This window comes from Prosthecomicrobium sp. N25 (assembly GCF_037203705.1).
GTDB lineage: Bacteria > Pseudomonadota > Alphaproteobacteria > Rhizobiales > Ancalomicrobiaceae > Prosthecodimorpha.
On the sequence record NZ_JBBCAT010000001.1, the window covers coordinates 2,710,291 to 2,766,438 of the forward strand.

Annotated in this window: 49 protein-coding genes and 1 tRNA gene (2 of these 50 cut by a window edge); 17 read left to right on the plus strand and 33 right to left on the minus strand. The window is 70.6% G+C overall.

The annotated features are described in order from the left end of the window. The 4 genes from WBG79_RS12370 to mdoH all read right to left on the minus strand — a co-directional run. Positions 1–509, minus strand: the 5' portion of a protein-coding gene (locus tag WBG79_RS12370; protein ID WP_337357406.1) for a DMT family transporter. Its footprint begins 466 nt before the window's first position; only the first 509 of its 975 coding nucleotides appear in the window; the start codon lies at positions 507–509; the stop codon falls past the left edge of the window. 90 nt (positions 510–599) lie between these two features. Beyond that, positions 600–1,565, minus strand: a complete 966-nt coding sequence (locus WBG79_RS12375; RefSeq protein ID WP_337357407.1) for a hypothetical protein — start codon at positions 1,563–1,565, stop codon at positions 600–602. Positions 1,566–1,586: 21 nt separating this feature from the next. Then, complete coding sequence (locus tag WBG79_RS12380) at positions 1,587–2,342, minus strand: FkbM family methyltransferase (RefSeq protein WP_337357408.1); 756 nt, start codon at positions 2,340–2,342, stop codon at positions 1,587–1,589. Positions 2,343–2,350: 8 nt separating this feature from the next. Then, positions 2,351–4,135: a glucans biosynthesis glucosyltransferase MdoH gene (gene mdoH, locus WBG79_RS12385; RefSeq protein ID WP_337357409.1), complete on the minus strand. Its 1,785-nt coding sequence runs from the start codon at positions 4,133–4,135 to the stop codon at positions 2,351–2,353. A gap of 119 nt (positions 4,136–4,254) precedes the next feature. Between mdoH and WBG79_RS12390 the strand changes: the two genes are divergently transcribed. From WBG79_RS12390 to WBG79_RS12410, 5 genes are all read left to right on the plus strand, one after another. After that, a complete protein-coding gene (locus tag WBG79_RS12390; protein ID WP_337357410.1) occupies positions 4,255–5,250 on the plus strand; it encodes a zinc-dependent alcohol dehydrogenase in 996 nt (331 codons plus the stop codon). Between the two features lie 42 nt (positions 5,251–5,292). Continuing rightward, entirely contained in the window at positions 5,293–5,694 is a 402-nt protein-coding gene (locus tag WBG79_RS12395; RefSeq protein WP_337357411.1) for a 6-pyruvoyl trahydropterin synthase family protein, read from the plus strand. After that, on the plus strand, positions 5,687–6,739 hold the full coding sequence (locus WBG79_RS12400) for a glycosyltransferase family 4 protein (RefSeq protein WP_337357412.1): 1,053 nt from the start codon (positions 5,687–5,689) through the stop codon (positions 6,737–6,739). Before WBG79_RS12395 ends, WBG79_RS12400 begins: the two co-directional genes overlap by 8 nt. Further along, positions 6,736–7,554, plus strand: coding sequence for a class I SAM-dependent methyltransferase (locus WBG79_RS12405; RefSeq protein ID WP_337357413.1), 819 nt, complete (start codon positions 6,736–6,738; stop codon positions 7,552–7,554). The genes WBG79_RS12400 and WBG79_RS12405 overlap by 4 nt, the downstream gene beginning before the upstream one ends. Before the next feature lie 65 nt (positions 7,555–7,619). Continuing rightward, on the plus strand, positions 7,620–8,243 hold the full coding sequence (locus tag WBG79_RS12410; RefSeq protein ID WP_337357414.1) for a MarC family protein: 624 nt from the start codon (positions 7,620–7,622) through the stop codon (positions 8,241–8,243). Positions 8,244–8,462: 219 nt separating this feature from the next. Here WBG79_RS12410 and WBG79_RS12415 read toward each other — a convergent pair whose 3' ends face one another. From WBG79_RS12415 to WBG79_RS12430, 4 genes are read right to left on the minus strand one after another with little or no spacing between them, the layout of a single operon-like run. Further along, on the minus strand, positions 8,463–9,866 hold the full coding sequence (locus WBG79_RS12415; protein ID WP_337357415.1) for an amidase: 1,404 nt from the start codon (positions 9,864–9,866) through the stop codon (positions 8,463–8,465). A gap of 1 nt (position 9,867) precedes the next feature. Further along, positions 9,868–10,056 (minus strand): hypothetical protein, encoded by a 189-nt coding sequence (locus WBG79_RS12420; protein WP_337357416.1) that lies wholly within the window; start codon positions 10,054–10,056, stop codon positions 9,868–9,870. A 47-nt stretch (positions 10,057–10,103) separates the two neighbouring features. After that, positions 10,104–11,522, minus strand: coding sequence for an amidase (locus WBG79_RS12425; RefSeq protein WP_337357417.1), 1,419 nt, complete (start codon positions 11,520–11,522; stop codon positions 10,104–10,106). Positions 11,523–11,533: 11 nt separating this feature from the next. Continuing rightward, on the minus strand, positions 11,534–11,725 hold the full coding sequence (locus WBG79_RS12430; protein WP_337357418.1) for a hypothetical protein: 192 nt from the start codon (positions 11,723–11,725) through the stop codon (positions 11,534–11,536). Positions 11,726–11,893: 168 nt separating this feature from the next. Here WBG79_RS12430 and WBG79_RS12435 point away from each other — a divergent pair, with 168 nt between their 5' ends. The 5 genes from WBG79_RS12435 (at position 11,894) to WBG79_RS12455 (ending at position 17,892) form a co-directional block, all read left to right on the plus strand. Then, positions 11,894–12,772 (plus strand): DMT family transporter, encoded by an 879-nt coding sequence (locus WBG79_RS12435; protein WP_337357419.1) that lies wholly within the window; start codon positions 11,894–11,896, stop codon positions 12,770–12,772. Between the two features lie 100 nt (positions 12,773–12,872). Continuing rightward, positions 12,873–14,474: an ABC transporter substrate-binding protein gene (locus WBG79_RS12440; protein ID WP_337357420.1), complete on the plus strand. Its 1,602-nt coding sequence runs from the start codon at positions 12,873–12,875 to the stop codon at positions 14,472–14,474. A 180-nt stretch (positions 14,475–14,654) separates the two neighbouring features. Further along, positions 14,655–14,852, plus strand: coding sequence for a hypothetical protein (locus WBG79_RS12445; RefSeq protein ID WP_337357421.1), 198 nt, complete (start codon positions 14,655–14,657; stop codon positions 14,850–14,852). Continuing rightward, positions 14,852–16,267 carry an amidase gene (locus WBG79_RS12450; protein WP_337357422.1) on the plus strand — a complete coding sequence of 472 codons (1,416 nt, stop codon included), beginning with the start codon at positions 14,852–14,854 and terminating at the stop codon, positions 16,265–16,267. Before WBG79_RS12445 ends, WBG79_RS12450 begins: the two co-directional genes overlap by 1 nt. 14 nt (positions 16,268–16,281) lie before the next feature. Next, complete coding sequence (locus WBG79_RS12455) at positions 16,282–17,892, plus strand: ABC transporter substrate-binding protein (RefSeq protein ID WP_337357423.1); 1,611 nt, start codon at positions 16,282–16,284, stop codon at positions 17,890–17,892. Here WBG79_RS12455 and WBG79_RS12460 read toward each other — a convergent pair. Both WBG79_RS12460 and uvrA read right to left on the minus strand, forming a co-directional pair. Beyond that, positions 17,885–18,451, minus strand: coding sequence for a GNAT family N-acetyltransferase (locus WBG79_RS12460; RefSeq protein ID WP_337357424.1), 567 nt, complete (start codon positions 18,449–18,451; stop codon positions 17,885–17,887). The genes WBG79_RS12455 and WBG79_RS12460 overlap by 8 nt on opposite strands. Before the next feature lie 650 nt (positions 18,452–19,101). After that, a complete protein-coding gene (uvrA, locus tag WBG79_RS12465; protein ID WP_443147428.1) occupies positions 19,102–22,014 on the minus strand; it encodes an excinuclease ABC subunit UvrA in 2,913 nt (970 codons plus the stop codon). A gap of 459 nt (positions 22,015–22,473) precedes the next feature. Between uvrA and ssb the strand changes: the two genes are divergently transcribed. Further along, a complete protein-coding gene (gene ssb, locus WBG79_RS12470; RefSeq protein WP_337357426.1) occupies positions 22,474–23,040 on the plus strand; it encodes a single-stranded DNA-binding protein in 567 nt (188 codons plus the stop codon). A 272-nt stretch (positions 23,041–23,312) separates the two neighbouring features. Here the strand turns inward: ssb and WBG79_RS12475 are convergent, their stop codons facing one another. From WBG79_RS12475 to WBG79_RS12495, 5 genes are all read right to left on the minus strand, one after another. Next, the gene (locus WBG79_RS12475; RefSeq protein ID WP_337357937.1) at positions 23,313–24,275 is read right to left on the minus strand and encodes an ABC transporter substrate-binding protein; all 963 of its coding nucleotides are present in this window, start codon (positions 24,273–24,275) and stop codon (positions 23,313–23,315) included. A 143-nt stretch (positions 24,276–24,418) separates the two neighbouring features. Then, complete coding sequence (locus tag WBG79_RS12480; protein ID WP_337357427.1) at positions 24,419–25,048, minus strand: HD domain-containing protein; 630 nt, start codon at positions 25,046–25,048, stop codon at positions 24,419–24,421. Positions 25,049–25,165: 117 nt separating this feature from the next. After that, complete coding sequence (locus tag WBG79_RS12485; RefSeq protein WP_337357428.1) at positions 25,166–25,561, minus strand: hypothetical protein; 396 nt, start codon at positions 25,559–25,561, stop codon at positions 25,166–25,168. A gap of 340 nt (positions 25,562–25,901) precedes the next feature. Next, positions 25,902–28,259 carry a xanthine dehydrogenase family protein molybdopterin-binding subunit gene (locus WBG79_RS12490; RefSeq protein WP_337357429.1) on the minus strand — a complete coding sequence of 786 codons (2,358 nt, stop codon included), beginning with the start codon at positions 28,257–28,259 and terminating at the stop codon, positions 25,902–25,904. Between the two features lie 178 nt (positions 28,260–28,437). After that, a complete protein-coding gene (locus WBG79_RS12495; protein ID WP_337357430.1) occupies positions 28,438–28,893 on the minus strand; it encodes a hypothetical protein in 456 nt (151 codons plus the stop codon). Between the two features lie 221 nt (positions 28,894–29,114). On the opposite strand from WBG79_RS12495, the gene WBG79_RS12500 reads away from it, so the two are divergent. Next, positions 29,115–29,909, plus strand: coding sequence for a GNAT family N-acetyltransferase (locus WBG79_RS12500; RefSeq protein ID WP_337357431.1), 795 nt, complete (start codon positions 29,115–29,117; stop codon positions 29,907–29,909). 113 nt (positions 29,910–30,022) lie between these two features. Here the strand turns inward: WBG79_RS12500 and WBG79_RS12505 are convergent, their stop codons facing one another. The 3 genes from WBG79_RS12505 to WBG79_RS12515 all read right to left on the minus strand — a co-directional run bounded on the left by WBG79_RS12505 (position 30,023) and on the right by WBG79_RS12515 (position 32,056). Then, on the minus strand, positions 30,023–30,988 hold the full coding sequence (locus WBG79_RS12505; RefSeq protein ID WP_337357432.1) for a phosphotriesterase family protein: 966 nt from the start codon (positions 30,986–30,988) through the stop codon (positions 30,023–30,025). Then, positions 30,985–31,896: an SDR family NAD(P)-dependent oxidoreductase gene (locus tag WBG79_RS12510; RefSeq protein ID WP_337357433.1), complete on the minus strand. Its 912-nt coding sequence runs from the start codon at positions 31,894–31,896 to the stop codon at positions 30,985–30,987. Before WBG79_RS12510 ends, WBG79_RS12505 begins: the two co-directional genes overlap by 4 nt. A gap of 85 nt (positions 31,897–31,981) precedes the next feature. Next, positions 31,982–32,056, minus strand: a tRNA-Glu gene (locus tag WBG79_RS12515). Positions 32,057–32,921: 865 nt separating this feature from the next. On the opposite strand from WBG79_RS12515, the gene dnaE reads away from it, so the two are divergent. Continuing rightward, entirely contained in the window at positions 32,922–36,377 is a 3,456-nt protein-coding gene (gene dnaE, locus WBG79_RS12520) for a DNA polymerase III subunit alpha (protein WP_337357434.1), read from the plus strand. Positions 36,378–36,766: 389 nt separating this feature from the next. Here the strand turns inward: dnaE and iolE are convergent, their stop codons facing one another. From iolE to WBG79_RS12540, 4 genes are all read right to left on the minus strand, one after another. Then, on the minus strand, positions 36,767–37,651 hold the full coding sequence (iolE, locus tag WBG79_RS12525; protein ID WP_337357435.1) for a myo-inosose-2 dehydratase: 885 nt from the start codon (positions 37,649–37,651) through the stop codon (positions 36,767–36,769). 62 nt (positions 37,652–37,713) lie between these two features. After that, positions 37,714–39,561 carry a 3D-(3,5/4)-trihydroxycyclohexane-1,2-dione acylhydrolase (decyclizing) gene (iolD, locus tag WBG79_RS12530; RefSeq protein ID WP_337357436.1) on the minus strand — a complete coding sequence of 616 codons (1,848 nt, stop codon included), beginning with the start codon at positions 39,559–39,561 and terminating at the stop codon, positions 37,714–37,716. 26 nt (positions 39,562–39,587) lie between these two features. Continuing rightward, complete coding sequence (locus tag WBG79_RS12535; protein ID WP_443147429.1) at positions 39,588–41,555, minus strand: bifunctional 5-dehydro-2-deoxygluconokinase/5-dehydro-2-deoxyphosphogluconate aldolase; 1,968 nt, start codon at positions 41,553–41,555, stop codon at positions 39,588–39,590. Positions 41,556–41,615: 60 nt separating this feature from the next. Next, complete coding sequence (locus WBG79_RS12540) at positions 41,616–42,443, minus strand: MurR/RpiR family transcriptional regulator (RefSeq protein WP_337357438.1); 828 nt, start codon at positions 42,441–42,443, stop codon at positions 41,616–41,618. Positions 42,444–42,697: 254 nt separating this feature from the next. On the opposite strand from WBG79_RS12540, the gene WBG79_RS12545 reads away from it, so the two are divergent. Both WBG79_RS12545 and iolG read left to right on the plus strand, forming a co-directional pair. Then, a complete protein-coding gene (locus tag WBG79_RS12545) occupies positions 42,698–43,828 on the plus strand; it encodes a Gfo/Idh/MocA family protein (RefSeq protein WP_337357439.1) in 1,131 nt (376 codons plus the stop codon). 42 nt (positions 43,829–43,870) lie between these two features. After that, positions 43,871–44,869, plus strand: coding sequence for an inositol 2-dehydrogenase (gene iolG, locus WBG79_RS12550; protein ID WP_337357440.1), 999 nt, complete (start codon positions 43,871–43,873; stop codon positions 44,867–44,869). Positions 44,870–45,279: 410 nt separating this feature from the next. On the opposite strand, the gene bchJ is transcribed toward iolG, so the two are convergent. Both bchJ and bchE read right to left on the minus strand, forming a co-directional pair. Then, the gene (bchJ, locus tag WBG79_RS12555) at positions 45,280–45,972 is read right to left on the minus strand and encodes a bacteriochlorophyll 4-vinyl reductase (RefSeq protein ID WP_337357441.1); all 693 of its coding nucleotides are present in this window, start codon (positions 45,970–45,972) and stop codon (positions 45,280–45,282) included. Beyond that, the gene (gene bchE / locus WBG79_RS12560; RefSeq protein WP_337357442.1) at positions 45,956–47,623 is read right to left on the minus strand and encodes a magnesium-protoporphyrin IX monomethyl ester anaerobic oxidative cyclase; all 1,668 of its coding nucleotides are present in this window, start codon (positions 47,621–47,623) and stop codon (positions 45,956–45,958) included. Before bchE ends, bchJ begins: the two co-directional genes overlap by 17 nt. 103 nt (positions 47,624–47,726) lie before the next feature. On the opposite strand from bchE, the gene WBG79_RS12565 reads away from it, so the two are divergent. Next, entirely contained in the window at positions 47,727–48,212 is a 486-nt protein-coding gene (locus WBG79_RS12565; protein ID WP_337357443.1) for a TspO/MBR family protein, read from the plus strand. Between the two features lie 165 nt (positions 48,213–48,377). Next, a complete protein-coding gene (locus tag WBG79_RS12570) occupies positions 48,378–48,641 on the plus strand; it encodes a hypothetical protein (protein WP_337357444.1) in 264 nt (87 codons plus the stop codon). Positions 48,642–48,909: 268 nt separating this feature from the next. Here WBG79_RS12570 and pufC read toward each other — a convergent pair whose 3' ends face one another. The 9 genes from pufC to WBG79_RS12615 form a co-directional block, all read right to left on the minus strand. Next, the gene (pufC, locus tag WBG79_RS12575; protein ID WP_337357445.1) at positions 48,910–49,938 is read right to left on the minus strand and encodes a photosynthetic reaction center cytochrome PufC; all 1,029 of its coding nucleotides are present in this window, start codon (positions 49,936–49,938) and stop codon (positions 48,910–48,912) included. After that, positions 49,935–50,918 (minus strand): photosynthetic reaction center subunit M, encoded by a 984-nt coding sequence (gene pufM / locus WBG79_RS12580; RefSeq protein WP_337357446.1) that lies wholly within the window; start codon positions 50,916–50,918, stop codon positions 49,935–49,937. Before pufM ends, pufC begins: the two co-directional genes overlap by 4 nt. Before the next feature lie 16 nt (positions 50,919–50,934). Beyond that, on the minus strand, positions 50,935–51,759 hold the full coding sequence (gene pufL / locus WBG79_RS12585) for a photosynthetic reaction center subunit L (RefSeq protein WP_337357447.1): 825 nt from the start codon (positions 51,757–51,759) through the stop codon (positions 50,935–50,937). Positions 51,760–51,892: 133 nt separating this feature from the next. Beyond that, complete coding sequence (gene pufA / locus WBG79_RS12590) at positions 51,893–52,105, minus strand: light-harvesting antenna LH1, alpha subunit (protein WP_337357448.1); 213 nt, start codon at positions 52,103–52,105, stop codon at positions 51,893–51,895. 13 nt (positions 52,106–52,118) lie between these two features. After that, a complete protein-coding gene (gene pufB / locus WBG79_RS12595) occupies positions 52,119–52,328 on the minus strand; it encodes a light-harvesting antenna LH1, beta subunit (protein WP_337357449.1) in 210 nt (69 codons plus the stop codon). Positions 52,329–52,457: 129 nt separating this feature from the next. Then, positions 52,458–52,667, minus strand: coding sequence for a hypothetical protein (locus WBG79_RS12600; RefSeq protein ID WP_337357450.1), 210 nt, complete (start codon positions 52,665–52,667; stop codon positions 52,458–52,460). Between the two features lie 69 nt (positions 52,668–52,736). Next, complete coding sequence (bchZ, locus tag WBG79_RS12605; RefSeq protein WP_337357451.1) at positions 52,737–54,179, minus strand: chlorophyllide a reductase subunit Z; 1,443 nt, start codon at positions 54,177–54,179, stop codon at positions 52,737–52,739. After that, positions 54,179–55,738, minus strand: coding sequence for a chlorophyllide a reductase subunit Y (gene bchY / locus WBG79_RS12610; RefSeq protein ID WP_337357452.1), 1,560 nt, complete (start codon positions 55,736–55,738; stop codon positions 54,179–54,181). The genes bchZ and bchY overlap by 1 nt, the downstream gene beginning before the upstream one ends. A gap of 10 nt (positions 55,739–55,748) precedes the next feature. Beyond that, positions 55,749–56,148: the 3' end of a chlorophyllide a reductase iron protein subunit X gene (locus tag WBG79_RS12615; RefSeq protein WP_443147430.1), read on the minus strand. The gene runs 620 nt beyond the window's last position; 400 of the gene's 1,020 nt are visible here — the last part of the coding sequence; its start codon lies beyond the right edge, outside the window; the stop codon is at positions 55,749–55,751.

The following is a 56,148-nucleotide window of genomic DNA, read 5'->3' on the forward strand; positions in this document are numbered from 1 at the left end:
CAGCCTGCCGTCGCCGCCGCCACGATCAGGTCGCCGGTGTTGAGCGACAGCGAGAAGAACCGTTCCAGCCGCCCCTCGAAGACGATGACGGCCACCCCCGAGAGCCCCAGCACGATGCCGGCGACCGCGTTCCGCCCGATCCGGCGCCCGAGGAAGAGCCAGTCCAGCAGCAGCATCATCACCGAGGCGGTCGAGTAGATGAGCGACCCGTTCGTCGCCGTCGTGTGCTTCAGCGCGTAATACACGGCGCCGCCGCTGAGCCACATGCCGAAGAAGCCGAGGAGCAGGAGCATCCGCCACTCCCGCTTCAAGGCCTCCGCGTGCTGCCGGAGCCCCGGGGCGGCGACCGCGAACAGGATCGCGGTCGCGATCGCCCAGCGCAGGAAGGCGAGCGTGAAGGGCTCCACCTGTCCGACGGCCCAGCGGCCGAGCACGAGGTTCCCGGAGAAGAACAGGGGTGTCAGCCACAGGACCAGGAAGGCCCGTCGGCGCTCGGCGGCGGTCGGCATCCGACAGACCTAGCGGCCGGCGCGCCGCCGCTCAATCCGGGCGCCGCGCAGGCCCCGTCCGCGCCGCGCGCATGCGGGTGGCGCGAAGGCTCACTTCGCGGTCCGGAAGTCGGTGAAGCCGACGTCCGGCGAGGAGGTGTTGTGCCGCGACGGCACCGAACGCGAGAAGAAGATCTCGGCCGCCTTGCCGGACTTGAAGTCTATGACCGACTGCATCTGGGCCGGCCCGCCCGGCGTCGCGCGCCACACAGCCTCGGCGGTATCGGCGTTGTCGGGGCGCACGTACATCGAGCGGATCGCCGTGAAGGGCAGGGCGCCGTCCGAGGCCGGGGCGTAGCCGACCTCGACCGACGAGTAACCCACGTCGACCTGAGTGATGCGCACCGTGCCCTTGCCGCCCTTGGCGAACTCGAGCGTGAAGGTCAGCGTCTTCGGATCGAACTCGACGGACTTGTAGGCGACGAAGGGCCGGGTCGACTCCTCCACCGGCCCGACAAGGAAGGACGAGCCGAACGCCACCTCGTGCATGCGGAAGGGCGGCAGCGGGCGCAGGCGCCAGTAGCCGTCCTGCGGGTACATGACGATGAACTCGATCGGCCCGCCCGCCGTCTTGCGCCAGACCTGGACCAGGTGGAGGAAGTTCTGGGTCAGCTTGCCGACCTTCACGGGAACCACGGTCGGACGCCAGAAGTCCGGGTAGACCACCCCCTTGACGATGTACTGGTCGTCCTCGTGCAGGATCGCGGTCGGCGGCACGTAGGGCTTCACGGGCGGGGCGTCCGGCGCCGGGCCGAAGCCGCAGTCGGTGAAGTCCGGCGCGGTGGAATCGCGCACCACCTTGTCGAGATAGGCGGGCGAGCGCGCGACGACCGTGAAGCGCTCGATGTCGGCCCCCGAAAGCGTGTAGTAGATGTTGTCCTCCTCCGCGCATTTCGTCGCGTAGGAGCGGTTCGCCACGTCGACGGCGACTGGCTCGGCCACGGCCGGGCCGGAGAGGGCGAGGAGCAGGGCGGCCGCGGCGGCCGCGCGGGCCGGGGCGGGGATCGGCAGGGTCATCCGGTCGTCTCCGTTCGAGCGTCAGGCCGCGGGACCGGCCAGCGCATAGACGTCGCCGGAATTGGCCTCCGGCGGCAGTCCGTCAAGCCAGCCCCCGATGGCGTCCCGGCTCACCCACGCCCCGTGGACGAGGCTCTGGGTCTCGCCGAGCGCGGCGTCGAAGCGGGCATAGCCGAGCGCGGCCAGCCGGTCGAGGGCACGGTGCGCCACGTCGCGCTGGATCGTTGTGAACTCGAAGGAGAGCGCCGGCACCGGCGACGAGAGGCCGGCGAGCACTTCGGCCTCGAAGCCCTCCACGTCGATCTTGACGAAGGCGGGCCGCCCGTGCCGGCCGATCAGCGCGTCGAGCGTCGTGACAGGCACCGCGATCGTCTCGGACCAGACCTGTCCCTCCCAGCCCGGTGCCCCGTCGGCAGCGGCGATGAAGGCCGGCGAGGCGGTCGTCACGGTGGGGTTGTCGGCGTTGACGAAGAGGTCGAGCGTCCCCTCCTCCGGGCCGACCGCGGTCGCCTCCAGGGCGACGGCCGGATCAGCGCCGTAGAGCGCGCCGAGGGCCGCGACGAGCGCCGGCTGGGGCTCCACCGCCACCACCCGGCAGCCCAGCCGCCGGAACGAGGCCACCCGGTCCCCCACATGCGCCCCGACGTCGAAGGCGAGGTCTCCCGGGCGCAGGAAGCGGGCATGCAGCGCATCCATCAGCCGGTCGCGCGCCGGATCGCCGTAATAGATGGCGAGCGAGCGCCGGACGGCCGGGTCGGACGAGGGCGGAACCGCCATGGCGACGCTCACGCGTGCCCCGCGAGGGCCGGCAGCCCGAGCGGCTTCAGCTCCTCCGGAACCACCACCTCCTCGGGGATCCGGCACCAGCCGAGCCGGGTCATCAGACGGCCGAAGGCGGGGGATGAGGTCAGCACCGTGAAGGGCACGGCGAGGAGGAGACCGAGGAACAGCGGCGTCGACCACAGGAACGCCTCCCAGGACAGCGCCAGGAGCCCGGCCGATGCGACGGCGCCGACGAGCGTGTGCGGCCACAACCGGGCAAAGGCCTCGCCCCACGGCACCGCATGCGCGTCCCGCACCTGGCCGGTCCAGCCCACCGTCCGCCCGAACAGGAGCGCCCCCATCATCAGTGTGTGGCTGAGCATCGAGATCGGGGTGAGCAGGAGCGCGAAGATCGTCTCGGTGACGAAGCCGACGGCGAAGCGGAGCCCACCGCCGAAGCTCGCCCGCGCAGCCGGGCGGAAGAGGACGTCGATGCCGGTCATGATCTTCGGCGCGAACATCATCACGCCCATCAGCGCCACGAGCCCGAGCGCCGGCCCGGCCGCAAGCCAGTCGGTCCCGCGCTTCGCCAGCGCCTGCCCGAGCGTCAGCCCCCACATGCCCAGATAGGCCGGCGAGGCGACGAACATGGCCACGGCGAGGACCAGCTGGAACCGGCTCGCCGGCAGGATCCCGGGCAGGCCGAGCAGCTTCCAGTACTGCGTGTTGCCCATGCACCAGCGCATGTCGCGGCGGATGAATTCGATCAGGGTCGGCGGGTTCTCCTCATAGGAGCCGCCCTCGGCGGGGATCACCCGGACCTCGTAGCCGCCCTTGCGCATCAGGACCGCCTCGACCTGGTCGTGGCTCATGATGTCGCCGGAGAGCGGGCCCGTCCCGGCGAGACGCGGCAGGTGGCAATGCTCCGCGAAGGCGGCGGTGCGGATCAGCGCGTTGTGGCCCCAGTAGGGGCCGCAGTCCGCGTGCCACCAGGCCGAGCCGAGCGTGTAGGAGCGCATGCCGAGCCGCATGCCGAACTGGAACAGGCGGGCCAGCGGGCTCGTGGAGGGCAGGCCGACCGTCAGGCTCTGCAGGATGCCGAGCCGGGGCGAGGCCTGCATGATCCTGACCATCGCGAGGATCTGCGGCGCCGCCATGTAGCTGTCCGCGTCGAGCACCAGCGCGAAGTCGTTGTCGCCGCCCCAGCGCTCGAGGAAGTCCTTGATGTTGCCGGCCTTGAAGCCCGGGTTCGTCGTCCGCCGGCGGTAGTGCACCTCAGGGCTGTCGCCGAGGCGGCTCCTGAGCGCGGCGACGGCGGCCTCCTCGGCCGCGGCGATCTCGGGACGGTTGGTGTCGGAGAGGACGTAGAGCCGGAACCGGTCGGCCGTGCCCGTCCGCTTCAGGTCGTCGGCGAGGAGGCCGAGGTTGCGGAAGACGCGATCCGTGTCCTCGTTGCGCACGCACATGGCGAGCGCCGTGGTGGCGGTGATCGGCTCGTCGCCCCGGACGGCGGCGGCCGGCGGGCAGGTGAGGGCGAGCGGATCGCGCGCGAAGCGCATGATCAGGAACCCGATCAGCGCGTTCCAGAAGCAGAAGACCGACCAGGGCAGGTAGGCGGCCAGCAGGACCAGGGTCACGACGTCCGCCGCGTCGTATCCGCCCGGCGCCAGCGCCGCCGCGGCGAGCGCCATGACGGCGGCCCAGGTCAGCCCCGCCAGGCCCGCGAAAGCGATCCGGCGGCGGGTCGCGGGATTGCCGCGGGTGCGGCCCTCGGCGGCAAGCGGGCCGGCGTCGGTGGTCAAGGTCATGGGGGGTCCGGTCGGCGGGGTGGACGGGAGGCGGGCAGGCCGGCTAGGCATAGCCCAGGCGGCGGTATTACGCGAGTGGATGGCGGTCGGATGCGGCTTTCTTGGGCAGGAGACGACCGATGACGAAAAGTTCAGGCCCGGCGGCGCGGGCCTTCTGGACGATCGGGGCCGGACGCGGCGAGATCCGGGACGTCGACCTGCCGGCGCCCGGGCCGGACGAGGTCCTCGTCCGCACGCTCTGGAGCGGGGTCAGCCGGGGCACCGAGGCGCTCGTCTTCGCCGGCCGCGTGCCCGAGGGCGAGCGGACGCGCATGCGGGCGCCGTTCCAAGAGGGCGACTTCCCGTTCCCGGTGAAGTACGGCTACGCCGCCGTGGGCGTGGTGGAGGCCGGGCCGGGCGATCTCGCCGGCCGCTCCATCTTCTGCCTGCATCCCCACCAGACCCGCTTCGTCGTGCCCGCCGCGGCCGTGCGCCCGCTCCCCGAGGGCCTGCCGCCCGCCCGCGCCGTCCTCGCCGCAAATGCCGAGACGGCCCTCAACGCCCTTTGGGACGGCGGCGCCGGCCCGGGCGACCGCATCGCGGTCGTCGGCGGCGGCGCGGTCGGGGCCCTGGTCGGGGCGTTCGCCGGCGCCATCCCGGGCACGGAGGTCACCCTCGTCGACGTCGACCCCGCCAAGGCCGGCCTCGCCGACCGACTCGGCATCGGCTTCGCCGCGCCCGGATCGGCGGCATGCGGCGCCGACCTGGTCTTCCACGCGAGCGCGACGGCCGCGGGCCTGGAGACCGCGCTCCGCCTCGCCGGCGACGAGGCGACGGTGGTCGAGCTCAGCTGGTACGGCGACCGGCCGGTGACGGTCGGGCTCGGCGGCCATTTCCACGCCGGCCGGCTCAGGATCGTCTCCAGCCAGGTCGGCCGCGTCGCGCCCGATCGCCGTCCGCGATGGGACTACGCCCGCCGTCTCGGCAAGGCCCTGGAGCTCCTCCGCGACGACCGCCTGGACGCGCTTCTCTCCGAGGCGATCGACTTCGACACTCTGCCGGATCGCATGTCCGGACTGCTCTCGGGGCCCGGCGGCGCCTGCTGCCCATTGATCCGCTACCCCTCGGAGCCGTAGAAGGCCGGCATGCCGGGGCGTCCCCGGCCGGAGGAGCCGCCGATGTTCGCCGTCGAAGTCCGCGACCACATCATGATCGCCCATTCGTTCCGGGGCGCCGTCTTCGGCCCCGCCCAGGCGCTGCACGGCGCGACCTTCGTGGTCGACCTGGCCTTCTACCGCAAGAGCCTCGACCAGAACGGGATCGTGGTGGACATCGGCCTCGCCCACGAGGCCCTGAAGGCGATCCTGACCCCGCTCAACTACCGCAACCTGGACGAGGTGCAGGAGTTCAAGGGCGTCAACACGACGACCGAGTTCCTCGCCTACCACATCTTCAGCCGCATGGCGGACGCCATCCGTCGCGGCGATCTGGGCGAGGACGCGCGCGCCGTCACCCGCCTCCGCGTCATGCTGCACGAAAGCCACGTCGCCCGCGCCTGGTACGAGGGCGATCTTGGCTGACCGGACGCTCGTCTTCGCGATTCCGGGCGATCTGGCGACGCCGACCGGCGGCTATGCGTATGACCGGCGGCTCATCGCCGAGCTGAGCGGCCTGGGCTGGCGCGTCGACCACCTCGCGCTGCCGGCCGGCTTCCCCGATCCGGACGCCGCCGCCTTGGCGCAGACGGCCGCTCTGATGCGCGCCCTGGCGCCCGGGACGACCGTGATGGTCGACGGCCTCGCCCTGGGCGTCCTCCCGGACCTCGCCGCCGAGGTCGCCCGCCGGGGCCGCCTCGTCGCGCTGGTGCACCACCCCCTCGCCCTGGAGACCGGCGTGCCGCACCGGCGGGCGTCCGCGCTGGCGGACCTGGAGCGGCGCGCGCTCGCCTCCGCCGCCGCCATCCTCGTGACGAGCCCGGCGACCGGGCGCACCCTGGTCGAGAGCTTCGAGGTGCCGCTGAGCCGGCTGACCGTCGCGGTCCCGGGCACCGACCCCGCGCCACACGCCCGGGGCTCGGGCGGGCCGGGCACGCGAATCCTGACGGTCGGCACGCTCGTGCCCCGCAAGGGCCATCTCGACCTCGTCGCCGCGCTCGCCCGCCTCGCCGAGCTCGACTGGAGCCTCGACCTCGTCGGCAGCGCCGACCTGGAGCCGGCCCATGCCGCTGCGGTCCGCGCTGCCGTTGAGGCCCACGGGCTCGCCGGGCGGATCCGGCTCGTCGGCGCGATCCCCCGCGACGCGCTTGAAGCCTACTACGACGGCGCCGACCTCTTCGTGCTCGCCTCTCACTACGAGGGCTACGGCATGGCCTACGCGGAGGCGGTCGCGCACGGCCTTCCGGTGGTCGGGACCACGGGCGGGGCCATTCCCGACACGCTCGGCCGGGCCGCCGTGCTGGTCCCTCCGGGCGATCCGGAGCGGCTCGCGCTTGCGCTCCGCCCGCTTCTGTCGGACGGTGACGCCCGCGCGGACCTCGCCGCCCGCGCGCGGGACGCCGCCGCCGCCCTGCCGACCTGGGGCGCGACGGCCCGGACCGTCGCGGCCGCCATCGAGAGCCTCGCATGAACCACTTCGAGACCGACTGGCTGAGCCTGCGCGAACCGGCGGACCACCGGGCGCGCAACCGCATCCTCACCGGCCGGCTTTCGAGCCGCTTCCAGGACCGGCCGGGCATCCGGGTGGTCGACCTCGGCTGTGGCACGGGCTCGACCGTGCGGGCGCTCTCCGGTCTCCTGCCGGGGCCGCAATCCTGGCGGCTGGTCGATCACGACGAGGCGCACCTCGCCCGCGCCGCCGCCATGCTGGCCGACACCCGCGACCGGGACGGCCGTTCCGTGGCGGTCGAGACCGTACGCGCCGACCTCTCGTCCGGCGTCGACCCGACGCTCCTCGACGGCGTCGATCTCGTCACGCTCTCCGCCTTCTTCGACCTGGTGTCGCGCGGGTTCCTGGAGCGATTCGCCGCCGCGGCCGCGGAGCGCGGCACCACGGTCTATGCCGCCCTCACCGTCGACGGCCGTCTCCAGTGCGAGCCCGCCGATCCGCTCGACACCGCCGTCTTCGACGCCTTCAACACCCACATGACCCGCGACAAGGGCTTCGGGCCGGCCCTCGGCCCCAAGGCCCCCGAGACGGCCATCCACGTGTTCCGCAATCGCGGTTTCCGCGTCGAGGCCGGGCGGTCGGATTGGGAGATCGGCCCGGACGAGCCGGCCCTCGCCGCGCGCCTGCTCGACGGCTGGGCGACGGCGGCCGGCGAGACCGGCCTCGTGCCCGCGGCCGATCTCGCCCGCTGGACGCGCCGACGCCAGGGGGAGATCGCCGCCGGTGCGGCACGCCTGACGGTCGGCCACGTCGACGTCCTCGCCATGCCGGCGTGACATCGGCACCGCTTCCGCTTGCACGCCGGCCGCCCTATGGTCGGGGAACCGCAACGGGGGGGACGATGGGCGACTACATCCTGAACGCCTTCGTGACGCTCTTCGTCACCGTCGACCCGCCGGGCCTCGCCCCGATCTTCGTCGCCGTGACGGCCCGCATGACGTCGGATGACCGGCGCCATGTGGCGTGGCGGGCGACCGTCATCGCCGGCCTCGTCCTGCTCGCCTTCGCGCTTTTCGGGGCGAGCGTCCTCGGCGCGCTCGGCATCTCGATCCCGGCCTTCCGGATCGCCGGCGGGCTCCTGCTGTTCTACATCGCCTTCGAGATGGTCTTCGCCCGGCGCAGCGAGCGCAAGTCCGAGACGGCCGGCCGGACCCTGTCGGCCGAGGAGGCCCGCCACCTCGCCGTCTTCCCCGTCGCGATCCCGCTGATCGCCGGCCCGGGCGCCATCTCGGCCACCATCCTGGCGGCCTCGCAGGCACCGACGACCGCGGCTCTCGTCGTCTTCCTCGTCATCATCGTGGCCGTGACCGCGTCCTGCCTTGCCGTCTTCCTGCTCGCCGATCCGCTCAATCGCGCGCTCGGCGAGACCGGCCGCGTGGTCGTCGAACGCCTCCTCGGCCTGATCCTCGCGGCGCTGGCCGTGCAGTTCGTCGCTGACGGCATCAAGGCCATCGCGATCATGTGAAACCGGCCCAGGAAGTCTCAAGCCCTTGCTCGACTTTCATTTTCTGTCATGCCCGGGCTTGTTCCGGGCATCCACGGCAGACATTTCGTCTTCGTGGCGTGGATTGCCGGGACAAGCCCGGCATGGCCAGACCGATAAGTCGAACCTTCGTGAGACCGGCACCACGTGGCACCGCCGGCGCGAGGCACCCCGCGCCGGCGGCGATCGATGGCCGTCGGCTCACGCCGCGAGCGTCAGCTCCGGCCGGCGGCTCCGCCAGGGCGTCGCCTTCTCGTAGGCGTCGCCGAGGCCGAACAGCGTCGGCTCCGCGAAGGCCCGGCCGACGAGCTGCATGGAGAGCGGCAGCCCGGCCGCCGAGTAGCCGCAGCAGACCGCCAGCGCCGGCAGCCCCGTCACGTTGAACGGCATGGTGATGCTGGGCTTCTGGAACAGGAACCACTTCGGCACCTGCTCGATCCGCGGCGCCGGGAAGCAGGACGCCGCCGTCAGGAGCACGTCCACCTCGCCCATGACCTTGGCGACCGCAGCGCAGAGCTCGCGCCGCCGGTAGCTCGCCGCCACGTAGTCCGCCCCGGTGAAGAAGGCGCCGAGCGTGATGCGGTCGCGCGCGTATTCGCCGTAGAGCTCCGGGCTCTCCTTCAGGCTCTTCTCGTGGATCGCGTAGGCCTCCGACCCCATGATGGTCAGCCCGACCGCCGCGAAGTCGGCGAGCGGCGGCAGCGTAACGTCGACCACCTCGCAGCCGAGCGACCGGAACACCGCCGCCGAAGCCTCGATCGCCGCCTTGACCTCGTCGGTCGCCGGATGGTCCGTCTCGTAGAAATGGCGGACTAGGCCGATCTTCAGCCCCTTCACCGGCTTGCCGATCGCGCCCGAGAAGTCGGGCAGCGGCACCTTGGCCGAGGCCGGATCGCCCGGATCGTGGGAGGCGAGCGCCTGCATCATCAGCGCGCAGTCCTCCGAGGTCCAGCACATCGGGCCGGCATGGTCGAGCGACTGCGAGAGCGGCAGGATGCCCTTGCGCGACAGGATGCCGTAGGTCGGCTTGATGCCGGAGAGGCCGCAGAGCGCCGAGGGGCTGCGGATCGACCCGCCCGTGTCGGTGCCCATCGCCCCGAGCACCAGCCCGGCCGCCACCGCGGCGCCCGACCCCGACGAGGAGCCGCCCGTCGTGTGGTCCGGGTTCCACGGATTGCGCGCCGGCGGCGTCAGGATGTCGAAGGACGGCCCGCCGATGGCGAATTCGAAGGTCCCGAGCTTGCCGGTCAGCACCGCGCCGGCGGCCTTGAGGTTCGCGACCGTGGTGGCGTCCTCCTTGGGCACGCGGTCCTTGAGGAGCTTGGAATGCCCGGTCGTCTTCACGCCGGCCGTGTCGTAGATGTCCTTGAGGCCGATCGGGATGCCGTGCAGGGGCGACTTCAGCGTCCCCTTGGCGGCCGCCGCCTCCGCGTCGCGCGCGGCGGCGAGGGCGCTTTCCTCCGTGACCTCGACATAGGCCGAGAGCACGTTGTCGAGCCGCCGGGTCTTGGCGAGGCAGGCCTCGGTGAGTTCCACGGGCGAGAGCTTGCGGGCGGCGATGAGCTTCGCGGCCTCCGCGATGGTCAGGAGCGTCGGGTCGGTCATCTCAGAACTCCTTGGCGCGGAAGACGCTGGCCGGCTCGGCGTCGTAGCCGCGCGGCGTGCGGATGCGCTCGCGCACCGCGAGCACATACTGGTAGGCGGTGCGGAACTCCTCGAAACGCTCGCCGGAGAGCGCGAGCCCCCGGTCGGCGACGATGGCCGCGAAGGCTTCCTGGGATACGGGTTCGGACATGGGATCTCCTCGAAGGGTGGAGAGGGCGGGAAGGCGAGGGGAGCGGATCACTCCGCGGCGAGCGCCGGTGCGGCCTCCAGCGCGGGACGGGTCGCGCGCCACGCGGTGGCGGTCTCGTAGGCGTGGCCGACGCGCAGCACGAGGTCGTCCTGGAACGGGCGGCCGACGATCTGCATCGACAGCGGCAGCCCGTCCTTGGAGAAGCCGGACGGGGTCGACAGGGCGGGCGAGCCGGTCAGGTTGAAGACGCGGGTGAAGAGCGAGCGGCTGCGGCTCATCACGTTGCCGATCTCCCCGAGCAGGGGCGCCGGCCCGGGGGTGGTCGGCGTGACGAGGACGTCGACGGTCTTCATCACCTCGGCGAGCTGCCGGATCAGCACGCCCCGTTGCCGCAGGGCATTGACGTAGTCGGCGGCGCGCACGAAGGACCCGAGCATGATCCGCTGGCGCGCGATCTCGCCGTAGAGCTCCGGCGTCCGCGTCAGGTACTGCTCGTGGATCGCGTAGGCCTCCGACCGGGAGATCAGGGCGGCCGCGTCGTTGTAGTCGGTGAAGGGCGCGAGGGTCACGTCGACCACCTCCGCGCCGAGGCCGCGCATCACGTCGAGGGCCGCCTCTAGGGCCGCCTTGGTGTCCTCGTCGGCCTGCGAGTCCGTTTCCCAGAAGTGCCGCGGCACGCCGACGCGCAAGCCCTTCAGGCTCGGCGACAGCGCCGCGGCGAAATCCGGGACCGGCACGTCGGCGCTGCCGGGGTCCTCCGGGTCGAAGCCGGACAGCACCTGCATCATCAGCGCGCAGTCCTCGGAGGTCCAGCACATCGGGCCGCCGTGGTCGAGGCTGAAGGAGAGCGGCAGGATCCCGCGCCGGCTGACCCGCCCGTAGGTCGGCTTCAGCCCGGCGATGCCGCACCACGCGGCCGGGAACCGGATCGACCCGCCCGTGTCGGTGCCCATGCCGCCCATCGCGAGGCCGGCCGCGACCGCCGCGCCCGTGCCCGACGAGGAGCCGCCCGGGTCGTGCTTGGGGTTCCAGGGGTTGCGGGCCGGCGGCCAGGGCAGGTCCATCGAGGTGCCGCCGATGGCGAACTCCCAGGTCGACAGCTTGCCGAGCAGGACCGTGCCGGCTTCGGCGAGGAGCCGCGTGGTCACCGCGTCCTCGACCGGCACGTGGTGGCGGAACAGCGCCGAGTGCCCGGTCGTGGCGATCCCGGCCGTGTTGTAGATGTCCTTGAGGCCGATCGGGATGCCGTGCAGCGGCCCCTTCCAGCCGCCGGCCATGATCTCGCCCTCCGCCTTGCGGGCGTCCGCCATCGCCTTGTCGGCGGTGACCAGGATGAAGGCGTTGAGCACGGGATCGAGCGCCTCGATCCGCTCAAGGAAGGCGCGGGTCAGCTCGACGGGCGAGAGCTTGCGCGCGGCGATCAGCCGGGACGCCTCGGCGATGGTGAGGAAGCAGAATTCGGTCATGGCGCCCTCCCTCACTTGGCCCAGAGCCGGAGGGCGTGAACCGGCTCCTCAAGGTAGGAGCGGTCGCGGCGGATCGCCTGGGCGGACAGCTCCAGCTCGGCGACCGCCGAGGCGAGCTTGCTGATCTCGGGCTCGGACAGGCGCAGGCCGGCGGCGGCCAGGCGGGTCTCGATGGGAATGGCGACGGCGGGGGCGGCGGGCATGGTGCGGCTCCTCGGGCAGGGCGGAACGGGGATTGGATGCAATCCGGGCCCGGCTCTTGCAAGGGGTGCGCCATGTCGCCGGCGCGCGACCGCGCCTCACGGTCCGTCAGCTTCGGATCGCCCCGGAGGCGCGGCGCGGGTCGCCGGGCGAGAGGAGACGAGCCCCTCATGGCCACTGCGCGGGACGACGTCCGAGCCGGGATTTGCTGGATGATCTTCAGTACGGCGTGCCTGGCGACGGGCAATTCCATCGTCCGCAAGATCGCGGTCGACCTGCATCCGTTCCAGATCGGGTTCCTGACGAACCTGATCGTCCTGGCCGTCGTCTGGCCCGCGCTGCTGAGGCGACCGGACCCGGCCCATCGCACAGAGAGGCGGCGATTGTACACTTTTACGGCAATCGTCGGCGGCATCTCGAACCTCAGCTGGTTCTACGCCCTCGCCAACGTGCCCCTCGCGGAAGCGACAGCCATCACATTCGCGGCTCCCATCATCGTTACCGCGCTGGCCGGCGTCGTCTTCGGCGAGATCGTCACGGGCGCGCGCTGGGCGGCCATCCTCGCGGGCTTTTCGGGCGTGATGCTCATTGTCCGGCCGGGATTCGCCGCACTCGACGCCGGGATGGTGTCGGTGCTCGTCTCCACGCTTTGCATGTCGGCCATGTACATGCTGTCGAAGCAGCTGACCCGGGTCGACAGCATGGCGCGCACGGCGGCCATGATGACCGCGATCCCCGTGGTGGTCGGCCTGGTACCCGCCCTGCTGGTCTGGCGGATGCCCAACTGGAATACAATCGCCTGGCTTCTGACCATGGCGACCGCCATGTACTGCGGCCGGCTGACCATGCTGATCGCCTTCCGCAAGGCGCCGGCCTCGACCGTGATGCCCTTCGATTTCGCCCGGCTTCCCTTCATCGCCGCCATAGCCTACGCGGCCTTCGGCGAGGTGCCGGACACCTTCGCTCTGCTCGGCTCAGCGATGATCGTCACCGCCTCCGCCTTCATCGCCGGGGAGGAGCGGCGGCGCAGTGGACAATCGCTGGCATGACGCTTGCTTTGGATACAAGACCCGTCGCGACTCGCAAGGATCAGGTCGGCCGCGCGCGACGGGCGGGGCGCGGCACGCCACCAACGAGGGACGATCGAGCATGAGACCCGTGATCCGGTTCGCTGCTTCTCTCGCCGCCGCGATGCTCGCCTCCGCGGGCGCCGCCGAGGCTCAGAAGTCGCACCTGCGCATCGCCATGACGGCCGCCGACGTGCCCACCACCACGGGCATGCCCAACAACGGCGCGGAGGGCATGCGCTTCGCGGGCTATCCCGTCTTCGAACCCCTCGTCGACTGGGACCTCTTCAACGCCGTCGACAAGCGGGCCGGCTTCCGGCCGGCGCTCGCCACCCAATGGGCGGTCGAGCCCGAGAACCCCACGCGCTGGGTGTTCAAGCTCCGGGAGGGGGTCAAGTTCCACGACGGCACGGACTTCAACGCCGACGTCGTGCTGTGGAATCTCTCGCGGCTCTACGACGACAAGTCGCCCCAGTTCGAGGCGGCCGCCTCCGGCATCGCCCGTTCGCGCGCCCCCCAGCTCGTGAAGTGGGAAAAGACGGACGACTTCACGGTCGTCCTGACCACCACCCGCCCGCTCAGCTTCTTCCCCATGCTGATGGCCTGGATCCCCTTCGTCAGCCCGACCGCCTGGGAGAAGGCGGGGCGGAACTGGAACGAGTTCGCCAAGGCGCCCGTCGGCACCGGCCCGTTCCGGATCACCAAGGTGAACCCGCGCGTCTCCATCGAGATGGAGAAGTTCCCCGGCCACTGGAACCCGCAGCGGATCGCCAAGTCCGACAAGGTGACCCTGTTCCCGATGCCCGAGGCGAACACCCGCCTCGCCGCGCTCCGCTCCGGCCAGGTCGACTGGATCGAGGTGCCCCCGCCGGACGCCATCCCGAGCCTGAAGCAGGCCGGCTACAAGGTCACCACCAAGATCTACCCGCACATCTGGCCCTGGGTCTTCTCCTTCCAGGACGACAGCCCCTTCAAGGACAAGCGCGTCCGCTACGCCGCCAACTACGCGGTCGACCGCGAGGGCCTCGTCAAGCTTCTCAACGGCACCGCGTTGCCGGCGACGGGCTTCGTCACCGACACCGACGCCCAGTACGGCAAGCCCAAGGTGAAGTTCGGCTACGACCCGGAGAAGGCGAAGGCCCTCCTCAAGGAAGCCGGCTACGACGAGAAGAATCCGGCGAAGATCAAGGTCATGATCTCCACCTCCGGATCCGGGCAGATGATGCCCATTCCCATGAACGAGCTGATCCAGCAGAACCTGGAGGCTGTCGGCTTCAAGGTCGAATACGACGTCGTCGAGTGGGGCACCATGCTGCTCGGCTTTCGCCAGCCCCCGGACAGCGCCATCAACAAGGGCCGGCACGCGATGAACATTTCGCTGAGCTGGACCGACCCGTCCGTCTGGTTCCGCTTCTTCCACTCGGAGGCGGCCACCCCGACCTCGTCGAACTGGGCCCATTGGAAGAACGCCGAGTTCGACGCGATCCTCGACAAGGTGGCGACTACCTACGACCCGGTCGAGCAGGAGATGCTTCTCGCCAAGGCCCACGAGATCCTGGTCGAGGAGAGCCCCTGGCTCTGGATCGTGCACGACCTCAACCCGCGCGCCTTCTCGGCGAAGGTGCAGGGCTACGTTCCCCAGCAGAGCTGGATGCAGGACTTCACGCAGGTGGTCGTGAAGTAGCCGCCCGCTGCCCGAGATGGCGGCGGTCGCCCGCGGCCGCCCCGCCCGAAGCCCGTCCATCCCGTCCGCCGGCCCCCCGGCCGGGCGCAGGGCGGAGTCTTGCCCGGGCTCTCCCGATCCGGCGGAGCCCCAATTCCTTGACCCCCGGACCCTGGTCCTGAACCCCGAAGGAGCGCGCCCATGGCACCCGCCCCCGCATCCCCCGAGGAACTCGCCGTCTACATCGAACGGGCCGGCTTCAAGCTGACCCCCGCCGAGATCGCCGACTACGTCGCCGCCTACGGCCACGTGCGCGCCATGGCGGAGCGGATCCGCACGCCGATGAGCTACATGGTCGAGCCCGCCCATACCTACGGATTCGCCGGGGAGGGCCGGTGATGAGCGCCGAATTCCCGACCATCGCCGAGGCCGCCGCCCTCATCGCCGCCAGGAAGATGTCGCCGGTCGAGCTGACCGAGCTCTGCCTCGCCCGCGTCGACGCCCACGAGGCCACCGTCCACGCCTTCGTCACCGTGACGGCCGAGCGCGCCCGCGCCGAGGCCAAGGCGGCCGAGGCCGAGATCATGACCTCCGGTCCGAAGGGCCCGCTGCACGGCATCCCGATCGGCCTCAAGGACATCATCGACACGGCCGGCCTGCTGACCACTTGCCAGTCCGCCCACAACGCGGACAACATTCCGGAGGCCGACGCGACCTGCGCGGCCAACCTGGCGGCAGCCGGCACGGTGCTGGTCGGCAAGCTGACCACCCACGAATTCGCCGACGGCGGCCCGTCCTTCGACCTGCCCTGGCCGCCCTCGCGCAACCCCTGGAACCCGGCCCACTTCACGGCCGGCTCGTCGAGCGGCACGGGCGCGGCGGTCGCGGCCGGCATGGTGCTGGGCGGCCTCGGCACCGATACGGGCGGCTCGATCCGCGGGCCCGCGGCGCTCTGCGGCATCGTCGGCATCAAGCCCACCTACGGGCTCGTCAGCCGCGCCGGCGTGGCCCCGGCCGCCTGGTCGCTCGACCACATCGGCCCCATGTGCTGGACCGTCGAGGACTGCGCCATCATGCTGCAGGCGCTGGCCGGCCACGACCCGAAGGACCCGGCGAGCGCGAAGCGCCCCGTTCCCGACTACCGCGCCGAGATCCCGAAGGGCGGCAAGGGCCTGAAGATCGGCCTCCTGCGCCGCTGGCACGAGGACGACAACAAGGTCGCCCCCGCCGTGCAGGCGGGCATCGACAAGGCCGTGAAGGCCTACGAGGCGATAGGCGCCGAGGTGGTCGAGATCAAGCTCTCCGCCCTCCAGGACTACGCCGCCGCCGGCTTCTTCATCTCCACCGTGGAGCGGGCCGCGGCCTACGAGACGATGATGATCGACGCGCCGGAGAAGTTCGGCGCCCGCTATCGCGACCGCCTGATCCTCGGCTCCTTCGTGACCGGCATGGACTACGTCCAGGCGGTGCGCCGCCGCGGCGAGCTCTACGCGGAACTCACCGCCGCGATGGCCGGCGTCGACGTGGTGCTGACGGCCGGCAATCCCAACGAGGCCGCCGAGATCGACAAGGTGCCGCGCTGGGACAACCTGGAGAAGCCCAACTTCACCATGCCGTTCAACCTGACCGGCCTGCCGGCGATCTGCGTGCCCTCCGGCTTCGGCCCGAAGGGCCTGCCGGTCTCCATCCAGCTCGCCGCGCGGCCCTTCCAGGAGGCCGTCCTTTTCCGCGCCGCCCACGCCTTCGAGCAGGCGACCGGATGGGGCGCCGTGCGCCCGGCCATGGTGGCCCCGACCGCCGCCGCCGCCCAGTGACCGAGGAGACGACCATGACCCCGCACAAGACCTTCAAGGCCGCGCTCGGCGGCGCCGCGCTCCTCGCCGGCGCCCTCCTGGCGCTCGCGCTTCCCGCCGCCGCCCAGACGCTCCGCGTCGCCATGACGGCCTCCGACCTGCCCACCACAGGCGGCATCCCGGACCAGGGCGGCGAGGGCCTGCGCTTCGCTGGCTTCCCCGTTTACGACGGGCTGATCAACTGGGACTTCTCCAAGCCCGACCGCATCGCCGGCCTGACGCCCGGCCTCGCCACGAGCTGGGCGATCGACCCGGAGAACCCCAAGCGCTGGTACTTCAAGCTGCGCAAGGGGGTGAAATTCCACGATGGCACCGACTTCAACGCCGACGCGGTGATCTTCAACTTCCAGCGCATCTTCGACGACAAGGCCCCGCACTACGACGGCGCCCAGGCCGCCATCGTGCGCGTCAGCATGCCCATGCTGGAGAGCTTCGAGAAGGTCGACGAGGACACGATCGCCCTCAACACCAAGTTCCCGATCAGCCTCTTCCCCTATCTCGTCACGCGCGTGCTGATGGTGAGCCCGACCGCCTACGCCAAGATCGGCAACTGGCAGAAGTTCATGCTGACCCCGGCCGGCACGGGGCCTTTCCGGATCACCAAGGTGACGTCCCGCGTCTCCATCGAGATGGTCCGCAACACGGACTATTGGGACAAGACCCGGGTGCCGAAGCTCGAGAAGATGGTGCTCTTCCCGATGCCGGAGGCCAACACCCGGCTCGCCGCCCTGCGCTCCGGCCAGGTCGACTGGATCGAGGTGCCGCCGCCGGACTCCATCCCCTCCCTGAAGGGCGCCGGCTTCCAGATCAGCCTCTGGCCCTATCCGCACATCTGGCCCTGGTTCCTGAGCCAGGCGGACGGCTCGCCCTTCAAGGACAAGCGGGTCCGCTACGCGATCAACTACGCGGTCGACCGCGACGGCCTGATCAAGCTCCTGAACGGCACCGCCAAGCCGGCCTCGGGCTTCTATGATCCGGAGAACGTGCTCTACGGCAAGCCGGAGGTTAAGTTCACCTACGACCCCGCCAAGGCCAAGGCCCTGCTCAAGGAGGCCGGCTACGGTCCCGACAAGCCGGTCAAGGCCAAGATCATGATCTCCACCTCCGGCTCCGGCCAGATGATGCCGATCCCGATGAACGAGCTCGTCCAGCAGAACCTGAAGGACGTCGGCATCGAGGTCGAGTTCGAGACGGTGGACTGGGGCACCATGCTGGTCGCCGCCCGCAACCCGCCGACCGCCGCCATGTCGAAGGGCACCGTGGGGATGAACTTCTCCTCGGGCTTCTCCGACCCGGTGACCCTGTTCCGCTTCTTCCACACGGCGTCCTTCCCGCCGGGCGGCAACAACTGGGCCCAGTTCGCTGCGCCCGCGGTCGACGAGGGACTGAACAAGGCCTATGCCACCTTCGACGAGACCGAGCGCAATGCCATCCTGGCGAAGGTCCACGAGACTGTCGTGAACGATGCCGCGTGGCTCTTCATCGTCCACGACCTGAACCCGCGCGCGATGAGCCCGAAGGTGAAGGGCTTTCAGCCGGCGCAGAGCTGGTTCCAGGACTTCACCCAGGTGACCGTCGTCAAGTGACGGACCGCCCGGTACCGCCGGGCGCTCCTTCGACGCAGGATCCCGTCGCCCGGCACGGCCAGGCGGCGGGATCGGCCATCATGGCCGTCGCGAAGGGGAGGAACCCCTCGCGCTCGTAGAAGCGCCGGGCTCCCGGGTTGTCCGTGGAGACGGACAGGACCAGCGCGGCGAGACCCCGCTCGCGCGCGAAGCGCCGCGCCTCGTCGAGAAGCCGGCGACCGAGCCCGCGCCCCCGATAGGCCGGCTCCACCATCAGTCCCGCCACGTAGCCGATCGGTCCCGTACCGCCGCGGGGCGACAGCCCCGCCTCGACGGAGAGTGCCAAATAGCCCACCGGACGCTCCGCACAGGCGACGAGGACCAGTCCTCTGTGCTGGCGAGCGGCCGCGAAGACCTGCAGGACGGGCGATGCCGCGCCCGCCCGGTCACGCGCGAAGCCCTCCGCGAAGGGATGACCGGCCTGGCGATGGGCGGCGACCTCCTCGCGGTTCAAGGCCGCCGCAAGGTCCGCCACCGCTTCGCGGTCCTCGTCCCGCATCGGCCTGATCTCGATGTCCATCGCTGGGCGTCCCCCGGGGTCGACCGATGATGCCTGATGGGCCGGCGAATCGAAACGCCCGCCGGAGGGAGGAGCCGGCGGGCGTTCGATGGTCCGATCGGGGCTGGGAGGAACCCCCGTCGGCTGTGGCCGGCCGGGGGGAGGACCCGGTGCGGCCGAGGTCGTCGACGTCCTGACGCGGTGCCCGGGCGGTGCCTGTCTGGGAGGAACAACGGCACGGGACCGGGATCCAAGACCGCGGGGACAGCCTCGCTCTGGGTCCGGATCCGCTGTCGGGGGCGGTCCGGGAGGGGCGTCGTCGCCTTTGGCGTCGATCGATGACTGCAAGATAGTGCAGAATGGCTGACATATTGAAGGGGGGCGCCCGCATGTCCGTCATGCGCGTTGTGCAATGCACAATGAAGATCGAGCCATGATCCAGCCTCATCGCTCGCGGGTCGGCGAAATCCCTGGGGTAGGTTCAATCGATCCAGTCGTCGGCCCGGGAGGCCGCGACCCCCGGGATCCTATTCATTGTGCGACGCAGCAGAACGGGACCGCCGGGGGCCGGACGGACGGCATCGGCTTGCCGAGGCATCGCCGGCCGGCTCCGATTCCCGGTGCCGTCCGTGGTCGAATCCCCGAAGAGGTCGGCGGCGTTCCGCGCCCGTCTACTCCGCCGCCGAGGCGGTGCGGCGGGGCGGTCGGCGGTCGAGGAGTTCGGCGAGGAAACGGCCCGTATGGCTGCGCTCCGCCTTGATGACGTCCTCCGGCCGGCCGATGGCGACGATCTCGCCCCCGCCGTCGCCGCCTTCGGGGCCGAGGTCCAGGATCCAGTCCGCGGTCTTGATGACCTCGAGGTTGTGCTCGATGACCACGACCGTGTTGCCCTGGTCGACCAGCTCGTGCAGCACCTCCAGCAGCTTGGCGACATCGTGGAAGTGCAGCCCGGTGGTGGGTTCGTCGAGGATGTAGAGCGTGCGCCCCGTCGAGCGCCGCGACAGCTCCTTGGAGAGCTTCACGCGCTGCGCCTCGCCGCCCGACAGCGTGGTCGCCTGCTGCCCGACGTGGATGTAGCCGAGACCGACGCGCGACAGCGTCTCGAGCTTCTCCCGGATCGCCGGCACCGCCTGGAAGAAGGCGACGCCCTCGTCGACGGTCATGTCGAGCACGTCGGCGATCGACTTGCCCTTGAACTGCACCTCGAGCGTCTCGCGGTTGTAGCGCTTGCCCTTGCAGACGTCGCAGGTCACGTAGACGTCCGGCAGGAAGTGCATCTCGATCTTGATGACGCCGTCGCCCTGGCAGGCCTCGCAGCGGCCGCCCTTGACGTTGAACGAGAAACGCCCCGGCCCGTAGCCGCGCGCCTTCGCCTCCGGCAGCCCGGCGAACCATTCGCGGATGGGTGTGAAGGCCCCGGTGTAGGTCGCCGGGTTGGAGCGCGGCGTGCGCCCGATCGGCGACTGGTCGATGTCGATCACCTTGTCGAGGAACTCCAGGCCGTCGACATGGTCGTGCGGCGCCGGGTTCTCCTTGGCGTTGTTGAGCTTGCGCGCCGCGGAGCGGAACAGCGTGTCGATGACGAGCGTCGACTTGCCGCCCCCCGATACGCCGGTGACGCAGGTGAAGGTGCCGAGCGGGATGTCGGCCGTGACCGACTTGAGATTGTTGCCGCGCGCGCCGACGATGCGGAGCTGCTTGCCCTTGGTGAGCTTGCGGCGGCGCTCGGGCACCTCGATGCCGAGATCCCCGGAGAGGTAGCGGCCCGTCAGCGAGTTGGGGTCGGCCATGATCTCGGCCGGCGTCCCCTGCGAGACGATCCGCCCGCCGTGGATGCCCGCCCCGGGGCCGACGTCGACCACGTAGTCCGCGGTCAGGATGGCGTCCTCGTCATGCTCGACCACGATGACCGTGTTGCCGATGTCGCGCAGGTGCTTCAGCGTCTCGAGCAGCCGCGCGTTGTCGCGCTGGTGGAGCCCGATGGAGGGCTCGTCCAGCACGTAGAGAACGCCCGTCAGGCCCGAGCCAATCTGGGAGGCGAGCCGGATCCGCTGGCTCTCGCCGCCCGACAGCGTCCCGGAGTTGCGCGACAGCGTGAGGTATTCCAGGCCCACGTCGTTCAGGAACTTCAGGCGCTCCCGGATCTCCTTCAGGATCCGCACCGCGATCTCGTTCTGCTTCGGCGTGAGCTCCGCCGGCAGGCATTCGAACCACTGGCCCGCCTTGCGGATCGACAGTTCCGACACTTCGCCGATGTGTCGCCCGGCGATCTTGACCGCCAGCGCCTCCGGCTTCAGCCGGGTGCCGCCGCAGGCCCGGCACGGCGTCGTGGCGAAGTAGCGCTCGATCTCCTCGCGCGACCAGTCGGACTCCGTCTCGCGCCAGCGCCGCTCCAGGTTGGGGATGACGCCCTCGAAGGTCTTCCGGGTCTGGTAGCTGCGCAGCCCGTCGTCATAGGCGAACAGCACCTCCTCGCTTCCCGTCCCGTAGAGGATCGCGGACCGCCCCCGTTCCGGCAGGTCGCGCCAGGGAACGGTGAGCGGGAAGCCGAAATGCTTGCCGAGCGCCTCCAGGGTCTGGGTGGTGAAGGGCGAAGTCGACCGCGCCCAGGGCGCGACCGCGCCCTTGCGGAGCGTCAGGCTCTCGTCCGGCACCACGAGGGCGGGGTCGATCTTCTGCTCGGTGCCCAGACCCGAGCAGGTCGGACAGGCGCCGAACGGGTTGTTGAAGGAGAACAGCCGCGGCTCGATCTCCGAGATCGTGAAGCCGGAGACCGGGCAGGCGAACTTCTCGGAGAAGATCAGCCGACGCGGATCGCCCTTGTCGTCCTTGTCGTCGGCGAACTCGGCGATCGCGATCCCGTCGGCGAGCTTCAACGCGGTCTCGAAGCTGTCGGCGAGCCGGCTCGCCATGTCGGCCCGCACGACGATGCGGTCGACGACCACGTCGATGTCGTGCTTCAGCTTCTTGTCGAGGGCGGGCGCCTCGGAGATCTCGTGGAAGGCGCCGTTGACCTTGACGCGCTGGAAGCCCTTTTTCTGCAGGTCCGCCAGTTCCTTGCGGTATTCGCCCTTGCGGCCGCGCACGATGGGCGCCAGCAGGTAGAACCGCGTGCCCTCGGGAAGCGCCAAGGTCCGGTCGACCATCTGGCTCACCGTCTGGCTCTCGATCGGCAGGCCCGTCGCCGGCGAGTAGGGAACGCCCACGCGCGCGAAGAGCAGGCGCATGTAGTCGTAGATCTCGGTGACCGTGCCTACGGTCGAACGCGGGTTGCGCGAGGTGGTCTTCTGCTCGATCGAGATCGCCGGCGACAACCCGTCGATCTGGTCGACGTCCGGTTTCTGCATCATCTCGAGGAACTGCCGGGCATAGGCCGACAGGCTCTCCACGTAGCGGCGCTGGCCCTCCGCGTAGATCGTGTCGAAGGCGAGCGACGACTTGCCCGATCCCGACAGGCCGGTCATGACCACGAGGCTGTCGCGCGGCAGGTCGAGGTCGACGTTCTTGAGGTTGTGCTCGCGCGCGCCCCGGATGGAGATCGTCTTCAGGGCCGAGGCGCCAGCGCGCGGTCTGTCGGTCATCATCGCTCTCGTCGGCTGCGTCGGCGGGCAGGGTGCACGGCCCGGGGAGCCGGATGTCCCGCAAGTGGGGGCCGGCGGCCCTGTTAACAATACGAGTCCCCCGGCCGGGCGGATGGCTCCGCCGGCCCGCGACCCTCCCACGGGCCTCCTGTCAGGATCCGTCAGGAGCCGCCTGCGGGATCGCCGGATCCCGAGGCCGCCGCCGAACGTTAACGGTTCGCACGCCGTCCCTCAATCCTCGCGGCGCGACTCGGGTGGCTGGGGTGGCTTGCGTTCCGATACGGGCTTGTATAGAACGGATCGGGAACGAATGGCAAGGCCCACCGGGGACCGCACCGGCGAGGGTCCCGTCGGGACGGGCAGGCTGGTCCGTTCCGGGACAGATTGCCGTGGATAAGCCCCGCGGCGCGCGTGGCGCGGGCGCGCCGGCGGGGTAGGGTGGCGGCGGAACAGGAGGTCGTCATGTCCGGAAGCGTGAACAAGGTCATCCTGGTCGGCAATCTGGGCGCCGACCCGGAAATCCGCCGTACCCAGGACGGCCGTCCGATCGTCAACCTCCGCCTGGCCACGACGGACACCTGGCGCGACCGCCAGTCCGGCGAGCGGCGGGAGAAGACCGAGTGGCACCGCGTCGTGATCTTCAACGAGGGTCTCGCGAAGGTCGCGGAGCAGTACCTGAAGAAGGGCATGAAGGTCTACGTCGAGGGCGCGCTGCAGACCCGCGAGTGGGAGGACCAGCAGGGCCAGAAGCGCTTCACCACCGAAGTCGTGCTGCAGAACTTCAACAGCCAGCTGACCATGCTCGACCGCGGTCAGGGCGGCGGTCCCGGCGCCGGATCGGGTGACGATTTCGGCGGCGACCAGGACTTCGGTGGCGGTGGTGGTGGCGGTGGTCGCCCGGCCGCGCGGAGCGTCGGCTACGACCGCGGCGGCGGCTCCGGCGCGCCACGCGCCGGCGGCTCGGGCGGCGGCGGCAGCCGGCCCCCGGCCTTCTCCAATGCCGACATGGACGACGAAATCCCGTTCTGAACGGCGGGCGACGGGGGACGGTCCGTCGCCGATCGCGCGCGGCAGCGTGCGGTCCTGACCGCTCGAGAAGGTGCATCAGGTCGAGGACAGCCGGTCCTGGCCCGATCACGACCGGCCGAGGCGCCCACGGCCGTTTCTGACTGCCGGGCCCTACCCGGACCGTAGGACCGCGGGCGCCGCCTGGATAGCGAGTAGGCTGCTCGGGTAGCTCCCCGTCTTCCGACGCCGTCCCGGGACGTCGCCGTCCCGGGCTCGTTATCGAAGGCCGCGGTTCACTTCACCGTCTGGGCGGCCTTCTCGACGAAGCGACCGTCGAAGGTCTTGGCGAGGTCGATCTTGTCGGCCGCGAAGGTCGGCTCCACGACCTTGAGGAATTCCAGCATGCCCTTGCTCGCCTCGGCGGTGATGACGCCCGTCCGCGAATAGGTCGGCAGGCTCGCCGCCACCGCCTTGACGTAGAGCGCCTTGTCGCCGAGCCAGTATTCTTCCGGCACCGCCGCGGCGACGTCGTCCGGCGAGGCCTTCTCGAGCCACTTCAAAGCCTTGAAGAGCGCGTTGGTGAGGGCCTGGGTCGTGTTCGGGTTGGCCTTGACGAAGTCCGCCTTCAGGTAGAGCGAGGCCGCCGGGTTGGTCGACCCGTAGACCGCCTTGGTGCCCGCCTCCGTGCGGGTGTCGACCAGGATGTTGACCGAGCCGTCCGCCTCCAGCTTGGAGATCACGGGGTCGAGGTGCGAGACCGCGTCGACGTTGCCCTTCTGCAGGGCGGCGACCGCCGAGGCGCCCGAGCCGACTCCGATGATCGAGACCGCGTCCGGCGCAATCCCGTTCTTGGCGAGCAGATAGGAGACGGTCAGGTGCGTCGAGGACCCCGGCGCCGTGACGCCGACCTTGGCCCCCTTGAGGTCCGCGATCGACTTGATCGGCTTGTCCTTGGCGGTCGCCAGCACGATCCCCGGGAAGCGTCCGAGCTCGAGCACGGCGACGATGTCCTGCCCCTTCTCCTGCATGCGGATGGTATGCTCGTAGGCGCCGGTGACCACGTCGACCGAGCCGCCGACCAGCGCCTGCAGCGACTTCGCGCCGCCGCCGAAATCGTTGATGGTGACGTCGAGGCCCTGCTCCTTGAAGAAGCCCTTCCGCTCCGCGATGGTCAGCGGCAGGTAGTAGAGGAGCGGCTTGCCGCCGACGCCGAGTTCCAGCTTGGCCTTCTCGGGCGCCTGCGCGTCGGCGGGCATCGCGAAGGCGGCGACGAGACCGAGTCCGGCCAGCGCGGCGGATGCGAGATGCTTGAGCACGGGGTGAACCTCCCTCAACGGTGTCGGACGGCGGCGGTCGCCGCGGTGCGGGGTCCGCAGACTTCCTGCCCGCGTGCCTGGCGTCAAGCGCCGGACGGCGATTTCCCGGCATGCGCCTTCGTATCCTCGTCGAGGATGGCCCGGATCGCCGAGATCAGGGGAACGCGGTCCGTGGCCTGCCGTGCATAGCCGAGGTTGAATGCATAGTCGAAGTCAGCCGGGTTGAGGCCCTGATTGTGCTGCAGGATGGTCTCGAGCTTGTCGAGACCCTTCGCGATCCGGGCCTCCGGCGTCGCAGCTGCCTCGTACTCGTCCCAGAGCGCGAGGATCTTCTTGGCGAGCCGGTCGGGCAAGGGCGCGGCGAGGGTGGCGAGGTCGGCGCGCTCCTCCGCGGCCTTCCCCGGCCGGCCGGCCTGGTGGATCGCCGGGATGTCGCCCCGGATCGCCTCGCCGAGATCGTGCACGATGCAGATCTCCAGGAGCCTCGTCCTGTCGATCTCGCCGAAGCGGTCGGCGAGCAGCAGGGCCCAAAGGCAGAGCCGCCAGCTGTGCTCGGCCGTGCTCTCGGTCCGTCCGGAGGCGGTGTGCGCCGTGCGCAGGACGTCCTTGAGGCGCTCCGCGCCCCTCAGGAAGGCCAGGATGCCGGCGATGTCGTCCAGGTCGGCCGGGTCCATGCCGGCCGGGTTCGGGGCGGTCGGTGTCGTGTCGCTCATCCGAACCGGATCGCCCGGCCGCACCCGAAATGCAACCCGCAACGAAGAAGGGCGGCACCGGAGTGCCGCCCTGTCGTATCCGGGGCGGGCGGGCGCGACGCCCGCCGGCCGCTCGTCTCAGCGGTGCGTGGCGACGCGCGAGACGACGTAGCCCGTGCCGGCGCCGATCGCGACGGCCTGGACGAAGGTGACCTTGTGGCCGAGGACGTGCAGGTGGTTCATGCCGAGGATGCCCGGATGGGCATGCAGCACGCCACCGACGACGCCGCCGGCGATGATCGAGCCGGCCGCGATGGCGTAGCGGACGTCGGAGATCGGCGGGCCGTACTTCTTGTAATAGGTGCAGTTCACCTGGTCGACGGCGCCCGTGCTGCCGCAAGCCGACTTCATCGCCGCGGCGCGGGCCGCGGGGGTGTTGAGGGTCGCGTTGTAGTCGTCGATCCAGCCAGCGGAAGCACCGGCGGTCATGGCGAGCGAGGCGAACACGAAGGCGGCCGAAGTCTTGAACTTCATATGATGTCTACTCCGAAAACTGGGCTCGAAGACCAGGAGTGAACCCGGCCTCTGTGGTCACCTATAGTCAGCCGCACGTGGCGAGCGCAAGGTTAATGTCTTCACATCGTCTTGTATTCGGTTGCGTTGGTAAAGGACAGCGGCGTCGATTACGTCGATGCTCGAAAAGGGACCGCAATCAAATCGCAACATCTGTTAGCGCTTTGTTGCGCTCCCGTCCCGGACGCAATGTTCGGGAAACATGTCGCCGGACGTCGCGCCCGCGTTCGGCCGGCCGACCCGGTAGCCCGGGGCGGGCAGGGCCGACCCCGCCCCGCACCGGCCATGATGGCGGCCCGGCTCAGCCGGCCGCCTGGAGCGCGCCCCAGACCGCGAGCGGCGTCGCCGGCATGTCGATGTGCCGAATGCCGCGTCCCGAGAGGGCGTCGACCACGGCATTCATGACCGAGGGCAGGGACCCGGCGCAGCCCGCCTCGCCGCAGCCCTTGGCCCCGAGCGGGTTACCGGCGGTCGGCTGCGGCCGGCTCTCGAAGACGAAATGCGGCGGCGCGTCCACGGCGCGCGGCATCTGGTAGTCGACGAAGGAGCCCGTCACGAGCTGGCCGTCCCCGTCGAAGACCGTGCGCTCCATGAGCGCCTGCCCGATCCCCTGCAGCACGCCGCCGTGAAGCTGGCCTTCCACCAGGAGCGGGTTCACCAGGGTTCCGAAGTCGTTGACCATGGTGTAGCGGACCACCTCGGTGACCCCGGTCTCCGGATCGATCTCGACCTCGGCCACATGGCAGCCGTTCGGATAGGCGGAGGGCGCCTGCTTGAACACGTGGTCCACGTCGAGCGTCTGCGGGACGTCCGGCGGCAGGTCGGTCGCCTCGGAGAGCCGGCGGGCGAGCTCCATCAGCCCGATGCCCCGGTCGGTGCCCACGATGGCGAAGCGTCCGGCCTCGAACTCGATGTCCTCGACGCCCGCTTCCAGGAGATGCGCGGCGGCAGTCTTGCCCTTCTCGATCACCAGCGCGCTCGCCTCCACGATGGCCGCGCCGCTCGCCATGATCGATTTCGACCCGCCCGTGCCGCCGCCGGCGATCAGCCGGTCGCTGTCGCCCTGGACGAGCCGGATCGCCTCGAACGGCACCCCGAGCTTCGTGTGCAGGACCTGCGCGAAGGGCGACCAGTGGCCCTGGCCGTAATCGAGCGTGCCGGTCACGATGGTCACCGTCCCGTCCGGCTCGAAGTGGATGCCGCCCATCTCGTTCATCGGCGGCGCCGTCACCTCCAGGTAGCAGCCGAGCCCAAGCCCCCGCAGCCACCCGCGCCCCGCGCTCTCCGCCTTGCGCGCCGCGAACCCGTCCCAGTCGGCGGCCGCCAGCGCCCGGTCGACGAGGCCCGGGAAATCGCCGCAGTCGTAGACCGTGCCGGCCGGCGTCTTGTGGGGAAGCTCGGCGGGGCCGACGAGGTTGCGGCGGCGGAGCTCGACGCGGTCGAGGCCCATCTCGGCCGCGGCCGTGTCGATGAGCCGCTCCATGTAGTAGTTGCCCTCCGGCCGCCCGGCGCCGCGGTAGGCGCCGATCGGCACCGTGTTGGTGACCGCGCAGAGCGTCGAGACCTCCACCAGCGGCGTCCGGTACATGCCGATCGAGTTCTTGCCGATGTTGAGCGTCGCCATCATCGGCCCGACCGGCGTCAGGTAGGCGCCGAGGTTGGCGGTCCCGGTGAAGCGCGTCGCGAGGAAGCGCCCGTCCGCGTCGAGCGCGAGTTCGGCGACCACCGTCATGTCGCGGCCGTGGTGATCGGAGGTGAAGCTCTCGGACCGCTGGTCCGTCCACTTCACCGGCCGGCCGAGCGCGCGCGCGGCATGCATGAGGCAGATGTATTCCGGAAAGACCGAGCCCTTCATCCCGAACGAGCCGCCGACATTGCCGGTGACGAGTCTCATCTTGTCCTGCGGCACCCGCATCGCCTCGGCGAGGTTGTTCCGCTTGCCGAAGACGCCCTGGCTCGGTGCGTGCAGGGTGAACTTCTCCGCCTCCGCGTCGTAGCTCGCCACCGCCGCGCGCGGCTCGATCGCGTTCACGACCACGCGGTTGTTGAGAAGGGCGAGCCGGGTCACGTGGGCCGCCTTCGCGAAGGCCTCCGCGACCGCCGCCCCGTCGCCGAAATGGTAGTCGAGGATCAGGTTGCCGCCGGCCAGCTCCGGATAGAGCGCCGGCGCATCCGCCTTGAGGGCATCCTCCACGGTCGTCACCGCCGGGATCACGTCCACGTCCAGCACCACGGCCGCCGCGGCGTCGCGCGCCGCCGCCGCGGTCTCGGCGACGACCACCGCGACCGGATCGCCGACGAAGCGCACCTTGCCCTCCGCCAGCGCCCCGCGATGCGGGGCCGCCATGGCCGTACCGTCCCGGTTCTGGAAGGCGAACACGCATTTGAGCGGCCCGTAGTTCATCGGCGCGAGGTCGGCCGCCGTGTAGACGGCGAGGACGCCGGGCATCGACCGCGCAGCCTCGGCGTCGACGCCGTTGAGGATGCCGTGCGCGTGCGGGCTTCGAACGAAGACCGCATGGACCTGCCCGGGCAGGCTCACGTCGTCCGTATACCGGCCGAGCCCCTGCACCAGCACGGGGTCCTCCTGCCGCGGCACCGGCTGGCCGATGCCGAAGCGCAGGGAGGCGAGGCTGTCGATCGGGGTCTGGATGGTCATGGGCGGGGATCTCGGACAAGGGGAACGGTCGGGGCGGTGGCGCCGGCCGCGTCGCAGCGGCACGCCGGAATTGGATACAAACCCAATCTAGCGCGCCTGCGCCAAGCGGTGAGGCGTCGCACGGCAATGCTCCTGTTCCGGAGGTGCAGGGCTGGAGAGGGCGGGCGGGCCCGCCGGCTCAGGTTCGGGCCGCCTCGTTCGGTCCGTCCCGGGTCGGCGCGAGCGGTGGCCGACGGCAAAGCCGGTAGCCAAGGGCGGCGTAGCCGATGAGGGTCGCGACGGCCAGCCCGAAACCGTGGCCCACGCCGACATCGGTCACCAACGACGCCACGGAGCCGCTCGTGGGTGGCGCGTTGTCGGCCAGCATCGCCGCCCGGAGCAGCCAGAGTGCCGCGTATCCGTTCACGACAGCCAGTCCCGGAAAGATGACGGCCAGGACGAAGGCTGGCCGCGCGACGACTTGTCGGGACCTGCCAACGAGAAGCCGGGTCGCCAGAAACATCAGCGCCGCGTAAACGGGCGCAAGCGGTAACACCAGAATGACCGCGTAGCCGTCTCCGAGCACGCTGAACAGGACCATGAGACCGAGCAGGAGCAGCGCGACCACGACCGTCGTCTGCAGATAGGGGCCCATCGGAGCTCCTTGGCCGCTCATCAAGCCCTCTCCTGATTCCGCGGGATACAGCGGAGATCCCGATCCTGAAGGGCACAAAGAGGTCGGCGGCCCTCTTCAGATCACGGCGCTCGAACCGGGGCTGTCGGCGCCGGCAGCCTCGTTCTTGTATGCTATTATATGCATCGACTAGGTCGCGTGGGGAAGCCGGACCCTGTGCGATCGTGGGGGGGGCATCGGCCATGGTGGGGTACTTCGGCACCGAAACACAACAGCGATTGCAGGCCCTAGCGGAGTCGAACGCAGACTTCATCGCCCGGACCCCCGGCGCCTGCCAGATCGGTCGCATGATGGGCTGCGACGATCCCGAGCGGTTCGGCTGGGACCGCATCGACGCCATCCTGGAGCGCGACTCCTACCTCGGCTTTCGCATGATCTCCCCCGCCAAGGCCGAAGAGATCCGGGAGCATCTGGCGAAGCGGAACTTCCGCCTGGACCTCTGGAACGTCTTCCTGGCCGACCGGCGGAGCGCGGCGGCGGCCTGCGAGGCCATCGTCGCCGCCGGACTGCCCGAGGGGCTGGCCGAGGCGCGGACGCCCACCCAGCCCGAGGACACCATGACGACCGCCATCCAGGCGCTCATAGGCCGGTGCGGCATCGTGCCGTTCTCGGGCTCGATGCTGGTCGGCGCCTGCGGACCGGCCCGGACCGTGGCGATCGCCGACGGGACGGGGGAGATCGTGGCCGCGGCCCACGGCTACATGCCGCACAACGCCTCCAGCCCCTACCACCGCCACGCCTGGGGCGGCCTGGCCGCGGTCTCGGAGGCTTTGCGCGGCCGCGGCCTCGGCAGCGCCGTCAACGCGCGGATGCTTCTGCGCGTCCTCCACGATCTCGGCGCCACCCACGTGTACGAACTCGCCTCCGCCACAAACGAGCCGTCCCGCCGCATGATCGCCGCCTGCGGCCTCCGCCTCGAGCCGACCCTCGTGTGCGGCATGGCGGTGCCTGACACCGGCGCACGCTTCACCCGCTAGGGTCTCGGGCGACCCTGCCGACCACCCTCGGGTTTCGGCGCAGCGGCGGAGCACGGCAAAGGTTTCGATCAACCGGATGCGACCGGACCGCCCTCGTCAGCACGTGTGACAGGCTAGCCCGGGCGCGAGAACGCGTCGAACGGGTTGTCCACGGTGAGCGCCTTCAGCGTGCCGTCGTCGACGCCGGACGCGCGCAGCAGCGGCATCATGACGTCCGAGAGGTGCGTATACGGCCGCGGCACGCCACCGCCGGGCTTGGCGGGATCGAACCAGCCGAGGTCGTGGCTGATCAGAAGTCGGCCGGCGGCGCCCGCCTGCAAGGCGCGCAGGATCAGGCCCCGCACCTCGTCGTCGGGCGCACGGCCGACATGGTCGTATTCGATCCAGGCGCCCCGCGACGCCGCCTCGTCGTGCAAGGCGAGATCCTCTTCCTTCTGCGTGTGGATCCAGATGAAGCGGCCCGCCGGACAGCCCTCTTCCGCAAGGATGTCGAGCTGTCGCAACGCAACCCGGCCCCGCATCGTATGGCTGCCGATCACGGCGCCGGTCCGGACCGCCGCACGGGCCGCGGCCCGCAGGATGCGTTCCTCCAGCGGCGTGATGCCGTCGTCCCCGGCGCTGAGCTTGATCCAGCCGGCGCGGAAGTCGGCTTCGGCCAGTCGCACCGTGAGTTCCCGGTGCATCCAGGCCTCCAGGGCCGCGTCGTCGGACTCCTGGACGAACGGAACGATCCACGGCTCGCGATAGCTGCCGGTCGGCACCAGCACCGGAAAGCTCGTGGCGCGCGAGACGGCGAGGTCGAAATCCGCACGGCGACCCACCCCGGTCGTGGAGCACTCGACGAGGGCCGTGATCCCCCGCGCCTTGATCTCCTCGATCTTCGGGGACATGAGAGCGACGACCGCGGCCTCCTCCGCCTCGGCGTATCCCGGCTGGTCGGGCGTCCGCAAGTCGACGAAGATATGCTCGTGGGGCAGCATCATGCCGACCTGGTCGCGGGCGAGAGGTCCGAGCGTCGTATGGAGGAACCGCTCCTCCGGGACGGGGGCCGGGGTCGGGGCGGGCGTCTCACTGCTCATCCTGCGGCTCCTCCGTTCGAGGGCTGGCCGGCGTCGCCCGGGGCCGGCCCGTCGGGTGTTCCCGGGCGGCCGGCCGGGCCGGGCGAAGGGGCGAAGCCCGTGACACGCAGGACGCGAAGGTCGCGGGCCAGGATGTCGTCCGTGGACGCGTCGACCTCGTCGAGATCATCATAGGCGCGCACCGCGCGACCGGCCAACCGGTCGAACCGGCCGCGGGCGATCTCCAGGGCGAGTCGGGCCGCATAGCTCGGGGGGAGATGGTCGCCGCTCGCCAACCGCTTCCCGACATTCGGCATGTACTTGGTCCCGGCGGCCGACTCCATCTGGTAGCGGGTGAGATCCGTGAGGACCAGCCCGGGATCCATCGCGAGGCAGACGACGCCCGTGCCTTCGAGCGTGGCCGCGATGCACTCCGTCAGGCGCAGCGTGCCCGTCTTCGAGACCGAGTAGGCGGAGCCGAAGGCCAGCGGTGTCGAGGTGCCGCCGCCGATCATGTTGACGATGCGCCCGCGTCCCCGCGAGAGCATCGACGGCAGCACGGCCCGCGCACAATGAAACGCCGATTTCAGATTGATCTCGATGTCGTCCCACCACGCGTCCGGGTCGACCTCCCAGATCGGGCCGATGGCCGAGAAGACTCCGGCGTTGTTGATGAGGGTGTCGACCGGACCCAATTCCGTGGCGATCGCCGCGAAGACGGCCTCGACGGCGGCGCGGTCGGACAGATCGGCGGCGAAACCCCTGGCCACCGCGCCGGCTCCCCCGATCTCCGAAGCGGCCGCCGAGACGGCATTGGGGTTTCGCGCGATGATCGCCACCTTGGCGCCGGCCTCGGCCTGGGCCTTGGCGATCTCCTTCCCGATCCCGCGGCTGCCGCCGGTCACCACCGTGACGGTCCCCTGGAGCATGATGCCTCCCGCGATGCTGTCGCTGCGAAAGGGCAACAGAAGCCCACAGTCGGACGAAACACGCCAGCGAAACGGCCTAGGAACGTGGCGCGCCCTACGGGAGTCGAACCCGTCTTTGCAACGTGAAAGGCTGCCGTCCTAACCGATAGACGAAGGGCGCCGCGCGCGGGCCTTATAGGCGGGTTCGCTTCCGGGGGTCAAGCGGATCCGGGGCGCGCGGCAGGTCCATAAGGCACCGTCGGCGATGACGGGGGCGGACCTTTACGGCGGGGCGGTGCCGGTACGGAGACGGGCGAAGCCGCCGGTGCGCGGAGGCGCCGGCGGACCGGCCCTCGGCCCCGCTGTGGAGGACGTGCGGTCGGCCCTCCGGCTCGACGCGTGTCGGCCTCCACACGCCTTCTCACCGCATAGGTGCCTCCACCCTCGGCCTCCGCCTGCGTCCGGTCTGCTGGTGTCCGGTACCGTACCGGTGCCCGAAGCGGGCCTCCCGCTCGCCTCGCCGTCTGGGAAGGCCACCCGTTAACCAAGTCTTGCGACGCCGTCCGGCACAGGCTTGACCACAGGAACAAAACAGGAACATACTCTGATCATCGAACGGCGGCCAACGAAGGAGGCTCCCATGATGATGCTGATGCGGGAAGTTCTGTCGGCGGGTGCGTTGATCAGCTTCATGGCCATGATCGCGATCTGGGCGGACGTCATAGCGCGGGCCGGTTGAGGGTCCGGAACAAAGAGAGAATATCCCGCCCGCAGGTTATCCACAAGCGCCCCGGCGCTTCTCCACAGGGACGGGTCGGCGCGGGTCGGCGCCGGACCCGGCCGAACCGGGGACGACGGCCCGGCCAGCCGCGGGCGGATGCCCCGGGTTATCCACAGGGCGCCGCCAAGGCGTGGTCCGGGAGGCGGCCATTCGGCCGCGTCGCGTTGCCCCCGGACGCCCCGGGGCCGAAACTGCGTCGGGCGGCCGGGCGGGGCGCCGCCGAGTCGCGGCAGGATCGGCAGGGCAGGGAAGGGTCGGAGACGGCATGGCGGCGGTCGGCTTCGTTCATGTCAGGGCCCATTCGGCCTATTCCCTGCTCGAGGGCGCATTGCCGCTCGGCAAGCTGATCGAGCTCGCCAAGGCCGACGCGCAGCCCGCGCTCGGCCTCGCCGACACGGGCAACCTGTTCGGCGCGCTGGAATTCTCCGAGAAGGCCGCCGAGAAGGGCATCCAGCCGATCGTCGGGTGCCAGATCGCGGTCGAGTTCGACGACCGCGCCGGGGAGGCCTCGCGCCGGCCCTCGCTCGTCGCCCGGCGGCCGAGCCTCGTCCTCATTGCCGCCAACGCCGAGGGCTGGGCGAACCTCGTCCGCCTCGTCTCCCGCTCCTTCCTGGGCACCGAGGGGACGGAGGACCCGCATGTCTCCTTTGCCGACCTGGAGGGCCGCACGGCCGGCCTGATCGCCCTGACCGGCGGCCCCGGCGGCCCGGTCGACCGCGCGCTCGTCGACGGCCAGGAGGACCTCGCCCGCGCGCGCCTGGAGCGGCTCGCCGGCCTCTACGGCGACCGGCTCTATGCCGAGATCCAGCGCCACGGCCTCGACGAGGAGCGCTTGGCGGAAGCCGGCCTCCTCGACCTCGCCTACGCGCTCGGCCTGCCGCTCGTCGCCACCAACGAGCCCTACTTCTCCAAGCGCGAGGACTTCGAGGCCCACGACGCCCTGATCGCCATCTCGGAAGGACGCGTTGTCGCCGAGGAGGACCGGCGGCGCCTGACCCCCGAGCACGCGTTCAAGACGCGCGCCGAGATGCAGGCGCTCTTCGCCGACCTGCCCGAGGCGCTCGACAACACGGTCGAGATCGCCCGGCGCTGCTCCTATCGGCCCCTGAAGCGCAAGCCGATCCTGCCCCGCTTCGCCGGCGTCGGCCAGGACGCCGAGGCGGCCGAGAAGGCCGAGGCGCTGGAGCTGCGCGCCCAGGCCGAGGCGGGCCTCGCCGCCCGGCTCGCCGCGCACGGGACCGCGCCGGGCATCAGCGAGGAGACCTACCGCGAGCGTCTCGAATTCGAGCTCACGATCATCGAGCGGATGAAGTTCCCCGGCTACTTCCTGATCGTGTCGGACTTCATCAAGTGGGCCAAGGCGCAGGGCATCCCGGTCGGGCCCGGCCGCGGCTCCGGCGCCGGGTCGCTCGTCGCCTGGTCCCTGACGATCACGGATCTCGACCCCCTGCGCTTCGCGCTCCTCTTCGAGCGCTTCCTCAACCCCGAACGCGTGTCGATGCCCGACTTCGACATCGACTTCTGCCAGGACCGCCGCGACGAGGTGATCCGTTACGTTCAGCAGAAATACGGCCGCGACCAGGTCGCGCAGATCATCACCTTCGGCACCCTCCAGGCGCGCGCGGTGCTGCGCGACGTCGGCCGCGTCCTGCAGATGCCCTATGGCCAGGTGGATCGGCTCGCCAAGCTCGTCCCGCAGAACCCGGCCAATCCCGTGACGCTCGCCCAGGCGGTCAACGACGAGCCGCGCCTCCAGGAGGCGCGCGAGCAGGAGCCCATCGTCGAGAAGCTGCTCGACATCGCCATGAAGCTCGAGGGGCTCTACCGCCACGCCTCGACCCACGCCGCCGGCATCGTCATCGGCGACCGCCGCCTCGACGAGCTGGTGCCGCTCTACCGCGACCCGCGGTCCGACATGCCCGTCACCCAGTTCAACATGAAGTGGGTGGAAAGCGCCGGCCTCGTGAAGTTCGACTTCCTCGGCCTGAAGACCCTGACGGTCCTGCAGACCGCGCTCCAGCTCGTCAGGAAGACGAAGGGCATCGACATCGACCTCTCGTCCATCCCGCTCGACGACGCGCCCACGTACAAGCTCCTGGCCGGCGGCGAGACGGTCGGCGTGTTCCAGCTGGAAAGCCAGGGCATGCGCAAGGCCATCGCCGACATCAAGCCCGACCGTTTCGAGGACATCATCGCCCTCGTCGCGCTCTATCGCCCGGGCCCGATGGCCAACATCCCGGTCTACGGCGCCCGCAAGCAGGGGCTGGAGAAGCCGGACTACATCCACCCGCTGCTCGAGGCGGTCCTGAAGGAGACGCACGGCATCATCGTCTACCAGGAACAGGTGATGCAGATCGCCCAGATCCTCTCGGGCTATTCGCTCGGCGAGGCCGACCTCTTGCGGCGCGCCATGGGCAAGAAAATCAAGGCCGAGATGGACGCCCAGCGCGTCCGCTTCGTCGAGGGCGCGATCCGGCAGGGCCTCTCCAAGGAACAGGCCGACACGATCTTCGACCTCCTCGCCAAGTTCGCCGACTACGGCTTCAACAAGTCCCACGCCGCCGCCTACGCGCTGGTCGCCTATCAGACCGCCTACCTGAAGGCGAACCACCCGGTCGAGTTCCTGGCCGCCTCCATGACGCTCGACATGTCCAACACGGACAAGCTGAACGACTTCCGGCGCGAGGCGATGCGGCTCGGCATCGACGTGCTCGCCCCGGACATCCGCCGCTCCGGCGTCGCCTTCGACGTCGAGGACGGCAAGATCGTCTATGCCCTCGCGGCCGTGAAGGGAGTCGGTGGCCACGCCGTCGAGCATCTGGTGGCGCTCCGCGCCGACCGGCCCTTCCGGGACATCTCCGATTTCGCGAGGCGTTTCGATCCCCGCCAGGTCAACAAGCGCACCCTGGAGAGCCTCGTAGCCGCCGGCGCCTTCGACCGGCTCGATCCCAACCGCGCCAAGCTCGTGGCCGGTCTCGACGTGGTCATGGCCGAGGCCAACCGGGTGAAGACGGCCGATGCCGGTGGCAACCTCGACATGTTCGCCGGCGGCGGCGACGAGAAGCCGCTGCGCCTGCCCGAGACGCAGCCCTGGACGGCGGCCGAGCAACTCCAGCGGGAGTATTCCGCCGTCGGCTTCTACCTCTCCGCCCATCCGCTCGACGAATACCGCTCCACGCTGGAGAAGCTCCGCGTCCAGATGTGGTCGGAGTTCCAGCGCTCGGTGAAGGGCGGCTCCGCCTTCGGCCGCCTCGCCGGCACGGTCACCAGCCGCCAGGAGCGCAAGACCAAGACCGGCAACAAGATGGGCATCGTGCGCATCTCCGACCCGACCGGCCAGTACGAGGCGGTGATCTTCTCCGAGGGCCTCGCCACCTATCGCGACCTGCTGGAACCCGGCCAGTCGGTGGTCATCTACGCCAATGCCGAGGAGCGCGCGGAGGGCGTCAGCGTCCGCATCGACAAGGTCGAGCCGCTCGACGCCATCGCCGGCCGCCTGCAGCAGAACCTGCGCATCTTCCTGCGCGACCCGGGCCCGATCGACTCCATCCACCGCCACCTGCCGCAAGGCGGGGAGGGCGAGGTCTCCTTCATCCTCCTTCTCGGCGAAGGCGGACAGCGCGAAGTCGAGGTCAAGCTGCGCGACCGCTACCGCGTCTCCCCCCAGATCGCCGGCGCCCTCAAGGCCGTCCCCGGCGTGGTCCAGGTGCAGGTCGTCTAGCGCTCCGGGTCGCCCGACTCCGCCCGCCGCAGCGCTGCGGATCGGGGCCCGCGCGGGATCCCGGATCTGCGGCGCGTGCCGCGCCTTGTCCGGGACTGCGGTGGAGAGGATCGGGGACTGAACGGACCCCGACCTCCGGGCCCCGCCTCTCCACCCGCATCCCCGGCCGGAGCGCAGTGGAGGGCCGGGGTCCAGCGCTCTCCGCCGGCCGCAGCGGCCGGCCGGAGCGCAGTGGAGGGCCGGGGTCCAGCGCTCTCCGCCGGCCGCAGCGCTGCGAGATCGGGCCGCGCGCTGGATCCCGGATCGGCGGCGCGTGCCGCGCCTTGTCTGGGAACGCGGTGGGGGGGGCGGGGTTGCGGACGGGGTGGTCTCTGCCCGGCTTGGGCGCGTCAGCTCCTCAGTCCCGCCTCCTTCAGGAAGCGGGTCAGGTTCGCGTAGCCCATGGACACGTAGGTCTTCGGGTTCGCCTTCTCGGGGTCTTGCTCGGCCTCGATGATGACCCAGCCGGAATAGGCGGGCACGGCCTTGAAGACCGACACGTAGTCGACCGTGCCGTCGCCCGGGACCGTGTAGACACCCTCCAGGACGGAGTCGAGGAAGGACCAGTCGCCGTCCGCGGCGCGGCGGGCGACGTCCAGGCGGACGTCCTTGGTGTGTATGTGGCCGATGCGGTCGGCGTAGCGCTTCGCCAGCCGCACCGGGTCGGCGCCGCCCCAGGTGGCATGGCCGGTGTCGAGGAGGAGCTTCACGGCCGGGCCGGTGCCAGCCATGAAGCGGTCGATCTCGGGCTCGGTCTGGATCACGGTGCCCATGTGGTGGTGGTAGACGAGCTGCAGGCCCTCGGCCTTCACCAGTTCGGCGAAGCGGGTCATGCGGGGCAGGAAGACGGCCCACTCGGCCTCCGTCATCACCGGCCGGGTGGAGAGCGGGGCGGACTTCGTGCCGTGCACCGTGCGGGTGCATTCGCACACGATCAGCACCTCGGCGCCCGCACCCTTGCGCAGCGCGATGGCGTCGCGCGCGGCCTCGAGTTCCTCTTCGGCGGTCCGCTCCAGGAGGAAGGTCGAGTACCACCCGGAGACGAAGACGAGGCCGAAGTCGGCGAGCTTCGCCTTCAGGGCCTCGGCGGTCTTGGGGAACTTGTTGCCGAGCTCCATGCCCTCGATGCCGATCTCGCGGGCTTCCGAGAGGCATTGTTCGAGCGGGATGTTGCCGCCGATCTCGATCATGTCGTCGTTCGACCAGCAGATCGGATTGGCGCCGATGCGGATCATGGGGGCGTCTCCAGGGTTCTCTTGCGTGTTCGCGGGGGCGCGGTCGGTCGGGTGGGGCCTGGTCAGTTCAGGAGCCTCTGCCTCTGGCGGGCCGTCTCGTAGGCGGCACGGGCGTCGGTGACCTCCCGCCGGGGGCTCACCTCGGGCACGGCCACGTCCCACCAGTGGCCGCCGGCCTTGGTGGTGGCGAGCGGGTCGGTGTCGATGACGAGGACGGTCGTCCGCGGCTCGGCGCGCGCCTGCGCGAGCGCGGCCTCGAGGTCGGCCAGGGAGGCGACCTTGCGGGCCGTGGCGCCGAGGGAGGCGGCGTGGGCGGCGAAGTCGATCTCGGGCAGGGTCTCGTGCCGGGCGTGCTCCAGGAGATTGTTGAAGTTGGCGCCGCCGGTCGCCATCTGCAGCCGGTTGATGCAGCCGAAGCCCCGGTTGTCGAGAACCACGACGGTGAGCTTCAGGCCGAGCATGACCGAGGTGGCGATCTCGGAATTGGCCATCAGGTAGGAGCCGTCGCCGAGCATGACGACGACCTCCTCGTCGGGCTTCGCCATCTTGACGCCGAGGCCGCCGGCGATCTCGTAGCCCATGCAGCTGTAGCCGTATTCCAGGTGGTAGGAGCCGGGGGCGCCCGCGCGCCAGAGCTTGTGGAGCTCGCCCGGCAGCCCGCCGGCGGCGCAGACGATGGTCGCCGCCGAGCCGACGACGCGCTGGACGGCGCCGATCACCTGGCCGTCGGACGGCTTCTCGGCATTGGTCGCCAGGATTGCGTCGTCGACCGCCTTGCGCCAGTCGTCGGCGAGGCCCTTGGCCCGGTCCGTCCAGGTGGACGGCGCGCGCCAGCCGCCGAGGTCGGCGGCGAGGTCGGCGAGGCCCGCCTCGGCGTCGGCGACGAGCGGCATCGCGCGGTGCTTCGTGGCGTCGAAGACCTGCACGTTGAGGCCGACGAGGCGGCTCGCCGGGTTCTTGAAGAGTGCCCAGGAGCCGGTGGTGAAGTCCTGCAGGCGCGTGCCGACGGCGAGGACCAGGTCCGCCTCCTCGGCGAGCGCGTTGGCAGCCGAGGCTCCGGTGACACCGATCGAGCCCATGTTCAGCGGATGGTCGTGGGGCAGGGTAGACTTGCCGGCCTGGGTCTCGGCGACCGGGATCCCGTGGGACTCGGCGAAGGCCGCCAGCGTCCGGGCCGCGCCCGAGTAGAGGACGCCGCCGCCCGCCACGATCAGGGGCTTCGCCGCCCCGCGCAACGCGCCGACGGCGGCCTGCAGTTCGTCGAGGGCCGGCCTGATCCGGCGCGGCGCCCAGACCCGCTCGGCGAAGAAGGCCTCGGGGTAGTCGCAGGCCTCCGCCTGGGTGTCCTGGCAGAGCGCGAGCGTGACGGGGCCGCAGTCGGCCGGGTCGGTCAGCACTTGCATGGCCCGCTCCAGCGCCGGGACGAGCTGCTCGGGGCGGGTCAGGCGGTCGAAGTAGCGGGAGACGGGGCGGAAGCAGTCGTTGGCCGAGACCGTGCCGTCGCCGAAGTCCTCGATCTGCTGGAGGACCGGGTCCGGCCGGCGGTCGGCGAAGACGTCGCCGGGGAGGATCAGGAGCGGCAGGCGGTTGACGTGGGCGACGGCGGCGGCGGTCACCACGTTGGTGGCGCCTGGCCCGATCGAGGTCGTCACCGCCATCATGCGGCGGCGGAAGCTCGCCTTGGCGAAGGCGACCGCCGCATGCGCCATGCTCTGCTCGTTGTGGGAGCGGAAGGTCGGCAGGCGGTCGCGCACCTGATAGAGCGCCTCGCCCATGCCGGCGACGTTGCCATGGCCGAAGATGGCCCAGACGCCGCCGAAGAGCGGCACCTTGTGGCCGTCGATCACGGTCTGCTGGGCGGCCAGGAAGCGCACGAGCGCCTGCGCCATGGTGAGCCGGACGGTCTGCATGGGGTGAACTCCTCCCGGGGACGTCGTTATCGTGGGGCGGCCTCTTCCCAGGCCCCGACCAGGGCCCGGAAGCGTCCGGCCATGTCTGCGACCGCCGCCCGGTCGTCGATCGCGCCGGCGAGCCAGCGGGCGGCCGCGTCGGCGAAGATGGTACGCCCGACCGCGAAGCCTTTCACCAGGGGCGACGACGCGGCGGCCCTGAAGGCGGCGCGGAGCTCCGCCTCCGGCGCCTCCAGGCCGAGCAGGACGATGCCGCGGCAATGCGGGTCGTTCGCCTCGATCACGGCTGCGGTGCGCGCCCAGGCGGCGGCGTCCGCCTGGGGCTCCAGCTTCCACCAGTCGGGGCGGATGCCGAGGTCGTAGAGGCGCTGGACGACGGTCGCGACGGTGTCGGGGCCGAGGGGGCCGTGCCGCCCGGCGATGATCTCGACCAAGAGCTCGCGGCCGACCGTGCGCGCGGCGTCGTGAAGGCGCAGGAGTTCGCGCTCCTGCCGTGCCTTCAGGTCCGGCGGGTCGTCGGGGTGGTAGAAGCACAGGCCCTTGACGGTGTGGCCGACCGGCCATTCGACGAGGTGGCTGCCGAGGTCCCACATCTGGTCGAAGTCGAGCGGGCGGGAGCCCGGCTTCTCGACGGGGCGGCCGATCCAGAAGGGGTGCCGGGCGGCCCGGTAGAGCGCCTTCTGGCCGTAGGTGGAGTCGAGCAGCATGCCGAAGCCGGGCCGGCCGGCGGCGACCTCGGCGGCGGCCTCGACGGCCAGCACCTTGAAGTCCGCGATGCGCGCGCGCGGCGCGCCGGCCTTGTCGGCCAGATCCTCGAGCTGCGCCCGATGGTCGATCGCGAAGGCCATCAGGCGGTCGGGCTGCGGGCGGCGGGTCGTCGCCCAGTGCAGGTGGTTGATGGCGGCGTCCTTGCGCAGCGCCCGGTGGGGGCTTCCGTGGCGGAGGAAGAAGTCGAGCTCCTCCCAGGTCGGGTACTCGGGCGAGCAGAGCAGGCGCGAGACCGCGAAGGCCCCGCAGGCGTTCGCCCAGGTGGCGCAGGTGGCCAGCGGCTCGCCCTTCAGCCAGCCGCGCAGGAAGCCGGACATGAAGGCGTCGCCGGCGCCGAGCACGTTGTAGACCTCGATCGGGAAGCCCTGGCCGACGATGCCGGCCTCCAGGTCCTCGCTGATCGGGCCGTCGTAGACGATGCAGCCCATCGCGCCGCGCTTCAGCACGATGGTGGCGGGGGTCACGGCGCGGATCGCGCGCAGGCTTTCGAGAACGCCGTCCGCGCCGGTCGCGATGCGAATCTCCTCCTCGGTGCCGACGATCAGGTCGCAGTCGGGCAGGACGGGCTTCATCTCGGCGGAGACGCGGTCCGACTTCACGTAGCGCTCGAAGCCCGCGTCGTGGCCGGCGAGGCCCCAGAGGTTGGGCCGGTAGTCGATGTCGAACACGACCTTGCGGCCGGCGGCCTTGGCGGCGCGGATCGCCTTCCTCTGGGCGGCGGCGCTGTTGGGCCGGGAGAAGTGGGTGCCGGTGACGACGATGGCCGCCGCCGATGCCACGAAGGCCGGATCGACGTCGCCCTCGTCGAGCGCCATGTCGGCGCAGTCGGTGCGCACGAAGATCATGGGCGAGACGCCCTCGTCCTCGACCGCGAGGAGGACCAGGGCGGTCAAGCGGTCCTTGTCGACGCGGACGCCTTCGATCGACACGCCCTCGCGGGCCAGTTGCTCGCGCAGGAAGCCGCCCATCTGCTCGGCACCGACCCGGGTGATCAGGGCGGACTTCAGGCCGAGCCGGGCCGTTCCGATCGCGATGTTGGCGGGGCAGCCGCCGACCGCCTTGGTGAAGGTGGCGATATCCTCGAGGCGCGAGCCGATCTGCTGGCCGTAGAGGTCCACGGAGGACCGGCCGATCGCGATGACGTCGAGCGCTGGCGTGGACAAGGGGCTCTCCTCCGATGGGCGCGGTCGGGCCCGGGGGCCGCAAGGATGAAATCCTTGTTCCATAGCGATGTCAATCTGGAACACACGTTCCGTTCCAACCTGTCGCGCGCGAGGCCGGGGAAGTCAGCCGACGCCCCGCCGCTCGGCGGTGCCGACGGCCAGGGTCATGGCCAGCGCGAAGGTCGCCGCCAGCGAGCGGAAGGCGCCGTAGTCGGCTTCCGCGACCTCGAGCCAGACCGTGGCCGGCACTGCCAGCGGGCTGAACGGCGAATCGGTGACGGCGACCACGGGAACGCCCCGGGCGGCGGCGGCCTGCGCGGCCTCGATCGTCGAGGACGCGTAGGGGGTGAAGCTGATCGCCAGCAGGGCGTCGCCGGGGCGCGCGCCGCCGGCCTGCTCGGGCCCGAGATGCCCGACATTGTCGACGAGGACGGCGCGGACTCCGAGCTTGCCGAAGGCGTAGGCGAGATAGGCGGCGACCGGGAAGACCCGGCGGGCGCCGACGAGATGGATGGTGTCGGCCGCCGCCAGCGTTGCCACGGCGCGCTCCAGGGCCGCCGCGTCGAGCCCCTGGCCGAGCCGGTCGAGGCTCGCGCGGGCGGCCCCGGCGAAACCGTCGCAGAGGCGCGTCAGCGCGCTCGCGTCGCCGGGCTCGCGCAGCGCCTCGATACGTTGGCGGTAGTCGGGGAAGCGCTCCTTGAGGCGGGCGCGGAAGACCCGCTGGAGCTCCGAGAAGCCCTGGTAGCCGAGCGTCTGGGCGAAGCGGACGAGGGTGGAGGGCTGGACGCCCGCGTGCTCGGCGATGCGCGCCGTCGTGCCGAAGGCCATTTCGTCCGGCTCGGCGAGGGCGAAGGCGGCGACCTGCTTCAGGCGCCGGGGCAGGGCCTCGCGCCGCGCCGCAATCTCCGACTTGAGCGCCTCGAAATCCGCCGGCGCGACCACGCTTGCCATCGGCCACCTCCTGCCGGCGAAACGCCCCGGTTCGCCTTGACGCCCGCCCGTGGCTGGGAATAGTCTTTCCAATATCAGAACAAGATGGAATGACAATTCCATTTACGGGACCGGTACCCATTCGGGACACGGACCGATGGGGAACGGCGCAACACGCCGCGCGGGGGGCTGCCGGGAAGGGCGGTTCGGCCGCCGCACGGCGTGGGCCGCGTTCGCCTGGGCCAGGGAGGATATGTCGTGACCGGAGGCCGTCCTTGACCGCGCTCGGCGTCGGGCTGATCGGAACCGGGTTCATGGGCAAGTGCCACGCGCTTGCCTGGAACGCGGTCGCCCCCACCTTCGGCGACGTGGCGCGCCCCCGGCTCGCCCACCTGGCCGACGCGACGGAGGGCCTCGCCGCGGCGCAGGCCGGGGCCTTCGGCTTCGCCCGCGCCTCCGGGGACTGGCGGGCGCTCGCGGCCGACCCTGATGTCGACGTGGTGTCGGTAACGGCGCCGAACCCGTTCCATGCCGAGATGGCGGTCGCGGCGCTCGAGGCGGGCAAGCACGTCTGGTGCGAGAAGCCGATGGCGACGAGCCTCGCGGACGCTCGGCGCATGCGGGACGCCGCCCGGGCCTCCGGCCGGGTGGCGATGGTCGGCTACAACTACATCCAGAACCCGGCGATCCGGCATTTCGCCGGGCTCCTGCGCGCGGGCGCCATCGGCCGGCTCACCCATGTCCGCGTCGAGATGGACGAGGACTTCATGGCCGATCCCGCCGCGCCCTGGGGCCACAAGGATTCCGCGGAGTCCGGGCACGGGGCGCTCGACGATTTCGCCGTCCACCCGCTCTCGCTCCTGACGGTCCTGACCGGCCTGCCGGCCCGGGTGCTCTGCGACCAGGCCCGTCCCTATGCCGACCGTCCGACTGCGGACGGCGGGCGGCGCGCGGTCGAGACCTACGAGATCGCCTCGGTGCTGTTCCGACTGGAGGACGGCGTCTCCGGCGTGCTTCTCGCCAACCGGGCCGCCTGGGGGCGCAAGGGGCGGATCCAGATCCAGGCCTTCGGGTCGGACGGGGCGATCGTCTACGACCAGGAACGGCTGAACGAGCTGCAGCTCTTCTCCCGGTCCGACCCGGCGCCCGAGCAGGGGTTCCGGACCATCCTGACCGGCGGCGCGCATCCGCCCTACCGGACCTTCGTGCCGGCGCCGGGCCACAGCCTCGGCTTCAACGACCTGAAGGTGATCGAGTGCCGCGAGCTGCTGCGGCGGATCGCCGGAGAGCCGGCTTTGGGCCTGGACTTCGAGGCGGGCTACCGGATCGAGGCCGCCGTCGAGGCGATGGCGCGTTCGCACCGGGACGGAAGCTGGGTGGACGTCGCCGCGGTCGCGGGCGCATAGCAGGATCAGGCCGCGACGCGGCCCAACGAGGTGGAGAGGACGATGACGCTGAATTTCGGACTTCTGGGCGCCGGTCGGATCGGCAAGGTGCATGCCGCCGCCGTCGCGGCCACGCCGGGGGCGCGGCTCGCAGCCGTGGCCGATGCGGTGCCCGCCGCCGCCGAGGCGATCGCGGCCGCCTCGGGCGCGGAAGTCCGCTCGGTCGACGCGATCATGAACGCCCGCGACATCGACGCGGTGCTGATCACCACGCCGACCGACATGCACGCCGACATGATCGAGCAGGCGGCGCGGGCCGGGAAGCCGATCTTCTGCGAGAAGCCGATCGACCTGTCGATCCCGCGGGTCGAGACGTGCCTGGCGACGGTGCGGGCGCAGGGCGTTCAGCTGATGATCGGCTTCAACCGGCGCTTCGATCCCAACTTCCAGGAGGCGCGCCGGCGCATCGACGCCGGGCAGATCGGCACGGTGGAGCTGGTCTCGATCGTGTCGCGCGACCCCGGCCCGCCGCCGCTCGACTACATCGCCCGCTCCGGCGGGCTCTTCCGAGACATGACGATCCACGACTTCGACATGGCCCGCTTCCTCCTCGGCGAGGAGCCCGTGACCGTCTACGCGGCGGCCTCGAACCTGGTCGACCCGAAGATCGGGGAGGCGGGCGACATCGACACGGCGTCCATCGTGCTTACCACGAAGTCGGGCAGGATCTGCCAGATCTCCAACTCGCGCCGGGCCACCTACGGCTACGACCAGCGCATCGAGGTGCACGGCTCGAAGGGCATGGTCAGCGCCGAGAACCTGCGCGAGACGACGGTGGAGGTGGCGACCGCGGCCGGCTACCTCCGCGACCCGCTGATGAACTTCTTCATGACGCGCTACACGGCCGCCTACCGGGCCGAGATCGGCGCCTTCATCGAGGCCCTGAAGACCAAGACACCGATGTCGCCCTCCGGCGAGGACGGCCTCAAGGCCCTGCTGATCGCGGAGGGCGCGTACCGGTCGCTGAAGGAGGGCCGGGCGGTCCCGATCGACCTCGGCTGACGGCGCCGGCCCGGCGTCCGGACCGAACTCGCCGCCGGCGACCGTATCGAATGCGTCACCGGCATGCTGTCGTTGGTTCGCACGTGCCGAACGCAACCACGGTGCCGCAGTGGGTTCACCTCTCCGCGGCTGTCACCCCGGCCATCGAGCCGGGGTCCAATGGTGGCTCGGCGCGGAACGGGCGTGCCACGAGGCACGCGCTGTGCAGGGAAGGTCGGTGATGGAGGGCGGCGCTTACCTCGCGGCGCGCCAATCGCTTCGGCAACCGAGCCGGGAAGCCGATGGATCCCGGCGCGATGGCAGGGTCGACATTCGGGGAAAGGCTGTGGGCGCGGACGCCCCGCAGGGCCGGTGTCAGATCCCCGGCGAGGCCAGGTCCATGGAGGTCGGATGCCCCGGCCGCAGGTGCGTCACCACGTCACCAGGAACCGGCAGTCCGGGTCGCCGGCCGCCGCGCAGGCGGTCTCGGTGACCTGCACGCGCGGGCCCAGGATGGCGCCGAACACGCGCTCGAAGGTCGCGGCCGAATAGGCGCAGGCCATCTCCCCGTCGTCGACCAGCCGGCACACGGGGGACCCCGCGATGGTCAGTTCCAGCGAGGGGGCGAAGCGGAACGAGAAGCTGCCGCTGCCCGCGAAGGTCCAAGCATGGCGGGCGATCGCCCGGACGAGGAGCCGCGCGGCGAGCGGCCGGGGGAGGGCGCGGAGCAGGGCCCGGGCCGGGCGCGGGATGCGGTGGGCGAGCAGGTAGTCGCCGGTGAGCTGCCCGGCCTCAGCGGAGATGCGCTGGCCTTCGGCAGGACCCAGCACGGCGCGGAGCGCCCGGTGCAGGCCTGCCACGTCGCCTTCGTCGACCATGGCGGTCGGCGGCGTGCGGACGAGATGGGAGAGGCCCGCCGCGGCGAAGACCCGGTCGCGCAGGATCGGGCCGCGCAGGGCGGCGAGGGCTTCGTCCATGCGCGTGATCGCGTTCGGCCCCACCAGGCCGGGCGCCGCGGGGGCGGGCGCGTGCGGCCGGGCCGTCCCGATCGGGTCCGGCCCGGCCGTCGTCGCCCGGGCCGCCTGCAACCCTTGCGCCGTCATGGCCTCAATGCACCGCGGCATCCGCCCGCTCGGGCGTGCGCGCCGGCGTCGGGAGGGCGTCGGCGACGGCCTCCATGTCCTCGGTCATCTGGTCCTTGCCGCCGCCGCAGGCCATCGGGGCCGCGGCGTTGCCGGCGCTGACGGAGACGCGGGGCTTGCGGTTGTGGGTGGTCTGCCACTCGACCTCGGTGTCCTCCGCGCGCTGGCGGCTCCGGTCGAAGTCGAAATGGACCTTCTTTCGCGACTGCGGGCCCCAATAGTCGACCTTGCCGAGGTCGTAGAACTTCCGCTCGAAGCCGGCCTTCAGGAAGGCCTTGAGGCAGCCGAGCAGGTAGCGGCGGCGCTGGCCGGACCCGGCCCAGGGGTAGGAGAAGAACGCCTTCTTCATGTAGAAGCGGCGGTAGTTGTTCATCACGCGGTCGAGCAGTTCGCCGCGGTCCATCGCCTGCGGCTTGATGATCGGTGTGACGAAGTTATACTTCTCGTAGTCGAATATCTCAACCTTGTCGCCGAGTTCCTTGAAGAGGTCCGAGAAGGGCCAGGGCGTATACATGGACCAGTTGGCAAGGTCTGGCGCCCAGTCGCAGGCCATCTTGTAGGTCTCTTCGAGCGTCTCCGCCGTCTCGTTCTCGAGGCCGACGATGAATTGCGCCTCGACGACGATGCCGGCCTTGCGCAGGAGCTCGATCGCCTTCTTGTTCTGGGCGACCGTGGTCTCCTTGTTGAATAGGTCGAGCTTCAGCTGGGCGGCGGCCTCGGTCCCAAGCGAGACGTGGATGAGTCCGGCCTTGCGGTAGAGGGGCAGCAGCTCCTCGTCGCGCAGGATGTCGGTGACGCGCGTATTGATCCCCCAAAGGATATTCACGTCGCGGCGGATCAGCTCCTCGCAGAAGGCGACGAACTTCTTGCGGTTGATGGTCGGTTCCTCGTCGGCCAGGATGAAGAAGCCGACGCCGTGGTCCCGCTTCAGGGTCTCGATCTCGTCGACCACCTTCTTCGGGTCGCGGATGCGGTAGTCGCGCCAGAACTTCCACTGCGAGCAGAAGGAGCAGGTGAAGGGGCAGCCGCGCGCCATGTTGGGGATCGCCACGCGCACGCCGAGCGGGATGTAGATGTATTTCGACCAGTCGAGGATGCTCCAGTCGGCCGCGATGGCGTCGAAGTTCTTCACCGTCGGGGCCGCGGGCGTCGCCACGACCTTGCCGTTCTCGCCGTAGGCCAGGCCCTTGATCTTCGCCCGGTCCGCCGGCCAGCGACCCTCGGCGACCGCGCGGGCCAGCGCCGTCATGATCTCCTCGCCCTCGCCGCGGACGATCGCGTCGATGTAGGGCGCCTCGGAGAGCACCTGGCGGTACATGAAGGTCGCGTGCACGCCGCCGAGCACGGTCACCGCCGAGGGCTTCACCGACTTGGCGATCTCCAGCACCCGCTCGGCCTTGTAGATCGAGGGCGTGATGGCCGTGCAGCCGACGATGTCCGGATCGGCCTCGGCGATCATCGCGGCGAGCCGCTCCTCGTCGATGTCGTTGGTCATCGCGTCGATGAAGCGGATGTCGGTGAAGCCGTTGGCCTTGAGGGAGCCGGACAGGTAGGCGACCCAGGCCGGGGGCCAGTTGCCGGCGATCTCGGCGCCGCCCGAGTGGTAGTTCGGGTGGATGAAGAGGATCCGCATCTTGCCCTCCCGCGCCGGCCTGCGGCGTGTCAATTGTCATTTACACTCGATCAGTCTACAAGGAGTGACAGTCATCGCGCACCCTCGTAGGATCACGAAGGCCATGGACACCAGCACCTTCCTGACGACGGCGGTCGTCGCCGCGGCCGGCATCCTGCTGGTCGCCGCCGGCGCGACCCTGACCGAGATCGGCCCCTGGTACAGGTCGCTGAAAAAGCCGTCGTGGCAGCCGCCGGAGTACCTCTTCGGTCCGGTCTGGACGGCCATCTTCTTGATGATGGGTATCTCGGCCGTCATGGCCTGGACGGCGGCGCCCGCCGGCTACGGCGTCGTGATCTTCGGGAGTTTCGCGGTCAACGCGGTCCTCAATGTGGCCTGGAGCGCCATCTTCTTCCGGCTGCGCCGGCCCGATTGGGCCTTCTTCGAGCTCGTGCTGCTCTGGCTTTCGATTATCGGCCTGGCGGCCGCGGTCTGGCCGGTGTCGCCGATGGCCGCCGCCCTGCTCGGCCCATACCTCGCCTGGGTGAGCTTCGCGGGCGTTCTCAACCTCAAGATAGTACGGCTGAACGCGCCGTTTTCGGCGGCCTAACCCGATTGAGGTATGTCATCGCCTCGTCTGTCGGGTTGGTATTCAGTTCATGGCCGCATGCATGCATTTCCTGAGGAATTTCACGCCTGACGGCGGGCTTCCGCTTGGAAACGGCCGATTTTTGAGGTCATGATCAAGACGTTTCGAGTCACCGGACAGACCCCCATGAGCGACCTCATCGGATCCGGACGCATCGTGGACCTGATCTTCGCCCTCGTCTTCATCGAGGCGATCCTGCTGTACGCCTTCTGGCGACGCACCGGGCGGGGCGTGGAGCCGCTCGCGGTGATCGCCAACCTCGCCGCCGGCGCCGCGCTCCTGGCCGCGCTGCGCAGCGTGCTGGTCGGGGCCGATCCGTCCTGGACGGCCACCTGGCTCGCCGCCGCCGCCGTCGCGCACGTGGCCGACATCACCTACCGCTGGCGATAGCGGAGCCGGCCGACGGCCATAAGCGGGCCCGCACGGCCGGACGGCGGCGGTCGGACCGCCTCTTGCCGAAAAGGTCGTTCGTGCGGGCGGGAAACGTTCCCGCCCCACCGTGCCCTGGGTCAACACGGCGGGGCGGGACCTTCGGGGTCGACAGGGTCGCGGGCGGCGCGGGGAGGGGGTGACTCGGGCCGCGCAACGGGTTGGGTCTCCGGAGCGGGGCCGGCTCGCAAGGCCGGCCCCGCCCGGGGTCCGCGATCCGCCCCGGAGGTTACTTGGGCGGCACCGGGGCGCCGCCGAGTTCCTTGACGTAGTCCTGCAACATCGACACGCCGTAGAGCGGCTTGTTCACGCCCTGGTGGCAGGTCGCGCAGTTCACCTTGGCCACGTCGCCCTCCGGCCCGAGCCGGTTGGCCGGGAAGGTGGGGGTCAGGGGCACGATGTAGGCGTTGTTGATATCGGCGGTCATGCGCAGGCCATGCCAAGCGGTCACCCGCTGTGGGGTGGATTCGTCCCAGGACATGAACGAGCGCGAGTTGTGGCAGAAGGTGCAGTTGACCCCCAGCCCCTTCGAGAGGTGCATCATCAGGCCGTAGGTCACCTCGGTCTGCTTGGTCCCGATCTGCCCGGTCGGCTCCGCCAGCACGCTGCGGGAGACCACCTTGATGGCGTCCGGCTGCGAGAGGAGGGGTGTGAGCGGATCGGTCGGCAGGGACGAGTAGTTGACCACGGACCCGGCGATGTTCTGGCCGTCGCGCGAGCGGGCGTAGCCGCCGGCCTCGGGCGGGCCGGGGTTCTGGAACCACACGTAGGAGGGAACCGGCTGGCCGCGGTGGCAGGTGTAGCAGGTCACTCCGGTCTGCTGGACGTGCTGCTTGAAGTCCGCGTTGATGTGGCGGGTCATCTGCAGCATGCGCCGGGCGACGACCTTGGTGTAGAGGCTGTCGTCGGCCATGTTGTCCGGGTTGTGGCAGTAGTTGCAGCCCTCGTTGGGGGCCACCCATTCCGTGATCGCCAGCATCGTGCGGGTGAACTCGGCCTCGGAGAGGTCGGTCAGCACCTGGACGTTCTGGTACGCTTCGGTGGCCTTGGGGCCGCCAGGCTCGGCCGGGGGCTGGGCCTCCGGCAGCCCCTGCCCCTGCGCCTTCTTGGCGGTCTCGACGCCCGCCCGGGAGACCTGGACCATGCCGGTCCCGCGGTAACCGATCTGCTGGGAGACGACCGCCTGGTCCTCGCAGGCCGCGAGGCCGAGGAGGGAGGCCGCCCCGAGGAGCGCGAGGGATGTCCTGAGCCTGGTCATTTCATCGCCCCCATGGCTGCTGCGGCGGGGTCGAGCACGGGCGGGAAGATCGCCGGGTAGCTCGGCGCCACCCCGTGCTTGACGGCCCAGAGGTACCAGTTGTCGACCACCGTTCCGGTCAGAAGGATGCCGATGCCGCCGGTCAGCGGGCAGAGGACCGCGAACCACCAGGCCCAGCGATGGATCGACTCCATCGTGGCGTTGAAGCCCATCGTCCAGCGCCAGAAGAGGGCCGCGCGCTCGGTCGCCGTGCCGCGGTCGAGGATCTGCTCGATCTCGCGTTCGCCACCGAAGCGGCTGACCGCCAGGATCGTCGCCGCGTGCATGGCGAAGAGCAGGGTGGACCCGTACAGGAAGGCGATCGAGAGGGCGTGGAAGGGGTTGTAGAAGAGGTTGCCGTAGCGGATCGAGAAGGCGGCCGTCCAGTCGAGGTGCGGGAAGATGCCGAAGGGCACCGCCTCCGACCAGCTCCCCAGGATCGCCGGCCGGATGAAGCCGAGCACCAGGTAGAGCCAGATCGCCGCCGCGAAGGCCCAGGGCACGTGGGTGCCGAGGCCGAGGGCCCGGGCCCGCGAGTACATGCGCGCCCACCAGAGCAGGATCGACATGGTCAGGCAGAAGCCGGCGAGGATCCACCAGCCGCCTTCGTTCATGGGGACGAGGGGGTAGAAGCCCCACTGCGGGCCCGGCGGCTCGAGCGCGAGCCAGGGGAGCTGCCGGACGAACTGGATGACGTCCCAGTTCACGGAGGCCAGCATGTTGAGGCCGATGATCTCGATGGCCGCAAAGCCGAAGATCAGCGAGGCGATGCCGAGCCAGCCGAGGTAGATCGGCCCGATCTGGGCATTGCCGAACTTGCCGATCCAGTAGGACAGGAAGGGCGTGCCCTCCCGGCCCCAGTTCGACCGGTTCATCGGGACGCCGGCGTAGGCCGGGCCGTGCGCCTGGATGCGCGTGAAGATGTTCTGGTATTCGGGCATGGCGTCCTCCGTCCCCTCAGTTCCAGATCGGCAGGTCGAGCCACCAGGTCCACCATTCCGGCCAGCCGCGCGTCCAGAAGGGGCCCGAGATGACGATGCAGACCGCGCTCCAGAACCCGGCCGAGAGGGCCAGGAACAGGCCGAGCCTGTGGATGCCGAGAGTGCCGATCGAGTAGCCGATCGTGTCGCGGAAGTAGGTATCCTCGTGCTCCGGCGTCTTCACGACCTCGCCCTTCTTCGGGTTGGTCGCGGAGAGGACGAGCGAGCCGTGCAGAGCCAGCGCGAAGGTCGTGGTGAAGAAGAACGTCACCGCGAGCATGTGCGCCGGATTGTAGTGGAAGTGCAGGTACTGGTAGCCGACGTTCGAGACCCAGTCGAGGTGGCTGAAGATCCCGTACGGAAAGCCGTGGCCCCAGGCGCCCATCAGCACCGGCCGGATCACGACCAGCGTCACATAGGCGAAGATCGCCACCGAGAAGGCGAAGGGCACGTGGTAGCCCATGCCGAGCTTGCGGCAGATCTCGACTTCCCGAAGCGCCCAGGAGCCGAAGGCGCCGATGGCGCAGACCGTGATGATCTGCCAGAGGCCGCCCTCCTTGAGAGGCGCGAAGCCGAGGCCGTAGGAGAGGTCGGGCGGCGCGATCGAGATTTGCCAAATGTTCCAGGTCGGGCCGATCGCGGCCCCGTAGATGATGAGGGCCGTTCCGAGCAGCGAGAAGAACATCGTCGTGACGCCGAAGAAGCCGACATAGAACGGCCCCACCCAGAAGTCGAACAGGTCTCCACCGATCAGCGTGCCCCCTCGGACACGGTATTTCTTCTCGAAGCTGAGCATGGACATCGATCGTCCCTCCGATCGTGCGGACTGGCGGCGTCCGGTGACGCGGCCGTCTCGGCGGTCGTGACTGGAACCGCCCGGAGTGCCGGCGGCGAGCGGGGCGGGCGGTGCCCGCCCGGCCGCCGCCGGCTGGGGTTCACGCGACCGTGACGCGGGCGTCGAGCGCCGTCGGGGGCACCGTCGGCGTCATCAGGTCCGCCTTGGCGCGCGTGGCCCTGGGGCCTTCGAGCCAGTTGAACCGGTCGGTGCTGAGCAGGATGAAGTGGATCACCAGAGCCAGCACGAACAGGAACGTGAACAGGGCGACCAACGCACGGCGCGGATCGAAGAGAAGCCAAACCTTCCACATGACTCTCTCCTGGTCACACTAGGGCGTTGATGATCGTGCTCACGCCGTCCGTCAGGGCCGCATAGCCCTTCACCGACGGAAGCCAGGGACGCCAGATCCAAGCGAGGATGTGGGCCACCACGGCGACCGCGACGAAGCCGATGAAGCTCGTCATGAAGATCGCGTGGAATTCCTTGGCTTCGGCTTCCGTGAGTCCGGAGATCGAACTTCGCATGTCAGCCATATTCCAGCCTCCGAGAATGGCCTTGCGGCCGTTACCGCGCTGAGGCCCGCGCGGCAGGGTAGACCGGCCGGCGGAGGATCCGCCGCCCGACCATTCCGCCCGGTGGCCCCGGACGGAATCGGGAACCGCTCAGCCCATGAAGGCGAGCGCGATGGTGGTGCTCGCGCTGACGCGGGCTTCCTCGAAAATCGAGCGGCCCGCGGCGCCGTGGCCGACGAGGGCCTTCGTGGCCGCGACGGCGAGGAAGACCGGGTAAATGGCGATGAGCAGCAGCAGGAAGGCGCGCGCGTCCTGTCGGCGGCTTCTGGCCCGATGCTCGCGCTTGGCTTCTTCCGTCATGATCGATCCTCCGATCCTGGCCTTCGCACCTGGTGCCGGGTCGCCCCGGCCGGCCGGTGCCGCCGTCGCCTAGACCGCCCCGAGGGCGGCCCGGGCGCGTTCCACGTTTCCGACCGTCACCGTCTCGGCGCCCGCCCGCCGGGCGTCGGACTCGGCGGCGTCGCGCAGGCGCTTGGCGGCCGAGATCCGGACGAGGACGGGGTGGGAGGCGAGGACGGCGTCGAGCAGGCTCTGCGCCTCGTCGTTCCAGGGCAGCTCCGCGTGGAGCCGCGCCGGCGTGGCGTCGACCCGGTCGAGGTCGGTGCCGAGCGGCAGGATGGCGAAGAGGGCGTCGAAGAGGGCGTTGCAGACCTCCTGGACGAGGTAGGTCGCGCCGGCGTAACCCATGAAGGGCGTGCCGGTGTGCCGGCGGATGATGGCGCCCGGGAACGAGGCCGGGATGTAGACCGACCGGCCGCCGGCCTCCGCCGCGTACATGCGCTCGTTGAAGGAGCCGAAGAGGACGAGCGGGGGCTTTTCCTTGAGCGACCGGCGCACCGCCTCGTTGTCGGTCTTCGCACCGGCCCGCCGCGCAACCGCGAGCGTGCAGGGGAGCCCCATCTCGGTCTCGAGGAAATTCCGGATGCCGCGGACGTAGGTCTCGTTCGCCACCACCGCGAAGCTCGCGGTCGCGAAGAAGTCCTGCGTCACCGAGCGCCAGAGGTCCCAGAGCGGCTTGATGGTCGTGTGCTTTTCCCGCGCGATGAAGGGCTGCGGGTCGAGACCGGTCAGCTCGCCGAGCTTCTCCAAAAAGGCCGTCGTGGAGTGGAGCCCGATCGGCGCCTGCAGGTAGGGCCGCTCCAGCTTCTCGCAGAGGAGCCGGCCGAACTCGCGGTAGAGGCAGACGTTGACGTCGGCGTCGAGGAGCTTGGGGATGTCGGCGAGATGGCTCCCGAGCGGGAACACCATGTTGATTTCGCAGCCGATCCCCTCCACGAGGCGGCGGATCTCGGCCAGGTCCGACGGCATGTTGAAGACGCCGTAGCTCGGCCCGATGATGTTGACGCGCGGCTTCTGGCCCTCGCGGCGCGGCTTCGGCGCCGGGATCTTCTTGGCGCCGTACTCGGTCCAGAGCCACAGCATCGCGCGGTTGGCGCTCTGCCACTGGTCCTCGTCGATGGTGCGCGGCAGGAAGCGCTGGATGCCGGTGCCCTCGGGCGTCACGCCACCGCCGATCATCTCGGCGATGGACCCGGTGACGACGACGGCCGGCAGGCTCGGGTCGAGCACCTTGTGGGCGCGCTTCATGGCGCCCTCGGTGCCGTGCTGGCCGAGTTCCTCCTCGCCGAGGCCGGTCACCACGATCGGGAGTTCGTGCGGCGGCAGCGCATCGGTGTAGTGCAGCACGGAGGTGACCGGCAGGTTCTCGCAGCCGACCGGGCCGTCGATGATGACCTGCAGGCCCTTCACCGCCGTGAAGACGTAGACGGCGCCCCAGTAGCCACCGGCCCGGTCGTGGTCGAGCACGAGCATCAGACCATCTCCTCCGACTTGCGCGCCTTGGCGAGCTTCTCGAGCTTGCGCGCGTGGGCCGCCCGGAACTCCGGGTGCGGCTCCGGCCGGTCCTCCCAGACGCCGGCCGCGTCGCCGGTGCCGACGCCCTCGAAGAAGGCCGTCATCCGGTCGAAGCGCGCCTTGCCGGCGATCGCCGCGTTGACGACGGCGGCGAGGGATCCCGCGCCGGCCGGCCCGAAGAGCGGTCGCGCGGAGATGAGGTTGGTGAAGTAGAGGGCCGGAGTGGACGCCTCCTTGGCCTTCTGCACGACCGGGGTCGTGCCGATGGCGAGGTCGGGCCGGTATTCGGCGAAGGCGGCCAGGTCCTGTTCCAGGGAGGCCCGGTACTGGACGTGAACGCCGCGCGCCTCGAGCCAGTCCCGGTCGGCTTCCGAGAAGCGGGTCCGCGGGCATGCGGTGCCGACGTAGCGCAGGTCCGCGCCGCTCTCGACCAGCAGGCGGGCGACGAGGAGCTCCGAGCCCTCGTAGCCGGAGAGCGTGATGCGTCCCCGGATCGGTGCGCCCGAGAGAGCGCCGCGGATCGCCGGCAGCACCCGGTTCTGCGCGTCGGCGATCCGGTCGGCGGCGACGCCGGCAGCTCGCCCGACCGCGTCGAGCCAGGCCGCCGTGCCGTCGTGGCCGACCGGGCCCGAGCCGACAGCGGGGCGGCCGGCGGCATCGAACTCGCGCAGGCTCGCGGTGTAGAAGGGATGGATGGCGGCCACCACCGCGCAGTCGAGCGCGGCGTAGAGCTCGCGCCACTCGCGGGTCGGCACCACGGGCCCGGCGGCGAGGCCGAGGGGCTCCAGCATGCGGCCGATCCCGACCGGGTCGGCCGGGAACATCTCCCCGAGGAGGGTGACGGTCGGACGTTCGGAGCGCCCGCCACGGGGCGCCTGCACGGGCCCCTGCTCGGCTTCGCGCCGGGCATAGGCGAGCATGGCGCCGGCGATGACGTCTTTCGCCTCTGCGTGGGTCGGGACACCGAAGCCAGGCACGTCGATGCCGATGATGCGGACGCCGTTGATCTCCTTCGGGAGGAGCTGCAGCGGCACGCCGGAGGCCGTGGGCACGCAGAGGTTCGTCACCACGATCGCGTCGTAGAGCGTCGGGTCGGCGAGCTTGAAGACGGCCTCGCGGATGTCCTCGAAGAGCTTGCCGGTGACCAGCGTCTCGGAGTTGAAGGGCACGTAGCCGACCGTGCGCTTCGCCCCGTAGAAATGGGAGGTGAAGGTCAGGCCGTAGACGCAGCAGGCCGAGCCGGAGAGCACGGTCGCGGTGCGGCGCATGCGGAGCCCGACGCGAAGGGAGCCGAAGGCCGGGCACATGCTCTGCGGCTGGTCGTGGGGCCCGGCCGGGTAGTCGGCCGCGTAGCGCTCCAGCACCTCGCTCTTGCCCGAGGCGGCCGCGGCGCGGCGCATCTCGTCCCGTCCGGCGTGGCAGCCGATGCCGTCGCCCGAGGGGGTGAGCACCGGGGTGGACGCGTCGGGGCGCCCGGGAGGGGAGATGTCAGGCCGGCCGGCCGGTTCGGGACCCATGATCGCCTCCTCAGACCGCGTCGTAGACGATTTCGAGGGACGGCTTGCGCAGCTCGGATCGGCCGCACATGTCCTCGAGGGTGGCGGGTTGAAGCACCACGCCGCGCCCGACCGCATCCCCCTTGAAGAGCCCGAGGAGGTCCTCGTGGGCGAGGGGCGTGGGCTTGACCGGCGGCGCGGTGGCGACGTTCTGGGCGAGCACGTCGAAGAGCGGCGCCCACCGGTCGCCGGGGCGGCCGACGATCTCGTAGTTGGCGCTCTTGCGGCGGATGTCCTCGTCGGCGGGAATGGCGGCGAGGATCGGGATTCCGACGGCCTCCGCGAAGGCGTGCGCCTCGCCGGTGCCGTCGTCCTTGTTGACCACCATGCCGGCGACACCGACGTTGCCGCCGAGCTTGCGGAAATACTGG

What these genes read in the sequence shown, in the direction of transcription:
- pufC (WP_337357445.1), bottom strand. Translation starts at nt 49,938, where the DNA reads ATGACCAGGCTCAGGACATCCCTCGCGCTCCTCGGGGCGGCCTCCCTC.
- bchZ (WP_337357451.1), bottom strand. Translation starts at nt 54,179, where the DNA reads ATGCTCGTGCTCGACCACGACCGGGCCGGTGGCTACTGGGGCGCCGTC.
- WBG79_RS12380 (WP_337357408.1), bottom strand. Translation starts at nt 2,342, where the DNA reads ATGGCGGTTCCGCCCTCGTCCGACCCGGCCGTCCGGCGCTCGCTCGCC.
- bchE (WP_337357442.1), bottom strand. Translation starts at nt 47,623, where the DNA reads ATGCGGATCCTCTTCATCCACCCGAACTACCACTCGGGCGGCGCCGAG.
- pufM (WP_337357446.1), bottom strand. Translation starts at nt 50,918, where the DNA reads ATGCCCGAATACCAGAACATCTTCACGCGCATCCAGGCGCACGGCCCG.
- mdoH (WP_337357409.1), bottom strand. Translation starts at nt 4,135, where the DNA reads ATGACCTTGACCACCGACGCCGGCCCGCTTGCCGCCGAGGGCCGCACC.
- WBG79_RS12490 (WP_337357429.1), bottom strand. Translation starts at nt 28,259, where the DNA reads ATGACCATCCAGACCCCGATCGACAGCCTCGCCTCCCTGCGCTTCGGC.
- WBG79_RS12475 (WP_337357937.1), bottom strand. Translation starts at nt 24,275, where the DNA reads ATGCCCGCCGACGCGCAGGCGCCCGAGAAGGCCAAGCTGGAACTCGGC.
- WBG79_RS12450 (WP_337357422.1), top strand. Translation starts at nt 14,852, where the DNA reads ATGAGCGCCGAATTCCCGACCATCGCCGAGGCCGCCGCCCTCATCGCC.
- WBG79_RS12565 (WP_337357443.1), top strand. Translation starts at nt 47,727, where the DNA reads ATGGACACCAGCACCTTCCTGACGACGGCGGTCGTCGCCGCGGCCGGC.
- WBG79_RS12410 (WP_337357414.1), top strand. Translation starts at nt 7,620, where the DNA reads ATGGGCGACTACATCCTGAACGCCTTCGTGACGCTCTTCGTCACCGTC.
- WBG79_RS12415 (WP_337357415.1), bottom strand. Translation starts at nt 9,866, where the DNA reads ATGACCGACCCGACGCTCCTGACCATCGCGGAGGCCGCGAAGCTCATC.
- WBG79_RS12600 (WP_337357450.1), bottom strand. Translation starts at nt 52,667, where the DNA reads ATGACGGAAGAAGCCAAGCGCGAGCATCGGGCCAGAAGCCGCCGACAG.
- uvrA (WP_443147428.1), bottom strand. Translation starts at nt 22,014, where the DNA reads ATGATGACCGACAGACCGCGCGCTGGCGCCTCGGCCCTGAAGACGATC.
- WBG79_RS12430 (WP_337357418.1), bottom strand. Translation starts at nt 11,725, where the DNA reads ATGCCCGCCGCCCCCGCCGTCGCCATTCCCATCGAGACCCGCCTGGCC.
- WBG79_RS12495 (WP_337357430.1), bottom strand. Translation starts at nt 28,893, where the DNA reads ATGGGCCCCTATCTGCAGACGACGGTCGTGGTCGCGCTGCTCCTGCTC.
- WBG79_RS12460 (WP_337357424.1), bottom strand. Translation starts at nt 18,451, where the DNA reads ATGGACATCGAGATCAGGCCGATGCGGGACGAGGACCGCGAAGCGGTG.
- WBG79_RS12420 (WP_337357416.1), bottom strand. Translation starts at nt 10,056, where the DNA reads ATGTCCGAACCCGTATCCCAGGAAGCCTTCGCGGCCATCGTCGCCGAC.
- WBG79_RS12485 (WP_337357428.1), bottom strand. Translation starts at nt 25,561, where the DNA reads ATGAAGTTCAAGACTTCGGCCGCCTTCGTGTTCGCCTCGCTCGCCATG.
- WBG79_RS12390 (WP_337357410.1), top strand. Translation starts at nt 4,255, where the DNA reads ATGACGAAAAGTTCAGGCCCGGCGGCGCGGGCCTTCTGGACGATCGGG.
- bchJ (WP_337357441.1), bottom strand. Translation starts at nt 45,972, where the DNA reads ATGCCGCGGTGCATTGAGGCCATGACGGCGCAAGGGTTGCAGGCGGCC.
- WBG79_RS12455 (WP_337357423.1), top strand. Translation starts at nt 16,282, where the DNA reads ATGACCCCGCACAAGACCTTCAAGGCCGCGCTCGGCGGCGCCGCGCTC.
- WBG79_RS12375 (WP_337357407.1), bottom strand. Translation starts at nt 1,565, where the DNA reads ATGACCCTGCCGATCCCCGCCCCGGCCCGCGCGGCCGCCGCGGCCGCC.
- WBG79_RS12510 (WP_337357433.1), bottom strand. Translation starts at nt 31,896, where the DNA reads ATGCTCCAGGGGACCGTCACGGTGGTGACCGGCGGCAGCCGCGGGATC.
- WBG79_RS12405 (WP_337357413.1), top strand. Translation starts at nt 6,736, where the DNA reads ATGAACCACTTCGAGACCGACTGGCTGAGCCTGCGCGAACCGGCGGAC.
- pufB (WP_337357449.1), bottom strand. Translation starts at nt 52,328, where the DNA reads ATGGCTGACATGCGAAGTTCGATCTCCGGACTCACGGAAGCCGAAGCC.
- WBG79_RS12440 (WP_337357420.1), top strand. Translation starts at nt 12,873, where the DNA reads ATGAGACCCGTGATCCGGTTCGCTGCTTCTCTCGCCGCCGCGATGCTC.
- WBG79_RS12425 (WP_337357417.1), bottom strand. Translation starts at nt 11,522, where the DNA reads ATGACCGAATTCTGCTTCCTCACCATCGCCGAGGCGTCCCGGCTGATC.
- pufA (WP_337357448.1), bottom strand. Translation starts at nt 52,105, where the DNA reads ATGTGGAAGGTTTGGCTTCTCTTCGATCCGCGCCGTGCGTTGGTCGCC.
- WBG79_RS12445 (WP_337357421.1), top strand. Translation starts at nt 14,655, where the DNA reads ATGGCACCCGCCCCCGCATCCCCCGAGGAACTCGCCGTCTACATCGAA.
- WBG79_RS12535 (WP_443147429.1), bottom strand. Translation starts at nt 41,555, where the DNA reads ATGGAACAAGGATTTCATCCTTGCGGCCCCCGGGCCCGACCGCGCCCA.
- WBG79_RS12395 (WP_337357411.1), top strand. Translation starts at nt 5,293, where the DNA reads ATGTTCGCCGTCGAAGTCCGCGACCACATCATGATCGCCCATTCGTTC.
- ssb (WP_337357426.1), top strand. Translation starts at nt 22,474, where the DNA reads ATGTCCGGAAGCGTGAACAAGGTCATCCTGGTCGGCAATCTGGGCGCC.
- pufL (WP_337357447.1), bottom strand. Translation starts at nt 51,759, where the DNA reads ATGTCCATGCTCAGCTTCGAGAAGAAATACCGTGTCCGAGGGGGCACG.
- WBG79_RS12570 (WP_337357444.1), top strand. Translation starts at nt 48,378, where the DNA reads ATGAGCGACCTCATCGGATCCGGACGCATCGTGGACCTGATCTTCGCC.
- bchY (WP_337357452.1), bottom strand. Translation starts at nt 55,738, where the DNA reads ATGGGTCCCGAACCGGCCGGCCGGCCTGACATCTCCCCTCCCGGGCGC.
- iolD (WP_337357436.1), bottom strand. Translation starts at nt 39,561, where the DNA reads ATGCAGACCGTCCGGCTCACCATGGCGCAGGCGCTCGTGCGCTTCCTG.
- WBG79_RS12435 (WP_337357419.1), top strand. Translation starts at nt 11,894, where the DNA reads ATGGCCACTGCGCGGGACGACGTCCGAGCCGGGATTTGCTGGATGATC.
- WBG79_RS12480 (WP_337357427.1), bottom strand. Translation starts at nt 25,048, where the DNA reads ATGAGCGACACGACACCGACCGCCCCGAACCCGGCCGGCATGGACCCG.
- iolE (WP_337357435.1), bottom strand. Translation starts at nt 37,651, where the DNA reads ATGATCCGCATCGGCGCCAATCCGATCTGCTGGTCGAACGACGACATG.
- dnaE (WP_337357434.1), top strand. Translation starts at nt 32,922, where the DNA reads ATGGCGGCGGTCGGCTTCGTTCATGTCAGGGCCCATTCGGCCTATTCC.
- WBG79_RS12500 (WP_337357431.1), top strand. Translation starts at nt 29,115, where the DNA reads ATGGTGGGGTACTTCGGCACCGAAACACAACAGCGATTGCAGGCCCTA.
- WBG79_RS12505 (WP_337357432.1), bottom strand. Translation starts at nt 30,988, where the DNA reads ATGAGCAGTGAGACGCCCGCCCCGACCCCGGCCCCCGTCCCGGAGGAG.
- iolG (WP_337357440.1), top strand. Translation starts at nt 43,871, where the DNA reads ATGACGCTGAATTTCGGACTTCTGGGCGCCGGTCGGATCGGCAAGGTG.
- WBG79_RS12540 (WP_337357438.1), bottom strand. Translation starts at nt 42,443, where the DNA reads ATGGCAAGCGTGGTCGCGCCGGCGGATTTCGAGGCGCTCAAGTCGGAG.